Below are 52,101 nucleotides of genomic sequence, written 5' to 3'. Positions count from 1 at the left end.
ATGTCCCGTCTCATCTAAGTTGGCCCCCGAAGACCCCGGTATCTCGCGGTTGGGCCAACTGTAGTGAGACAAATTTTCATGGTTTGTCTCACTACAGTTGGCCCAAAACAGGTGAATCCGGGGTGCGGGCCGTTTGGGGGTCGCGGCTGGCGGCGGTGGTGTCATGTGCGGCCAGTCTTCGGGCTGTTCTTTCCTCTGTTATCCAGTGCCGGAGCGGGTCGCCGGAGCCTTGGGGTATCCAACCGTCGGTGATCTGTCGGCTGATTCTTTCCAGGAAGGGAGTCAGGTTCCGGGACAGTGCCAGGGCCTGCCAGTGTGGCGAGGCCAGGGCGGAGGTCAGGTCGACGACGGCGGGGTAGAGGGCTGCGGCGACGGCTGATTGGCGTGCTTGCTGTGGACTGTTGCCCCGCGAGGCCAGCGCTGTGTAGCGCTGGTCGAAGGAGGCGAAGTGTCCGAACTGCTCGTACCACCGCCAGTTGATCAGGCTGGAGGCTTCGAAAGCTTCCAGCACGGCTGGTCTGCCGAACCTGATGATCAGATTCCGGTGGTGCCGGTGCGCGGCGAGGATCCCGGGGCAGGTGTCCAGCCGCATCTGGGTGCCCGTGCCGGCGTTTCCGTCGCCGGTCCAGAGCCGGTGGCGGGGGCAGAGGACGCGTTCGTGGGTTGTATGGACGACGACGTGGTTGCCCGCGCCCCGGCTGAGGGTGCAGCGGGAACACGCGATTCGGGTAGCCCTGCATGCCGGGCGGCCTCCGGATTCCGGGAGAAGGGTGCCGGCGCTGAGCTGGGGCATGGCCAGGATCAGGGTCCGTATGGTGTTTCCTGACAGGATGGCCAGTGTTTCGGGCCAGGATCTGCCGGTGCGGTTCCGCAATTGACGGACGGCGCCGTAGCCGGTGTGGTTCGCCGTCTCGATCCTGCGGATGAACGACGGTGTTGTCTCGTCCGGGTATGGCCGGGTTTTCCGCGGCAGTGGACGGAGTACCGGGATGTCCAGGGGGCCGGTCATCGGGTGGCCCGTTCAGGATTTCCGGGGCCGGGGGCTGACGGTTTCAGCGGCGTGGTCGAGGTTGATCGTGCCCAGCAGGTCGCGGTCAATTTTTTCGGTGCCGGTCAGGATGGCCATGATGGCTGCCTGCCGGATCAGGTGGGAGAGGCTGCTGATGCTGCCGCCGGTGCGGTGGTGCAGGTACTGGGCCTGGGCGGTGAGGGTGTTCGGGGCGTGCTCGTGCAGGCGGAGGCCGTTTTCGAGGGTGGCGACGAGGGCGTCCCATTCTTCGGTAAGCGGGAACGGGCCGGTGGTCATCAGTACGGACCTGGCGGAGATTTGCCGGCCCCGCAGTCCGGTGAACAGGCCGGAGTTTTCGACGTTGATGCCGGCGTAGACGAAGGTGGCGGGCATGTGCTCGGTGAAGTATTTGAGGTGATCGGACATGTCTTCGCCGGCGCTGGTGGCCAGGTTCAGGTTGTGGATCTCGTCCACGATCACGAGGTCGGTTCCGGCGTTCGTGAGGACCTGGCAGACCGCGTCGGCGATGTCGGTCACGTTCTGCCGGGGGCGTTGGGGCAGTCCGAGGAAATTGGCGAATTCGCTGGCCAGTTTCCGCGGGGAACCCTTCGGCGGGGTGGTGATGTAGACGACGGGGATACGGTCCTGGTCGGGATACTTGCGCCTGATCAGCAGTTCGTGGGTTTTCCCCAGGAGTTTGATGGCCGTGGTCTTGCCGGAGGCCCAGGGACCGGAGACGACCATGCCGCGGCGGGCGCTGATTTCGCGCTGGTTGAGCATCATCAACAGCCTGCCCTGGTTGGTGATGGAGCGGACCGTGGAGGTTTCCACGGTGACAAGTTCGGAGTGGTAGCTGATGCGCTGCTCGTCGTAGTGTTCACGCCCGGAAGCGCCCAGCGCCGTGAGCGCTGCGGAATCGGGCATGTCGATCCCCGGTGCGACGGACGTGACGAAGCTGCGCCAGCCCTGCAGGGTGGTGGTCGGGGCCCTGCTGTTGCTGGGGAGTTCGGCTGTCACCACCATGTCTCGGCCTCCTTGTGCGGGTCATAGACCTTCAGCGGGATGATCTTTGCCAATTTGGTGGCATCCATTTCCTGTTCCTCCGGTGGCTCACCGACCGGGTCGGGCTGCGGGGATTGCTGATCGAGGTAGGGGCGTGGGCGTTGGGCGCTGATGGCGGCCGCGTTGCGGGCTGCGGCCCGCTGGTCTTTGCGGTTTCTCTTCCGTGGTTTGGCCGGTGGTGAGGCTTTGTCGAGGATGTTGTCCACGGCGGTTTTGATCTCGTCCTCCGAGGGGCTGGTGATGCCCCGGCCGGCCACGATTTGGCGGCCGTAGTTCCAGATGTCGTCCCCGAAGGGTTGGGGAGAGGCGGAGAGGTGCCGCCAGTAGGCGGTGATCCAGCCGCCGTCGTGGTGGTTGCGGATCCAGACGCAGCCGGCGTCATAAGGGTCATACCTGACCTCCCACAATCCGTTGAGGGCTTTCATCCCGGATTTCTGGCCGCGGTAGGGGTTGAGCTCAGCGGTGTCGTAGACGCGGTGGCGTATTTTGACCCCGTAGCTGTTAATGACCCTGGTTTCCGCGGGCATGAGTTCCAGGTAATCCTCCGCGCCGAAGGGGACGGGGACGTAGCCGCTGACGGCCAGCAGGGCCGCGTACTTTTCGTTCGGTGTCAGCACCCGGGACGGGGTGAAGGGGTCACGAAGCCCGTCGTGGGGCCGGTTCTGCCAGCCGGTGACGATCCATTCATCGAGCAGGTCCTGGATCTCCGGCAGCGAGAAGACGGCCTGGTGCTCGGCGTTCTTGCCGCGCCGCTCGACCGAGGAACCGAGATAACCGGTGACGTACTGGGCGAAGAGCGTGCCGATGGACTGCAGGGTCCGTTCAATGACGGGCTTGTCGGTGGGCGTATCGGGGCGGGCCGGCTGGAGGCTGATGCCCTGGCTGCGGCAGGCGCTCTTGAACGTGTTGGAGAGGTAGGCCTTGCCGTGGTCGCAGACGATGGTTTCTGGCACGATGACCGGTTTGGCGGCGGACCCTGCGAGGCGTTCGTCGATGGATTTCATCGACCGGTAGGGCAGCGCGGAAGCGGCCATCGACGCCGCCTGCGCCCACCCGGGGCGCATCAGCTCGGGGGTCAGGCAGCGGGCGAGCAGGAGGGCCGCGTCGACGGCCTTCGTGGCGGGCCGGACAACGGCGGCAGGGATGCTGCGGGTCGCGATGTCGACCATGGCGGTCAGTTCGACGCGGCCGATGACGCCGTCGTCGAGTTCGACGGCGATATCCAGGGCAGTGGAGTCGATCTGCATCAGCTCCCCGGGCCTGACCGGATAGACGGCACCGAAAGGGCCTTCGGGCTGCTGTGCAAGGGTGCGCCTGGTCCGGGCTGACCCGGTGGCGTGGCGTCCCTCGGCGAGTTTGCCGATAAGGCGGTGGAAGGTGGCCCTCGACGGCAACGGAACAATGTCCGGCCCGTAGGCGGCTTCGAGTTGCTTGCCCACTTGGCGCATCAGGCGGTCCGTGGTTCCTGAGGACTGATGGGTGTTGGCCTCCAGCACTGAAAGAATGGCGTCAACAACGCGCTGGTCCGTCCGGCCGGCCAGGGGCGTTTGGCGGATGAGCCTCCGGTCAACCAGCCCAAGGACGCCCTCTTTCTCATAGGCATGGCGCAGTCTCTGCAGCGAGCCGATGCTCATGGTTTCGCCCAGATCCTGAAGCTCCGCCAGTTTGGCTTGCTCACGTTGCCGCAACGATGTGCGTGCGACGTCGAAGGTCCTTTTGGCGGGCTGGCCCGGGTCAGCGTTGCAAGGGACACCGTCCAGAACTTCGGTCATGTGGCCTTCCATCCACCGCGCTTTTTCCTGCACGTCGGTTGGCAACGAGTCGAACAGCATTGATGGGCCGGTGATCCGCCGCCGCGTTGGCCGTGTTCCCACGATTCTGAAGGTCTCATCGGCAAGGAGCGACCCGACCTTGATGGCGACGGGTGCTTCGCCGGCAACGGCGAGCATGACGACGTCGCCGTCAAGGGCCGTGAGCCGGTAGATGACCCCGCGGAGCTCAACGTCATCGCCGAGGCTCAAGACGGCAGGCCGGACGGTCATGGCGCCTCGCCTTTCAGCCAGACCACAGTGTCCAGATGGAGGACCCGGCGGCTCAGGTCTGTGCTGATCTGTTGCTTCCACAGCAGGTGGAACAGCGGTGCCAGGGCTGCGAAAGCGTCGCCGGTTGTGGCCGCCAGGTCACCCACCGACACCGGGCCGTCCTGGGCGAGCCTGTCCAGGAGCATGGCTGTTGCAGGTGCCCGAAAGTATCTTGGATGCCGGTATCCGGCCAGCCACCGCAGATTCGCCAGGAAAACTGGAGGTAGTCCGCCGAGGCGCCTGTAGGCCCAGCCGACGGTGGCGCACAGGTCCTCGGTCGCTTGAAAAACCTCTTGATCAGGCGGAGTCACCCTGCCGTCGGGCCGCACATCGATCACGACGGCGGATCCATCCGCGAGCCGGATGAAGTAGTCCGGCACATGTGAACGCTGGGGGAGTGAGGTGGACAATGCGATGCGGAAGGGTTGGGACGCGATCCCGGTGACGTTGGGGTCGAAGTCCAGCGACATCAAATTGTCGCGTTCGCACCAGGACTCGAAGCCGACGTGGCGCTGGTTCGTGGCGCACCACCAGAGGCCGGCAAAGTTGTGTTGTCCCTTGAAGGCCGCCGGGCGCCGGATCGGCAGAGAGTTCTCAAACGGGACCATCCAGGACTCGGCAAGAAGGCCAGTCCTGGGTGCAGGGGAATACCGCCCCCTGAAGGTCAGGGTGCCTGGAGCAATATCGCGTCCGGCACGAGCCTCGGACGCCGCCGCAGCGTGTCCCATGCCTTAACTGTAGTGAGACGAAACCGGCTGATGCCTTAAGTGAAGTGAGACACGCCGCACCAATGCCTTAAGTGTGGTGAGACAGAAACCGCCAATGCATCATCTGTAGTGAGATTGCCTCAACTTAGATGAGACAGGACANAAGTGAGACACGCCGCACCAATGCCTTAAGTGTGGTGAGACAGAAACCGCCAATGCATCATCTGTAGTGAGATTGCCTCAACTTAGATGAGACAGGACACCAGGCCACTGGTTCGCCACGAAACGATATCCCCGAATAGCGACTGCACTAAGACAACACCAGGATGAGCCGGCTTAGGCCCGAACGACGAAACGTCCGTTATCGGCGTTGAAACCACGGGAGTGGAAGTAGATGCGAGAACTCCCGGGCTAGGGCGAATTGGACGTTCACGCTGGTCAGCCGGGTTTTCCTAGGTGCATGCGTGCCTCACGCAGGTGGCCGGGCCTGCCTCTAAATCGCTTGTGGCTGTCGGTTTCCTGCATCTAATGCAGGTTTCCACGCTGCGCGTGGGTTTCAGGCGCAGCAGGTCAATGTGGCCAGTTGTGCAGTCACGGCTTTGGTGGTTCGTGGCGTATCCCCCGTGGCCAGCAGGTCCAGGAGTGCACCTCGAAGGACTGCCAGGGCAAGCGTCCTTTCGGTTTTGCCCTGTTCGGTGTCGCGCACCGCTGGATGTTGCGTGCTGGCCAGAAGGCTGAGCCAGTCCTGGACGGTGTCGCGCCCGAAGTCTGCCCACGGCCCGGCCGGCTCGATGAGCGAACGGGCGTAACCTTCCACCCAGATTGTCAGGACAGGCCGCCTCTCTGGAGCGGAAATCCAGAGCCACAGCTCCCCGACCACGGCCTTAAGGTTCCCGCCTGGCGTGCTGGATCGGTCTTTGAGTTTGGACAGCAGCGAGACCTCCTCGGCCCGCGCACGGGCCAGCAGCGCGCGGATCAGACCATCCTTGCTGCCGAAGAGAAACAAGAGTACGCGGGGACTTGAACCGATCTCCGCCGCCAGGGGTCGGAGTGAGATATCTGTCAGCCCATGCTGGAGCACGTAGGCGTATGCCCGTTCGAGCAGTTCGTCGCGCCGCGGTGATGCAGTTGTCTTCTGGTCGGTCATGCGCCTAGTCTAGGTTACTGAAACGATTGTTTCAGTAACGTCAAGTGGGTGGAGAACCGATGGCATATGAGTCCCGTGTTGTGATCCGGCCCTTGGGGCAACCTGGAGATCTCGGCTGGGTGGTGATGGCGCACGGAGAAGTGTATGCACGGGAATTTGGCTGGGATACAACCTTCGAGACGCTTGTGGCGCGAATTGTTGCCGACTACGGCGCCGACCACGACCCTCAACGTGAGGCAGCCTGGATCGCGGAGATCGGTGGGCAGCGGGTGGGGTGCATCTTTTGCGTGAAGGCCGATGAGGAAACTGCGAAATTACGAACCCTGCTCGTTCATCCCGACGGCCGCGGACAACGGCTCGGGGGACGATTGGTGGACACTTGCATGGACTTCGCCCGCTCCGCCGGGTATCGCCGCATGACTCTATGGACCACCAATGTTCTTGGGTCGGCACGGCAAATCTATGTGGACCGGGGATTCCGACTGGTCCAAGAACAACCAGAGCACAGTTTCGGCACAGATCTTGTCAGCCAAACCTACGCAAGTGACTTATAGCACCCGGTCCTGGTCGCTGACCAGGCCTACTCCCGGCCCTGGAACACCCGTGCATGCCAGTTCAAAATGGGTGGGAGAGCGGTAAATCAGGCTTCTTGTTAACGCCCTATGAGTGACCTGGCAGCAGGCGGTGGGACTGCCTGGAGGTCGCCGTCGATACTATAGATCGTTTCCAAGCTGTCGGTGAATCTGGTGATGTCCTCAATCGTGATGTTGATGAAGGCTGACCGATTCTTTAGGTGCAGGAAGAGCTCTGTCGACGGCCCCGCAGTAGTGGGCGCGGAGAGGACCAACAACGGTCCCAGCCGCTAAGAGCGGCGGGTTGTTTCTACACGCGCTTCCTGCGTCAAAAGCGTCAAATAGTGCATCGGCCGTTTTGCACGCCGTCGACACGTACGCTTTTGCTGTGCAGGCCTACTGCCGCCGCAAACCACGCTGCCGCTGAGGTCCGACGTCGGCACGGCGACGACTTGGAGGCTCAGCGAGCCCAGACCCCATTTGTCCAGACACCATCTGGACAAATGGGGATCTGCTTCACCCGGGCCTCACTCAGGCCCCCGAACATCGGCCATCCGCTATGCCCCGCAGCGTCTCCCAGTTCCTGAAGACACTCCCAAAGCCATGCCCGTATCTCCGAAAACCGACTTTGGCCAAGAAGCCGACAGTTTAAATGAGACGCACGGCGTGCCCCAGGCTGCCTCATTCAAGTTGTCAATTAACAACCAAATCCCTACGAGGGCCTTCCAGAAGACGGCCCGCATCGAAGGTCCCTCCTCAAGGGAAGCATTGCTCGGCCCGATCGGCCACGCTGATACTTAGATGGATGGCGGCGTGGTCGGGCGGGCGTGGACACACCGCTGACTAGACCGGAGTTCGACGATCCAAAAGCTGGACTGGGACAAAGTCAGGACCCGTTGCGCACGATGAACTGGCCGGAGTTGATCGTGAACTGATCGGCGAAGTTCGTCTCGCAGAAGCCTGCCGCGAGTGCCTCGACAGGGCTCAACGTCGAAAGAGCGAACGCGGCGGTGTCCGGTGGAGCGTCCTTTTCGTTCCCGCCGTCCGTGACACGAACAAGTATTGTTCTCCCGACGGTCCCGTCCGGGCCCCGGGTGACCGTACCCACGACAACGGCGCGGTTGGCGTCGGCGTTGACGCAGAATGCTGCAGCCTCGAAGTGTACGGCCACGTTGTTGCTTGGCGCATCAGAGACGGATATCGTGCCGGACGCGTCGGCTCCGATTCCAGGGGTCGAGTCAGTTGCGCTGGCCCGAATCGTGGTGTCAGTGAACGATTCCGTCGCCTGAGCGTGAAAGGTGCCTTGTCCCAGGACTTGGTCAGGGACAGCGGCGTTGGCTGGGCCGTTTACGGCCGCAACGATGATAAGCGCTGTGACAGAGATCAGCAGGCGATAGAAGAATTTGCGCATTTTAGGGTTGCTCCATTCCCGTCGGAGAAGTGCGTGTTTGAGGCCGTGCCACAGGAATGCGGCGAAGGCATTTACCATGCATTACGGGACAATGCCCTGACTGCCGCGTTTACTGCACGGCTCTGTGCAGGGAACCTGAGGGTCCCTCCACAGCCTTTGGTCGATGACCTTAATCGGCGCGCGCACCACAACGAAAACCACAGGCTCAGCTGCGGGACGGAGGGCAGGCACTAGCTGGATTCAAAGCAGGTGTTGGGCCCGGGACCCAAATGGAGCATATCCCCAGTACACCGGCCAGGCGTGTCAATTACTCTCGAAACATCGTTCCTGCCGCATGCAATCAAGAATTGTTTGCGTGCGGCAGGAACGAATCGGAACAATGCCGGATCGCGCCACGCCAATGGCTGGCGTGTGCGGTCGCATTCGCCGCCGCGCTCCAGGGAGTGCGGTCGCTTTTGAAGGCGTGACCGTCGTTATTACGCCGGCACCGGGAAGTCGTTGTCCTGATAGAAGAAGGTTGGATCAAAGAGAGGCACCTGAGGCGGCAGGAGCTTGAAACAAAGCAGATCGTCCCCATTGCGATCTTCAGCGCGAATCGCGTCTTCGAAGCCCACGGTCGCAAACTCGAGAACGTATTCTACCGTTTTCGTCTGGAAGCCGGTCGGACAGCCTGTGCCGTTGGCGGGGCGGACAGCGTTCGCCGGTGCGGCAAGGCCGATCGTTGCCGCAGCGGCGATAGTGACCGCAGCGGTGGCTATTTTGAGTTTCATTTTCAATGCCTTCCGAGTAGGAGACCGGTTTGTATCCCCCCAGACCGTCCAGCATTGCTGACCAGAATTACAAAGGCAGGTACGTTTCGCGACTGCCTTTGAACGGTTCAGCGGCTTAGTGGACGAGGCTACTCTTTCGCCCATTCAATTTCTATATTTTTCTTGAATTCTTTCTCGGCTTCATCATCGGTCGCAGCGTCTCGCCATAAGTTCTATAGTCTCTGCGGTGAGTCCGGGCTAGGCTACAGACTCAGAATGGCACTTCAGCCAGGAACAAGTGTTGTGAAGGCAGGACTGCCTGCTAACGGATGCGGCCCACGGGGGGACCAATGGCTGAGGAGCACCATGATGATCTGATCATGCAATCGCTGCTGCTCGATGAAATCGGGCAATCGGTCATCGGCATGGACGCGCAGTTCAGGATCACGTACTGGAACCGCGCGTCGGAGCGGCTCTACGGCTATAGCCAGTCGGATGCCCTGGGGGCAAGGATCACCGATCTTGCCATCGTCGGCGGCACTGAACCGCCAGGCCCGGGTGCCACCATCCGGGAGATAGCGGACACCGTTGCCCGCGGCCGGGACTGGGCCGGCGAGCTATGGATGCGGCACAGGACAGGCCGGGACTTCCCGGTCCATGCCACGGTCAGCCCGATCCGCGGCCGGCACACGGTCCCCGTGGCGGTCGTGGCGATCTCGAAGGACATCACGGACCGCAAGCACAGTGAGGCGATCCTTCGCCGGCTCTCAGCGATGGTGGAGTCTTCAGGGGATGCGATCATCGGCGCTGACCTGGCCGGCACCATTACTAGCTGGAACGCAGGGGCCACCCGCATGTTCGGTTGGAGCTCCCGGGACGCCATCGGACAGAGCTATCGCCTGCTGACGACCCGGGACGATGCCCTTTTCGACACCACAGTCGCGGCACGAATCGGCAGCGGGACCTTCGTCACAGGCGTAGAAGCGCGTTGGCGCTGCAAGGACGGATCGATGATCGACGTGGAGTTGACGGTCTCTCCTGTGTACGACCCGGACGGCGCCCAGGTTGGCGCCTCCGCCATCGCCAGGGACATCACCGAGATCCAGCGGCTGAAGGCAGCAGCCGCAGCCGAGCGCGAGCGGCTCTTGGCCGCGCAGGAAATGGCCCACGTCGGAAGCATCGAATACACCGTCGAGACCGGAGAAACCTGGCACTCCAAGGAGTTCTCCCGGATCATCGGACGGCAGGAGGACGCCTCGGACTCCCGGGAAGCCATGCTCGAGCTGACCCATCCGCAGGACCGGGATCTGGTTCGCGAAATCTGGAAGAGCCTGGACAACGGTGCTGACACCGCGGATTTCGAATACCGGATCATCAGGGCAGACGGCGAGAAACGGTGGCTGCATTCACGGATCCGGAGCGTGAAGGGCCCGGACGGGAACCCCATCCGGTTTCTCGACACCGTCCTGGACATCACTGACCGCAAGGACGCAGAACAGATCCTGGAGTGGCGGGCCCGCCATGACGCCCTGACGGGTCTGCCGAACAGATACATGATCACCGAAGTACTCCAAGGCTGCCTTGAACGCTCCTCCCGGCCCGTGGTGATGTTCGTCGACGTCGACCGGTTCAAACTGATCAACGACGGCATCGGCCACGGAGCCGGCGATACGATCCTGATTCATCTCGGAGAACGGCTGAAGGCGGCGGTAAGAACCGGCGATACCGTTGCCCGGTTCGGCGGCGATGAATTCGTCATCGTCTGCGAAAACCTCATGATGCGCGGCGCCAAAGTGCTGGCCGAACGGATCCGGGAATCCACCCGGCGCCCTTTCGAAGTCGACAATCGGCAAATCTACCTCAATGTCAGCGTCGGCATCGCCCTTGCAGGCGACGACGATACGGCCGAACTGATGCTCCAGGGGGCTGACTCAGCCATGTACAGGGCCAAATCAGCCGGCGGTGACTCCTCCGCGTTCTACGACGTGCGGATGACCGGACGGGCAGCAGGGCGACTTGACCTTGAATCCGACCTAAGACTGGCCCTGGGCCGCGGAGAGCTTTCCCTCAACTACCAGCCCATCATGGACCTCTCCACAGCATCCCCCGTCGGCTTCGAGGCCTTGTTGCGGTGGCACCATCACGAGCACGGCCTGATCATGCCGGATACTTTCATTCCCATCGCCGAGGAGACCGGGCTGATCCTTCCAATCGGCACCTGGGTGCTCCAAGAAGCCCTCCGCCAAGTACAGCGATGGCGCACGGACGTGCCAGGCGCAGGAGACTTCTCCGCTGCCGTGAATATTTCCGGACGCCAGCTCCTCGCCAAAGACTTCCCCGACGTCGTGGAAGGGGCCATCCTGTCTTCGGGCATCGCCCCTGCCGCCGTCGACCTCGAAGTCACCGAAACAGTGCTCATGAAACAGCCGGACTTGCCCAAGGAAACCCTGCAACGGCTCCAAAGCCTCGGCATCGGGCTCTCGATCGATGACTTCGGTACGGGGTATTCGTCCCTGAGCTACCTCCGATGGCTCTCAGCCCGGACCTTGAAAATCGACCGCACCTTCGTGGACGAACTGGGAAGAAACCCCCATGGCGCGACCATTATCGAACTGGTACTCGGCATGGCCGGCAGCCTGAACCTCGACGTCATAGCAGAGGGCGTTGAAACCAGCGACCAGCTCTCGGAACTCCGCCGGCTTGGCGTGCGCCTCGCCCAGGGCTTTCTATGGAGCAAACCCCTCCAGCCGGAATCCGTTCCGGCATGGCTGACGGCCCTCGCCACCGAGGTACCCGGACGGGAACCGGCACAACACGCACCCTAACCGCTCCGGCCGGTGAATTTCTGGCTGGCATGCCACGAGGGTCAAAAGGCTCTACCTCCAGGATCCCAGGCATGTCATCGTCAGAAGAAGGCAATACCCCGGCCGATTTCCGGGACCATGGCCGTTCCGGTCAGGAGGCCAATCGTGCACAAAAGCAGCCCAGGATTCCGGCCCCCGGCGCACGGACACCGCGTCCGAGTCAGCATCCGAGCGGCGGTGCGGAGCCCGGCCCGCGCCTACTGGTTGATCTACAACGCGGCACAGCGAACGTGGGAAATCGACGACCGGGACAAAATCCAAGGCTCACAACCCGAAACGCACGCAGACGGTCCGGCGCAGGGAGTTCCTGGCACGAAAACACTCCCAGAAACTGTTCCCGAGTCCCCCGCACGGATTTGCTCACTCGTCAACGCACCGGACAGCACACGGAGGTGAACAATCCGCTGCGCCTACGCGGGCTGAGTACCAGGCCGATACTGCCGGCCAATGTGGATGAACCCCCGTGGGATCAAGACCCGGGTAGCGTCAGCTGGAATTTTCTCCTGACCACCGCCTTATATCGTCCGCGCCGAAACGGGCAGCCGGAATGCACCGGCGCAGCTCGCGGGCCAGTACCTTTTCGACAACAAACAGTGGACGGCCCCGCAGGGCAGGGCCCACACGATCGAGCACTGCATCAAGTTGCCCCACCAAGTCCTTGAGCACTTCATTTTCAGGCTGGTCAGGTTCGTTACCGGCCATGCACCCTCACCCCTGTCCTCCCACTCATCCCTCGACCCCCATCAACAAAGCGAACAATCCGGGAGATTGCCTCACTGGGGCACGTCCCTAAGCCAGGCCACGGCTTTGCCAGCCGAGGTAAAGAACCGCGCCGGGCAGGCCAAGGCTTTGCCGGTCAGGAAAAACCTGGCCATCACAGCATCAACCGGAGATGACCCCACAATGGCAATCCGGTCGGCCGGTCCGGGAAGGGTAAGAATCCTCCGCGCCTTGCAGCTCAGCCAAACGGGCGCGGCCAAGGTGACCAGCATGGGATAGCGGCGGGTTCCGCACATTTTCTCCGCCGCTGCCACCGCTGCACGGGCCTCTTCTTCGTCGATGAACTGACCCTGTGCCCACCGCAGATGGAGTATTCCACCCGTCAGTTCGAGCGTCGCCTCAGTAGCCCCGATCGGTACCGTTGCCATGCTCCCCCGCCCCCTGCCCCCGCCATCGCGTCCGACTGGAACCCCGGACCGATGCACACACTAAACGCGAATAACCCAACTTTATGCCTCAGTCACTAAAAATTGACAAAATATTAATCTGCTCACAAATGTCACAGAATGCAGTGGGTATGTGAGAGTGGCGGATCAGATCTTCGCTCTGTGATACAGGTCTTTACGCGTACACAAACTGGGCAAAGTTCGTTGAGATGCAGGATTCCGTGTATCGAATAACCGTGCGCGCTGAGCCCTTCTCGCATTATTTCCCTTCGAAACTCGAAAAGTAACTGAATTACATTCATTTATGGTTGGAATGGAGGTTATGCAAAGCAGGCTTTCCGTTGTAACTTGGGAACGAGGGTGGATTCCGTGTCGGTGCTGGGCTGATACGGGGAAGTTCACCAGGTAAAAGTGGGGGGGGCCATGAGCGACTTGGGCGTGGCTGTTGTCATAGAAGACGACGACGACATGCGGAACCTTTTACAGGCCGTACTCATCCAGGCCGGTTTCGAGGTGCATACCGCCTCAGGCGGCCGTGAGGGCGTGGAAGTTGTCAGGAACACGCAGGCCAACGTCGTGACCCTGGATGTTGGCCTTCCGGACATAGACGGCTTCGAAGTTCTTCGGCGGATCCGGCAGTTCAGCAACGCCTACGTCATGATGCTCACCGGCAGAACCGAGGAACCGGACCTGCTGACGGCGTTGCACGCCGGGGCGGACGACTACGTCACAAAGCCTTTCCGCCCCCGGGAAGTACGGGCCAGGATCGGAGCCATGATGCGCCGTCCCCGGCACCAGCCAACCAGACCCGAACCGCCCGTAGAGGTACCGGCACGTTCACACGCAACGCAGAAGCCGGATGAGGCCCTCCTGCAGCACAACGGGCTCTCGCTGAACTCCAGGAGCCGCACCGCTGCACTCGCAGGAGAAGCCCTGGAACTCACGCGAAGCGAGTTCGACCTCCTTCAAGACCTTCTCCGTGCCGCCGGAGCGGTGCGCTCCAGGACAGAGCTGGTGCGCGTGGTCCGGGGCGATTTCTACAGCACGGACACCTACATCAGCGATTCCGACCAGCGGGCCGTTGAAGTGCACATCGGGAATCTGCGCCGAAAGCTCCGCGAAGACCCGGAATCGCCGCGGTGGCTGCAAACCGTCCGCGGCGTCGGCTACCGGCTGGCGCCGGACCGGGCAGAACGCGCGGACGGGCTGTCATGAAGCGCTGAACGGCGCCGGCGCTTGGCTTTGTTCTGCCCTCGCCAGGTACTTGTGCTGGATTTCGTGGACGGTGGCGGTTCCGTAGTCATCGACGCGGGGAAGGAGCGACACGCATCGCTCCAGGTCCCCTTCCTGTATGAGGGCGTGCAGCGTCTGTGCGAGATGTGCCAGCCGCAGCCCCCCGATCATGGCCGCCGATATCCGGAGGCTGATGACCGCGTCCAGCGCCGCTGACCGTTCACCTCTCTCCAGGCCCGCCGCGAGGGCATCCCGGCGCCGTCGCCAGATCCGGATGTAATCCTGCGCGAAATTCCATGCAATGTCCGGGCTGCCCAGATCTTCTTCCAGCTCGGCAAGAACCGCCAGGTCCAGCCAGGGAAGGTCCTCCGCCCCGCGCAGCAGCATCGCCGGCTGCTGCCCGACGGGCGACCCTGTACCGGCTCGGGTCACTCCTGGGGCGCCGGCATCGGCCGCTGGACTGGACATGTGCTAAGGCTACGGGCCCGGATACCTAAATTGGCCGCGACAGGTAGATCCTGCGGAAACCCTGTGGCTTCCTTGAGAGGAAGGGAAACGGCTTGTCACGGCCGCGGCGCCCGGTCAGAATCCGTAATGACGGCGGACCGCCCGCGGATTCCTGCGCCCGTAGCGCACGTCAACACTATCCGGCGGACAGCGCCGCGATAACCACGATAGTGGTGAGGATCAAAAGCACTCCCAGAAGGGCGTATGCCCGCCATTTCGGCCGCGCACGGTGAGGATTGATGTCAATGTAGGGCATGGTCCGTTACTCCCCGCCGTTCCTGGCGCGGGCCTTGGCCCTCGAAGCGGCGCGTTGGCGCAGAATCAGGCCTGCGCTGATCATGATCCCCAGCGACGCGAAGAGAAAAATCCCAAGGCAGGTGACATAGCGGGTGAAATCCACAATAAAAGATCTTTCTCGTTGGAGGAACCGGGGTTGATACTAGCCGGGAGGCCGGGATCCACACAGTCACGTTCGCGGGCCCGGGGAACGGCTCAGGTAACCCCGTGCCGGGGATATCACTGGAGGTGTCGATGAGGTGGCGGCCCGGGGGTGCCTTTACGGTCATGTCGGACGTGTCCGGTCTTGAGGCGGGTGAACGGGTGAGGGAACATGGCCTCTGTCGACGACGTCGGAGGAGCGGGGGGCCGCTCCTCCGCCTGTGTGCCACCCTTCGGGCCCGGAAGACCATTTGCCCCATTCCTCGGGCTGAACGGTGGGCCTTCCCAGGAAATATCCCTGCCCGGCCGTCATGCCCAGTCCGCTGACGGCAGCAAGTTCGGCAGCAGTTTCGATGCCTTCGGCAACAATGGTCGCCCCGATCCGGCGGGCGAATTCAACCATGGCCGCACCGAGCGCATGCTGGCCGATGTCGTCGTGGATGCCGGCGATGAGGCTGCGGTCGAGCTTGATGATCTCGGGTCGGAGGTGGAGTATGTGGCGCATGGAAGCGAACCCTGAACCGGCATCGTCTACGGCGAGGCGGAGTCCGCGCATCCGCAGGGACTTCAGTTCCCTTGTCAGGCGGCCGTAATCCTCCACTTCAAGATGCTCGGTCAGTTCCAGGACGATCCGGTCCGTGGGAACGGGCGAGAGGGCCAGTAAACTGCGCAGCCTCGGGTCCAGGCACGTGGCCGGGGACAGGTTCAACGCCAGATACATGTTGGCAGGCAGGGTGCGCGCCGCCACGAGCGCGGCTTCCAGCGCCGCGAATTCGAGCTGCGTGCCCATCCCGACGGCCGCGGCCTTATCGAACCAGTAGTCCGCGGCGGCCCCGTCGTCGCTGACGAAACGCGACAAGGCCTCAACGCCGATAACCCTCCCGGACCGCAGATCGTGGATGGGCTGAAATGCCGTCATAATAAGCTGCCCGTCGATGACTTCCCGGATGCGGGCCCTGCTGTGATCGGCCGCGGACTCCGCTGCTGTCCTGGGCGCGAGGAGCCGGCTGGTGCCCTGGACTCCGCCCCGTTGTCCGGCCGCCGGAGGTCTGGTCCTGCCCGAGGATTCCATCCAGACGGTGCTCCCGTCCCGGTGGCGGCACCGGACGACCACACCCGCCCAGACGGACGTTTCAGCATCCTTCGAGGACTGCACGGATTCCCGGGCCCGGACAAGATCCTCCGCCTCTATGACCATCCTGCAGTGCCTGCCGATCAGTTCCGAGGCTTCAAAACCGAACAACACTCCGCTCGCGCGACTGGAAAAGGTGAAGTAGCCCAGATCATCGACCGCCCACAGCCACTCCCTGCTCGTGCACAATACAGTGTCGATCAGCTCGGCGGCACCCCGTGCCCGGCTCCTCTCCCGACGGCGAGCCCTGACGAACCTCATGAGACCAATGACGATGGCGGATGCCAGGATCACGATCAGTGATCCCACCAGGAGGTGCAGCCCTGAAAGGGTGGACTGTCCCGGCTGCAGCAGCAGCACGGCAGCCCCGGCGCCCAGGGCCAACACTGCCTGGACCGCGAGCACACCAATAACGACGGCCCGGCCTCCGGTATGGCCGGCCGCTGTGTCATGGAAGCCCAGCTCGGGGGCAAACAACGACAGACGGAATGCGGCATCACCGGGAAGCTGCCCCGGTGGGGCGGCCGCCACAGGGGCGGGACTGCCCGGCCCGGCGCCGTCGGATGCATGTCGCGGAGCCGGACCGGCAGGCGGCTTACCGTGTGACATCGGCGCTCCGGCGGCCAGGGGCACGTTTTCCGGCAGCCGAAGCAGCCATCCCCGGGCCGGACAGGCGCCGGCGGCGCCGGCGGAGGAGGAACGATGTCAGGAGCGCCGCGGCGAGCAGCGCTGCGACGACGATTGCCGGGACGAGCCAGGGAAATGCTCCGTCCGCTGCCGGGGCCACGGCTTCGCCGGGGCCGGCGTCGGGGAATGTGACAGAGGCCGATGCCTCCCGTTCCAGCAGACCGCTTTTCAGCGTGATCCTGGCTGTCCATGGCCCGTTGGGCAGTTCCTGGGGGAGCGTGAAGATAACATTCCGGGATGTTCCCGGGGCGATAGTCGTAGCGTTCTGGATGCCGAAGGGTCCGGCGGATAGCCCTCCGGGCCCCGCCGTCAGCCGCAAGTCGCCGGTGACGTCCAGCGCCCGTCCGCCTGTATTGGTCACCAGCGCGCTGAGTTGCGGGTTCCCCTGCTGGTCCCGCGAGGGGCTCAAAGAGGTGATGCTGAAGTCAGCCGGTCTGCCGTTGCCCGGCCCGACGGAGAGGTAGATGCGGATCCCGACGCGGTTGGCCTGCACGACGCCGGCTTTGTCGGCTGCGCTGCGCACTTCCGCCCATACGGCGCCGTACTGTTCGCTTTCCGGGGCGTCGGAAGGGACCTTGATGGTCACAGGAACCTCCGCCGTGCCTCCGGCGGGCAGGTCGATTTGCGGCCGGCCCACAACAGTCCAGGTAGTGAGGTCGTTGTGTGCTCCGGCGTCCTCCCCGATGAAAGACCCACCGTCAATGTGCGCGGCACCGGCATAGAGGCGGATCGTCTGCGCGGCGCCGGTGTTGTTCTCGACTTGGACGCGACGATTAATCTCGCTGCCCGGTGCAAGGCGGTCAATGATGTAGGTCCGTGCACGGGGATCGTCCTTGGTGCTCGCCGGGATATCCAACAGCCGGATGCCGATGCCACCAGGCGCCGGTTCCGCTGCCACGGCGGAAACCGAAGCTGAAATGGAAAGCAGGATCATCACGAACAGTGTCGACAGGAAACGCAAAACGGGAACCTCGGTTTATTCGGCGGAAGTGGAGCGGGTCGGGGATCCGTTCAGGGTGCCGCCGGAGCGTCGTTCCGGCGGCACCCTGAACCGTGGCGCGTGCCTGAAGGCTTTAGAGGACCGAGTGGGTCAGCGTTGCCGTGTAGACGTCGGCCAGGGCATCTGCCGGGGCGGTGACGCTCAGGTTCGCATCCCAGGTCGCGGTGTTGTTCCCTGTCACGGCCGTGGCAGCCTGCACGGTCTTAGGGGTGGACAGGTCCGACTGGGTGGTCCCGTCCACGGTGACAGTTCCGGTCGGAACAGCCACTGCCGGAGTGTAAACAGCCGCGGTCGCCGGGATGACGTTGCTCGGGGTGGCTCCCACGAAATCGGACAGAACAACCTGGGCGGCCCACCCGGCCTCGCCGGCGCGGGTGTCGATGACCTCCACACCGGTCAGCGTCGCGGACGCGCTACTCCCGGGCGTGATCGTGGCGAGGTCCGCGCCGACCGGAGCTGAGATGGAAAGGGAACCGACCGGAACCTCGACGGTCGCTGTCGTGTCGGCCGCCGAAGCAGGCAGAGCCAAGGAACCGATCAGCGCCGCGGAAGCTACGGCAACAAGTGATACACGGGAAAAACTACGCATGGGTTTGAGACCTTCGATGGAAGTGGAGTGAGGACGAAAAACCCGGAAGATCAAGCACCGCCAACATATGCCAGCTCGCGGAAACACCGCATTAGCAGCCAAACCCCCCGGTACTTCGAAGCTAACAGGAACCATGCGGAGTTTCTCCAAAGTGTGGAGAAACTGGGAACCTCTTCAGCCACATGCGCCGCAAGTGGGTAAAACCTGCGCTTACGCCGGGGGCTTATGCACCGGCAGATCTTCCGACGTTCGTCGGACTCAGTCAGGAGCGGACTACACCCGCAGTTGTTAGGAATCCAGCCCTATGGCCGTCAGTTCCTGACCCAGAACCAGTTCTAGTGTGGAGATTTGCATGTCATCCAGATGTTCTTTCATCGCTGCGATCATTGCCGGGAAATCCGGCCGTGACCTGAACTCCTCGATCGCTTCCCGGCTCTCCCACACCGCGTAGCTGAGATAGCTCCGGGGCTGATTGAGATCGCGAAGTAGCCGTGGACGCTGAAGAAGGCCACGAATTGGAGGATCCACATCCTTTACCCCCGATTCCGCAAACGCCCGTGCGAATGCCTCCTCATGACCCGCCTTAACCGACCAGCGGCCGGAGGTATAGAAGATCCCTGCGACAACACTGTGGCCCGGAGTCGGCATATCGGAATTTAGGGGCAGGTCATCGCTCGTCGGTGGTGGCACAGTCATCAACAGTTCCTTTTACTCGTCAAAGGGATAGCGGCAGTGAACGAAACCGGGAACCAATTGGGCTCGCAGGGAACTCCTAGGACTCGCTTGGTCCTAGATACTCCGCCTCATCGTTCGTAGGCAGCGTGGATTCCTTGAGCTCCACAAAGAAGGTATGCGTGTCTGTTTCCCCGATGTTTTCTCCGGAATGGTGCTGGGCAGGCAACCACCGGGCGACTGCGGCGGGTAGCTCCACATCCATGGACTTTCCCTCGGAAGAAATACCGCGACGGAAAGCAGTGACTGTAACCATCACGCTGTCGGGGTGACTATGCTCTGTGGTCTTATGCCCGGGTGAGTCGGTGTACTCAAGCACGCGGACGCGTTCGTTTTCAAAAGCCACCCGGTAATTCATCGGGTTCGTCTCAACAGGATCCTCCGCCATGGACGGAATATACGCCTACACAGGCTGCATGACCAGAGGATTTTCCCGCTGACATTTCAATGTCCATGCTCGTCTGCACTACCCCGGAATTCCGCGGGCGCCTGTGCAGTCGAATTCCTGCACGGAACGACAGAAGTCGAGCCATCATCAACGACTCACTTGTCCGTTTACCCGTCGATGGTGGAGGACCCAGGACTTTAGCCATCACAAACTTTCCTTTTTATGGTGGGCGCTGGCTTGGGACATTTTGCGCGACGCGTAGTACCTGCCGGCCCGGCAGTTCCCCTCTTCTCCGGCGGTCGCGTCAGGGCCATTATTGGAAATAAAGATCGGAGTTTGCCATGATCCGGGCCCTGCTGTGCAAGCTGAACATTCGCCACGAATGGCACGTCGAGCACACCGAAGACGGCAGCCTCTACAAGCGCTGTCTGCGCTGCGGGAAGGATGATGACCGCGGCGGCGGCGGAACGGGCGCACCAGGAGCGTGGGCCGGGCCGGCAGGAATGGGTTAGCAACCCACCAATGGACAACATCAGCTGAGGATCGTATAGCCCAGTCCCACTCCCCGACGGCCCAGCACGGCCATCACCCGCAGCAAGCCCGGTCACAGCGGCCATCAGCGGCATGATCGATCTGTCGGGCGAATACCCCTGCCACACCTGGCGGATGAACTTCTCAGCCGGGTGGCCACCCCACATTACGGCGCCGAGGTTCAGATGCGAATCCTAGGGATGCCCAGGAAGAGTTTACTCTCGCCTCCGGACACAGCAAGAGACTGGCCGGCCATTAACGGCTGACCAGTCTCTTGGGGACTGCTAGAGCGGCTGAATGTTCTCAGCCTGGGGGCCCTTGGGGCCTTGGGTGATGTCGAATTGAACCTTCTGGTTCTCGTCCAGGGACCTGTAACCGCTGGATGCGATTGCCGAATAGTGTGCGAACACGTCAGCGCTTCCGTCGTCGGGGGCAATGAAACCAAAGCCCTTTTCGGAGTTGAACCACTTGACAGTACCTGTTGCCATGCTTGATGTCCTTCACGGGTCGCTGGGCGGTTCCGCTTTTCGGAATACCGTCCCCGCCACTCACATGGACGAGCCTATGGGCGATCGTTTGCAGGGGCAACAGTTGTCTTCAAAAGCGGAAGCCGCCGAGGCGCCGTGGCATCAACTGGGCCTGAGTGCCGAAAGGTGAACCGGCCGATGCGAGGTCACTGCTACAGACGTCGGAATTCCCCTGCCCGGAGCTGAACATGGATCGGCAGCGCCATCTGAATATGAGTATTGCCGATCGGCGCATCGAGCAGCTCGTTGATCGAGGTCTGCCCTTCCAGTTCGCCAGCTTGGTTGCTGTCCATGAATCGACAATATGTGCGTCTTAGATGACGTAAGTATTAGGACACGCGTATCAGGACGCAGCCGGTCTTTCATCCCGAAGCGTGGGCGTGAGGGCGGATCTCCAGAGTTCTCACAAACAAAGGATTTCAAGAACAGGTGGATTTGAGAATCGTGGTGTTCGCAGCGAGCTGTTGGAAACGGGGATCTTTGTGACTCGCAGCGATAAGTGGCGGCGTTTTCATGGCGCTAATTGTCACTCTCGGTGCCCCGTATGCCGACGGGACTGAGTGATTTTGTTCGAGGTAGCAGTAAAAGTCATGCAAACGCAAGTGGTGCTCGGGTTCCTGAAGATCCAATCAGAAGTTTCGGGAACATAATTAGAAGTGGGCTGGGCGACACATTCTCGGAGAGGAGTGGTCATGATCCGGGCCCTGCTGTGCAGGCTCAATATCGGCCACCACTGGCTGGCGGAAAGGACGCCCGACGGCGGGTTCCGCCGGCGTTGCACTAAGTGCGGCAAGTACGACCGCCACAGCGCCAAGTGGTCGGGGCACCTCGAGGCTGGAGACCGCCCGGGCAATCCATGGGGTCCGGTTCCGTGATGAACAAGCGCGCTGCAACGCTAGCCGTGGCTCTTGTGCTTTCCGGCTGCACGTTCGGCACCCCTGACGAAACAGCCACCACACCGGTTGCGAAGCTCGCCCCGGCGTTGGAAGCTTTTGCCGTCGACGCTTCCGCGCATGGTGCGACTGCTGTGGTTTTCCATGTGCGGAATGGAGACCAGGAGGAGCTAAGGGCCACGGGGTGAATGATCTGGAGTCCAACAAGAAGGCGGTCCCTACGGACAAAACGTGGATCATCGGGGCGGGGACGCCGATGGTGGCCGTGTCCGTGATGAAGCTGGTGGAGGTCGGCACCGTGCGTCTGGACGACCCCGTCTCCGCTCATCTGCCCGAGTTCACAGTCATCTTCCCCGGGTGGGAGCGGATCACGGTGCGGGACCTGCTGGGCAGCACGTCGGGCCTGCCCGACTACTTTCCACCCCTGATTGAGTCCGCAAGCCTGGACGAGCTCCAAACGCGCCACTTGACCTTCGAGGAACGGCTCCGGATTGCGGCCGGAGCGGACCTGCCGCCAGGGCCAGTGTCCTACTCTGCGTGGTCTGCAACGGACTGGGAAGTACTGGGCTGGCTGCTGGAAAGCAAACACAACCGCGGACTCGGAGAGGTTCTCGCCAAGGACGTGTTTGAGCCGGCAGGAATGGGCAACACCCACTTGGCGGCGGTAGGGCAGCCGCCCGAGCCCATGCTGCATGGGTACGTGCTGGAGGACGGGAACAAGCGCGACTTCACCCGTATTGACGCCGTGGCCGGGTCGGCTGATTCCGGGGTCATTTCAACTGTTGAAGACCTCAGCAGATTCGTGGCGGCGCTCACCACGGGTCGGCTCATCCGCGAGGAAACGTGGAAGAGCATGATTGAGGCCGAGCCGTTCTCTTTGGGTGGCATCCGTCCAAGCGACGACATCTGCCCGGGCACACGCCACGTCTTCGTGTCCGGGGGCGGAGGGCCGTACAGTGTCCAATCCGTGTCCTCCTTAGACGGCCACCGGCAGGTGACGGTGGTTACGGTACTTCCGCCGCGGGAGCTGAACGTCACAGACGCGCCTGCGCTGGTCCCCGAGATGGAGGACGCTGTCCTGCAGACAGTCAGGAGCATGTGCTAGCTAGAACACCATAATCCGCCGGGGCATTCATGTACCTGCGGGACGGCCGGCCTCACCCTCCTGCCGTCGGCCCTATCCAGGCACTGTAGTTGCCTCCTGTTCCTCCGCCGCCGCTATCGTCATCCTTGCCGCATCGACGACAGCGTTTATACACGCCGCCGTCTTCGGCATGTTCGAGATGCCAATCGTGCCGAATGTTCAGCTTGCACAACAGGGCCTGGATCATGGCAGCCTCCGATTCAAATCGCAGGGCTCTGTATCTTTAACAATGGCCTTCGCCCCCTCGCTGGGGAAGCAGCCCGACGCGCTCCTGAGCGAGTGACATTCACTCTCAGTATGGGCGCCTACCGTCAGCTGGAAAGGTCGGGAGGGGAACACTTCACGAACGACCGTTCGTGAGACGGTTTGGCGCCAATGAAGGGATGTGACTTTTAGCGGTAAGTGGCGGTGTTTTCACAGCGCTATTTGGCGCATAGCGCATGCCGCAAGGAGATCCGCTAGCTAGCGGACCCCGGCGGGTATGCTATTCAGTGTTGTTCCTCCCCCGATACGCTCGTCAGTATGGGGAGCGAATCCATCCGAGCCGCGTATGGGGTGCGTGCCGCCGAGTACACGCGCATTCTTGGTTCCCTTGAGGACATGCACGAGAAAGATCGGCAGCGCATCGGACGTTGGGCACCGAGTATTGACGGCCAACTGATTGATGCCGGGTGTGGACCCGGTCATTGGACCGACTTCCTGTATCAACGCGGTGCGTCTGTGCAAGGAATCGGTCTTGTTCCCGAATTCATTTGAGAGCGCCCGCGTACGCTTTCCTGGAGTGCCTTTTCGCGTTGCATCGTTCCGTAATTTAGACGTACCAGATGGATCACGGCATGGTGTGCTGGCCTGGTACTCCCTCATACACGTGCCACCGGACGAGTTGTCCTTGGTGCTCAGGGAGATCTCTCGCGCCCTCACCCAGGGCGGGCAATTACTCGTCGGATTCTTCGATGGGTCTCCGGGCGATTCTTTCCCGCACGCTGTTACAACGGCGTACTACTGGTCCCCCGAGCAGATGGGGGACCTGCTGAGCGAAGCGGGTTTCGAGGTTGCTCGACATGGAGACACGCCAGGACCCGGGCAAGCGGGCTCATGCAGCCATAACTGCCGCCGTCCGGTAAAGGATCCCTTGTCTGGATTCACCGGTCGTTTTGTAGATGTGTGTGAATCGCCGCGATAAGTGGCGGCAATTTCATGGCGCTATATGTCGCCTCCGGTGCCTGGAACCCGCACATTCACCAGACCTTCGCTAGCTGAAGTGAGGTTCGAAGGGGAAGCGGCCCTTAACATGCCGGCCCCGCTCGAACCCGCCAACAAGTCCGCAGTTATATGTCCAACAGTTGTCACGCCTCGATACCAGCTTCGCGGCGAAGATAAATCCACTCCTCCCTAGGGAGGAGCTCTCGAGGAGCCGGCGGCAATGCCCCAACCACCTTGAAGCTGACGTTCGTGGGGGGCGTGAAGTCGGCGATGACGTAGGTTTCTACCTCAGCGACAATCTGAACTTCGTCATCGGTGGGCTCGTGTTCGTAGATGAATCTGGCTTCGATCAATGGTTCGGCAAGCAGAATCGCGACGCCACGCAAGGGCGGCGTAACCATGTCCCAGAGTGCTCGTTGGAAGGAGAGCAGGACTTGGATGCGAAAGTCAAGACTGCCGGGCATTATGAGGGTCTTCCAAGGACGACGTGAGCCCTGCTGTCCACGGTAGTGCAAGAGTGCTCCGAAATGGCCATAGCGTCACCGTACATGTTGCACGCAAAAGGAATCGGCCTCGTCCCGGGCCGGCCCGTGTCTTGGAAAGATGTCTCACCGTGGATCGTCTCAGCGGGGTGCTGGCCCGGGGTTTCTGAGGCACAATGGCCGGGTGAGACATCTTGGGTATACGTGTCATTTTCAGAAGTCGTCTGCACTGAATATCAGAAGTCCCCTGCACTAAGCCGTTGCGCGGCGGAGTATCCAGCGTTCACAAGTCATCTGGACTACCCCGAAATCACGGGAAGGCCAGTGCATGCGACTTCGGAAACTGACAGCACGCAACGAAGCAGTCGGGTTGGTTCCGAGGCGGGGTCGGCGCCCCGCAGGCGGGGATCGCCTATCGCATCAGCTGGTCACCTGTCGGACCTTGAACACGATCGAGTCGAAGACGGTGCGTGCTTCTCTGGTCAGCTCCGGATTGATCGATTCGTGGAATTGGACCACCCAGAACATGGCGCGCTGGCCGTTCAGGTTGACCACCCGGTAGGTTTCCCGCTCAGCGGCGGTCGAGTACCAGCGGGTGCATAGGTTCGAGTATTCGGAGTGAACGCAAAACTGACCGTTGTCGCAGGCTTTGATGTCCACGTCGCCCTCGACGGAGTGGTCGAACTCGACACCGGAGTAATCGCCCACCACGACCTCGACGGGAGGGGTGCTGGACGTTGACGTCTGGGCCGTCATCGCGTCGACGAAGGCCCTAGCCGACCGATTGACCTCGACGAGCGAGCCCTGCCACGCGCATGCGTCCGTCGGCACATGGTCGGAGGGCCACCAACCCACGAAAACCGCCATATCATCCGGGTGATCCGGGTCGTCCTTTCCCAGACCATCGCCGTCGGCCGACCAGCCGTCTGGGACGGTGATCTCGAAATTCTCCGCGAAGCTGGTGACGAGGTATGTACCAGCATCGATGTCGCCGCTGTCCGGCAGCGGTGGGACTGTGCGAGCCTCCGTGGTCGATGCGGGGGGCGACGTCTCGGTAGTCGATGCGGGGGGCGACGTCTCGGTAGTCGATGCGGGGGGCGGCGTCTCGGTAGTCGATGCGGGGGGCGGTGCCTCGGTGGCGGTGCAAGCCGAGAGGCCGACGGGCCCGAGTAGTCCGACGGACAAGATCGATGCCAAGGCTATAGCGCGGCGTAGCAGCGAGGACATGGAGGCCTCCAAGGGCGAGCTTTGTGATGGGCACGTTACCCCCACGTGTCAGCGACTACAAGGGGTAGGTACTAAGGCCCGCAAAGACCCAAAATGAAACTCGCACTAGCGTTGGTTGGGGAGTTTCTAGTGGGTGCCGCAACTTCTGGCCTCATCACCGGCCTGATCGGTGGGGAATCAGTTGGAGTTGCGCTTATCGGTGCCCTCGTTGGTGGGGTCCTCAGCGTCTTTGGGTTCTTCGGCATTCGGGCGGCAATCGCATCCCGTAGAAGGGCAGATCAGGCAAAAGAAGCGTGGCTTAAAAACAGGGCTACGTCTGACTCGCCGAACCGGTACGAGCAAGAACAGGAAGACTAACGAATCTGTTCCGAGTGAAGTGTTCTTGAAAACGAAGGATTCCGAGAAAGCATCGAATCGAGAATCCCGCGATCGATCGCTCATCGAAGTGGCGCAACGTCCTGCCGCGGAAAATTGGCTCGACGAAGAAAAAGCGGCAGCCCTCGCCCCGGTTCTCATAAATAATTCTCGTATCGGTACAGTCGAACTAAGGCCCCGAACCGAGTATTGAGAAGAGAACATCCCCAAGACCACGCACCGCATCGGCTACGCTCGGATTTCCACCCGGGACCAGAACCTGGACCTGCAGCGCGACGCCCTACAGAAGGCCGGATGCGACAAGATCTACAAAGACGCAATCAGCGGCACCAAGTCCCAACGCCCCGGCCTCGACCAGGCGCTGGACAACCCACGCGAAGGACTGAACGACCGCGGCGTAGGATTCGTCAGCCTCACCGATGCGATCGACACCACCACGGTCTCTGGACGCTTCTCTTTCAACGTCATTGCTTCCCTAGCCCAGATGGAACGGGAACTCATGGTCGAACGTACGCCGGCCGGACTGCAGGCCGCACCAGAACAAGGACAGGTCGGCGGCCGCAAACGCATCATGACGGCCAGTTGGCGGCACCGAACGTCTGGTCAACCTAGTCCGTCATGCCGCCCCGCTCCCCCGCCTCCATGAACCACCAGAAGCAACTTCGCTGTCATTCTGATCCCCATCATCGCTGGGCGGGTCCTCCGCGCAACCAGGGCGCTCCGCGCCGGGCTCGACACAAAGTTTCGTTCGGCGCTCCGCTTATTTCCTCGCGAAACTCTGAACCGCTCCCGGTTCCCCAAGTTGCACTCCAGACCCTCAAACCCAGCAGTGACTCCGTTAGCAGAACGACGCACAAATCTGACAGACACACCCGGTGCCCGCCAGCCGCTGAAGGAGAAGGAACATGGAACCGCTCACCATCAAAACCCCAGCCGACGTCCTCAGTTTCGTCGGGCACACCCTCGGGTTCTGGCCGCAGGAAAGCCTCGTGTGCATCACCCTCGACGCCAACCGCGTCGGGGCAACCCTCAGAGTCGACCTCCCCAACCGCGAGGGCGGATTCAGCTACGCCCGCACCGTGGCCGACTACCTCGCCCACGACGCCAGCGCCGCCAGCGTGCTCTTCGCCGTCTACACCTCCGAGCCCCAGAAACCCGGGCAGCCCAAACCGCACGCCGCAACCATCGCAGCACTGACGTGCGCACTGGCCGAACGCGGCATGACCATCCGCGACGGGCTCCTCGTCGGAGACAACACCGTCTCCCCCTACGACGGCGACCCCCAGAACGGACAGTCACTGCCGCTGAAGGCGACCGAGTCCAGCCAGATCAACGCCGAATTCGTCTACCGCGGCAGCACCATCGCACCGACCAACCACATCACCCTGCCAGCCTCAACAAAAGAAAACCGCACGGGGGACGCCGTCAACGACCGCGTGAAAACAATCCACACGATGAACCCAGGCGAGGCACTCGAGCAAGCCCGGACACTCTGGGACGGCATGCTGGACGCGATCTCCTACCCGAACGACGACGAGACCATCAGCCTGATTGCCAACTTCCAGGCCCCGGCGATTAGAGACCAGCTCATGGCCGATATCCCGGGAATCGACGAACCGATGGACCGGGTACTCCTGGCCCAAACACACAGCGGACCCCAGTGGTCACGGGTCGAATGGGCACAACAGCTGCTGCTCCACGCCTACACCCACAGCAGCACCAAACACTCCGCCCCCATCCTCACCGCCATCGCCTTCGTCAACTGGTGGGAAGGCCGCGGCAGCAAAGCCCACCAATTCCTGCAACTCGCCCTCGAAGCAGACCCCGCCTACCACCTTGCCAGGCTCAGCGACCTCATGATCGGCTCCGGAATGGTGGCCGGCTGGAACATGGACAAAGACCGGGCCTTCCGGCCCCGGGGCCTCGAAGCCTCCTAGCCACGCAGTTCCAGGGATATGGGCGACGACGGCGGGACGTTCCGGAGCCAGTCCTCCACCGCCCCGTCCCACCCGTCCGGATCGGAATTCCACTCCTGCGTGTGCTCCGCGGAAGGGAAAGGGAGCAATGTTGCCAGCTCAGACGCCAAAGTCAGGCGGACCAACCACACCAGGGCTGCCCGGAAGAAGAGTCCGGATCCCACACACTTGGACTCCGTCGACGGATCGTACGCCGGCCACAGGTACGCCATGAGAGGTGCGGCTGAACCCGGAATGGCCTAGGAAACCGCGGGGCTGGGGCCGCAAAGTTATGTCGCCTGCCACAGAGAACTACATGAACTGGTGAAGAAGGAGTCAGGAGGAAAAGACCAAAATGCAGGCCGAAGAGCCGTCCGTGCACAAACGTGTGCACAATGTGCACACACCCTTTGGCCGGACAAACTCACGAAAAGTGCACTCTACCTAGCTCACCGAAGGCAGCTATGCGGGGAAAATGTCGAAGAAAGTTCGTCGTGGTCATGTCGTCACCACAACTCCAAGCCATGAATGAGTGACGGCCAACAACTGGCCAACGGAAACAGCTAGTAAGGACCACACATAGCCTTAGATCCCAGCAGGCGGAGGGGGCCAGGCCAGGACCCTGATCCCGCCACCCACAAAACCGAACAGGCGACCGCGGCGCCGGGCACAGACCGCGTGCAGTGTCAGAGGGACGCGCCGAGGGTCAATGTCCACACATTAAAGCAAAAACCCCTCTGACGAGGGGTTATGCGTGCCCGAGGTGGGACTCGAACCCACACACCTTTCGATACCGCATTTTGAGTGCGGCGCGTCTGCCAATTCCGCCACTCGGGCGCGGATTACACGGAAGTAACAATCTTAGGCCCACAGCAGAGTTGTGAGCAACGCGATCGCTTCCAGTGCGCGAAATTACTCTACATGCAGATAGGCTGAATTCCAGAATCGCGCCAGCGCAGCCGCAACGAAACCAAGCAGTTCCAAGTACCTCGGCGGGCACAACTAAGATGGACTAGTTCCCGCCGTACCTTTCAAGGAGTTCCCGTGTCAGAACAGACGGAGTCAAACCCCAACAGCCAGCCGGCGCGCCGCGTTATTGTCGCCGAGGACGAGACCCTTATCCGCCTGGACATCATCGAAATCCTCCGGGGCGAGGGCTATGACGTCATCGGCGAAGCGGACAACGGCGAGAAGGCCGTGCAGCTCGCCGAGGAACTCAAGCCCGACCTCGTCCTGATGGACGTCAAGATGCCGGTCATGGACGGCATCTCAGCCGCCGAGAAAATCGTGAAGGCCCGCATTGCCCCGGTAGTGCTCCTCACGGCCTTCAGCCAGAAGGAACTCGTGGAGCGCGCCCGTGACGCCGGCGCCATGGCCTACGTGGTCAAGCCCTTCACCCCCGCGGACCTGATCCCCGCCCTGGAGATCGCACTCTCCCGCCATGAGGAGATCAAGGCCCTCGAAAACGAGGTCTCCGACCTCCAGGAGCAGTTCGCCACCCGCAAGCTCGTAGAACGCGCCAAGAGCCTGCTCACCACCAAGATGGGCCTCACCGAGCCCGAGGCCTTCCGCTGGATCCAGAAGACCTCCATGGACCGCCGCCTCAGCATGCGCGAGGTCGCCGAAACCATCATCAACCAGGTCAACTAACCGCTTCTGATTGAGCTTGTCGATTTCGACAAGCTCAATCACCGGGAGACAACAAAGACAAAAAAGGGAGGATCCCCGCCAACCGGCGGGGATCCTCCCTTTTGTTCTGCGTGCGACTCCCGCCGCACGCAGTGGAGGCCTAGGCCTTCTTCTTCTTTTCCGGCCAGGGTCCGAGCTTTTCCTTGTTGCTGGACGCTTCGCCCGCGAAAGTGGAGTCGGCGAGGTCGCCCACCTTGTGCACCTTCAGCGAGTTGGTCGAACCGGCTTTTCCGGGAGGGGAACCGGCAGCGATGACCACCAGGTCACCGTCCTCCACCAGGTTCAGTTCCAGCAGGCTGCGGTCAACCTGGGCCGTCATTTCGTCGGTGTGGTCCACCATGGGAACCAGGACCGGCTGGATGCCCCAGGTCAGCGCAAGCTGGTTCCACACGTGCTCCACCGGAGTGAACGCGAAGACCGGCTTGACGGGACGCAGGCGGGACAGGCGGCGTGCGGAGTCGCCGGACTGGGTGAAAGCACAGATGTACTTTGCGTCCAGCTGGTCGGCGATTTCGACGGCGGCACGGGTGATGGCGCCGCCACGGGTCTTGGGCTTGGTGCCCAACGGGGGGACGCGCTCGAGGCCGTGGACCTCGGTGGATTCGATGATCCGGGCCATGACCTTAACGGTTTCGATTGGGTACTTGCCCACGCTCGTCTCGCCGGAGAGCATGACTGCGTCGGCGCCGTCGAGCACTGCGTTGGCGCAGTCCGAAGCCTCTGCACGGGTGGGGCGCGGGTTGTCGATCATGGACTCGAGCACCTGGGTGGCCACGATGACCGGCTTGGCCCAGCGGCGGGCCAGTTCAATGGCGCGCTTCTGGACGATCGGCACCTCTTCGAGCGGGAGCTCCACGCCGAGGTCGCCACGGGCCACCATGATGGCGTCGAACGCGTCGATGATCTCGTGCAGCTGGTCAACAGCCTGCGGCTTCTCGATCTTGGCGATGACCGGAACGCGGCGTCCCTCTTCGTCCATGATTTCGTGGACGCGCTTGATGTCCGAGGCGTCACGGACGAAGGACAGGGCTACCATGTCCACACCGCGGCGCATGGCCCAGCGCAGATCGTCCTCGTCCTTCTCGCTCAGAGCGGGAACGTTGACGGCAACACCGGGAAGGTTGATGCCCTTGTTATTGGACACGAAGCCGCCGACGGTCACCTGGGCGACCACCTTGACGTCGTCGACCTCGATGGCCCGCAGGGCCACCTTGCCGTCGTCGATCAGCAGCGCGTCACCGACGTTGACGTCGTCGGTCAGGCTCTTGAGCGTGGTGGAGCAAATTTCCTTGGTGCCGGGAACGTCTTCGGTGGTGATGGTGAAGATGTCGCCAACGGCCAGTTCGTGCGGACCGTCAACAAAGCGGCCCAGACGGATCTTGGGGCCCTGGAGGTCGGCCATGATGGCAACGGGTTTGCCGAGCTGCTTCGATGCCTTGCGGACGTTCTCATACGTCACGTCGTGCACCGAGTAGTCGCCGTGGCTCATGTTCATGCGGGCAACATCCACGCCGGCTTCAACAACTGCGAGGGTGTTCTCGAAGCTGGAAATAGCCGGTCCGAACGTTGCCACGATTTTTGCGCGTCTCATATACCTACCCTATTGGTGTGTTTCTGGATTGGAGTTATACCGCAGGTGAACTTCCGTGGTCCCCCGATTGTGACTGCAGAGTTGTGACTAGAGAACGGCGATCGCCCGGTCGGTTGGGGCAACCGGGGCAGGCAGGATCGTGGTTCCCATCAGGAACTTGTCTACCGCTGCCGCGCAGGCGCGGCCTTCGGCGATGGCCCACACAATGAGCGACTGGCCGCGGCCGGCGTCGCCGGCAACGAACACACCCTCGGTGTTGGTCATGTAGTAGCCGTCACGGGCCACGTTGCCGCGGCCGTCGAATTCGGCGTGGACCTGCTCGGTAATGCCGGCAGGCTCCGCACCGGTGAAGCCCAGGGACAGGAACACCAGGTCCGCGGGAATGATCCGCTCGGTGCCGGCCTTGGGGAGGCGCTTGCCGTCCACAAACTCGGTCTCGGCAACCTTGACGCCGGTGAGCTTGCCATTTTCGCCAACGAACTCCACTGTGGAGGCGAGGTACGTACGCTCGCCGCCCTCTTCATGCGCACTCGCAACCTCAAAGAGGGTGGGGAACGTGGGCCAGGGCTGGTTCGGCATACGCTCCACGGACGGCTGCTTGCCGATCGCCAGCGTAGTCACCGAAGCGGCACCGTGGCGGTGGGCGGTGCCGAGGCAGTCGGCACCGGTGTCGCCGCCGCCGAGGATCACCACGTGCTTGCCCTTGGCGTGGATCTGGTTTTCCACCTGCTCCCCCGCCACCACGCGGTTGGCCGGAACAAGGTAATCCATGGCGTAGTGCACGCCCTCAAGCTCGCGGCCCGGGATGGGCAGGTTACGCGGCACGGTGGCGCCGGTGGCAACCACCACGGCGTCGTACCGGCGGCGAAGCTGCTCCCAGGTCACGTCAGTACCGACGGCGACTCCGGTCCGGAAGCGGGTGCCTTCGGCCTTCATCTGCTCCAGTCGGCGGTCGACCTGTTCCTTCTCCATCTTGAAGTCGGGGATGCCGTACCGCAGGAGGCCGCCGATTTTGTCGTCGCGCTCGTACACGGCAACGGTGTGGCCCACGCGGGTCAGCTGCTGCGCGACGGCGAGTCCGGCGGGGCCGGAACCGACGACGGCGACCGTCTTGCCCGTCAGGCGGGTCGGCGGCAGCGGGTTGACCCAGCCGTTGTCAAAGGCTTCATCGATGATGGAGACCTCGACCTGCTTGATGGTCACCGCGGGCTGGTTGATGCCCAGCACGCAGGACGCTTCGCAGGGAGCCGGGCACAGGCGGCCGGTGAATTCGGGGAAGTTGTTGGTGGCGTGCAGCCGCTCAATCGCTTCCTCGCCCTTATCCCGCCATACGAGGTCGTTCCACTCGGGAATCAGGTTGCCCAGCGGGCAGCCCTGGTGGCAGAACGGCACGCCGCAGTCCATGCAGCGGCCGGCCTGGCTTTTCAGGACACCCTTTTCCTGGGCCTCGTAAACTTCCTTCCAGTCCATGATGCGGACGGGAACGGGACGGCGCGGCTGGGTTTCACGCTGACGTACTTTCAGAAATCCGCGTGGATCAGCCACCGGTCACCTCCAGGATTCGAGACCATACTTCTTCGCCATCGGGGTCCAGGCCCTCTTCGATCGCGTCGAGACGTGTCTGCAATACGGCCGCGTAGTCGCGCGGCAGGACTTTGGTAATGCGGGCTGCGGTGTCGTCGAAGTTTTCCAGCAACCGCTGCGCGTGCAGGGATTCGGTTTCCTCGACGTGCTTGACCAGCAGGCCGTGGACAATGTCGCGGTCCTCGGCGTCCAGTTCGCGCAGCTGCAGTTCGCCGGACTCCAGCGCCTGCTTGTTCACCCGGGTGGTCCGCAGGTCCAGCACGTAGGCCGTTCCGCCGGACATGCCCGCACCGAAGTTGCGGCCCGTACGTCCGATGATGAGCGTCTGGCCGCCGGTCATGTACTCGCAGCCGTGGTCGCCGATGCCTTCGACAACCGCGGTGGCGCCGGAGTTACGGACCAGGAAGCGTTCGCCCACCTGGCCGCGCAGGAACATCTCGCCGCTGGTGGCACCGTAACCGATCACGTTGCCGGCGATCACGTTACTTTCGGCCTGGAACACGTTGGTGCGGTCCGGCCGGACGATGATGCGGCCGCCGGAAAGGCCCTTGCCCACGTAGTCGTTCGAGTCGCCGAACATGCGCAGGGTGATGCCGGCGGGCAGGAAGGCGCCCAGCGACTGGCCTGCGGTGCCGGTCAGCGTGATGTCGATCGTATCCGTCGCCAGGACGTCCGTGCTGAACGTCTTGGTGACGACGTGGCCCAGCATGGTGCCCACGGAGCGGTCCGTGTTGATGACGTCCACGGCGATCTTCACCGGGCTGCGGTCGGTCAGCGCCTCGGCGGCCATGGTGATGAGCCGCTGGTCGAAGTGCTTGTCCAGCTCGTGGTTCTGGCCGGTCAGGTTGCGCAGCGGGGCGTCGTCGTCGAACTCGAGTCCGTGCAGGATCGGGTCCAGGTCCAGCCCTTCGGCCTTCCAGTGGTTGATCGCCTCACGGGTATCCAGCATTTCGGCGTGGCCGATGGCCTCTTCGATGCTGCGGAACCCGAGCTCCGAGAGGATTTCGCGGACTTCTTCGGCCAGGAACTCGAAGAAGTTCACCACGAACTCCGGCTTGCCGCTGAAGCGGGCCCGCAGTTCAGGGTTCTGCGTCGCAACGCCCACGGGGCAGGTGTCCAGGTGGCAGACGCGCATCATGATGCAGCCCTCCACCACCAGCGGTGCCGTGGCGAAGCCGAATTCCTCGCCGCCAAGCAGCGCGGCGATCACGACGTCGCGGCCGGTCTTCAGCTGACCGTCCACCTGCACCACCACGCGGTCGCGCAGGCCGTTGAGCATCAGGGTCTGCTGGGTCTCTGCGAGACCCAGTTCCCACGGAACACCGGCGTGCTTGAGCGAGTTCAGCGGCGAGGCGCCGGTACCGCCGTCGTGACCGGAAACCAGTACGACGTCGGCCTTCGCCTTGGTGACACCGGCGGCAACTGTGCCGATGCCCACCTCGGAAACGAGCTTGACGTGCACCCGCGCCGAAGGATTGGCGCGCTTCGCGTCATAGATCAGCTGGGCGAGGTCTTCGATCGAGTAGATGTCGTGGTGCGGGGGCGGGGAAATGAGTCCGACGCCGGGGGTCGAGTGGCGCGTCCGGGCAACCCAGGGGTACACCTTCTGCGCCATCAGCTGGCCGCCTTCGCCGGGCTTGGCACCCTGCGCCATCTTGATCTGGATGTCGTCGGCGTTGCTCAGGTACAGGCTCGTGACGCCGAAGCGGCCCGAGGCGATCTGCTTGACGGCCGAGCGGCGCTCGGGGTCCAGCAGGCGGTCCACGTCCTCGCCGCCTTCACCGGTGTTGGACTTGCCGCCGAGCCGGTTCATGGCAATCGCCAGGGTCTCGTGGGCTTCCTTGGAGATGGACCCGTAGCTCATCGCACCGGTGGAGAAGCGCTTGACGATGCTGGAGACGGGCTCCACTTCCTCGAGCGGCACCACGGGACGGGCACCGTTCTTGAACTTCAGCAGGCCGCGGAGGGTCATGAGGTTCTCGGACTGGTCGTCCACGCCGCGGGTGTACTGCTTGAAGATGTCATAGCGGCGTTCACGCGTGGCGTGCTGCAGCCGGAAGACCGTCTCCGGGTTGAACAGGTGCGGTTCGCCGTCGCGGCGCCACTGGTACTCGCCGCCGCCGAGCAGCGGACGGTGCGGCTGCTCGATGCCGCCTTCCGGGTAGGCCATCTGGTGCCGGGCGGACACTTCAGCCGCGATGACGTCGAGTCCGACGCCGCCGAGCTGGGAGTGGGTTCCGGCAAAGAATTCGTCCACCAGTTCCTGGCCGAGGCCAAGGGCTTCGAACGTCTGCGCACCGGTGTAGGAGGCAACCGTGGAGATGCCCATCTTGGACATGATCTTCAGGACGCCCTTGCCGAGGCCCTTGATCAGGTTGTAGACACCGTCCTGCGGAGTGACGCCAACAACGTCGCCGGTGCTGATGAGCTGTTCCACGGATTCCATGGCCAGGTACGGGTTCACGGCGGAGGCGCCGTAGCCGATCAGGACTGCCACGTGGTGCGTCTCGCGGACGTCGCCGGCCTCGACCACCAGGGCGGTCTTGGTCCGGTTGGCGCTGCGCAGCAGGTGGTGGTGCACGGCGCTGACCAGCAGCAGCGACGGAATCGGTGCCCACTGGGCGTTCGAGTCGCGGTCCGAGAGCACCACGTACTGCACGCCGCGGTTGATGGCACCGGAAACCTGCTCGCAGATCTCCGTCAGGCGGGCACGCAGCGCGTTTTCGCCGCCTTCGGGGCGGTACAGGCCGCGGACCTTCATGGCGATCCTGTCGCCGTCCGGGCTTTCGATATTGGCGATCTTGGCGAGCTGGTCGTTGTTGATCACCGGGAACGGCAGCGAAACCTGCGGCTGCCGGACCTGCTTGGTGTCCAGCAGGTTGCCGTTCGGGCCGATGGCGCACATCAGCGACGTAACCAGTTCTTCGCGGATGGCGTCCAGCGGCGGGTTGGTCACCTGCGCGAAGGACTGCACGAAGTAGTCGAAGAGGAGCCGCGGACGCTTGGACAGCACGGCCACCGGAGTGTCGGAACCCATGGCGCCCAGTGGCTCGGCACCGGTGCGGGCCATCGGGCCCAGCAGGATCTTCAGTTCCTCGGTGGTGTAGCCGAAGGTCCGCTGGCGGATGTTCACGGACGCGGCCGTGTGCACCACGTGCTCGCGTTCCGGCAGCTCGTCGAGGTCGATCAGGTTGTCCTTGACCCACTCCGCCCACGGGTTGGCGGCGGCGACTTCGGCCTTGACCTCTTCATCGTCGATGATCCGGCCGGCCTCGGTGTCCACCAGGAACATCTTGCCCGGGGAGACCCGGCCCTTTTTGACCACCTTGGAAGGTTCGACGTCGATGACGCCCACCTCGGAGGCGAACACCACCAGTCCGTCTTCGGTGATCCAGTAGCGGCCGGGGCGCAGACCGTTGCGGTCCAGCGTTGCGCCCACCAGGCTGCCGTCGGTGAACGAGACAGCGGCGGGGCCGTCCCACGGTTCCATCAGCAGGGAGTGGTACTCGTAGAACGCCTTGCGGGCAGGATCCATCGTGGCGTGGTTTTCCCAGGCCTCGGGGATCATCATCATGATCGAGTGCGTGATGGGGCGCCCGGAGAGCCAGAGCAGCTCGGCCACTTCATCGAACGACGCCGAGTCGGAGGCGCCCGGGGTGCAGATGGGGTACAGCTCCTCGGGGGAATCCCCCAAAAGCGGGTTGGCCAGCTGGGACTGGCGCGCACGCATCCAGTTCCGGTTGCCCTTGACGGTGTTGATTTCACCGTTGTGGGCGATGGTGCGGAACGGCTGGGCCAGCGGCCAGGACGGGAACGTGTTGGTGGAGAAGCGCGAGTGGACGATCGCGAGCTTGGTCTTGAATCGCTTGTCCGAGAGGTCCGGGTAGAACGGCTCCAGCTGGGCGGTGGTCAGCATGCCCTTGTAGACGATGGTCCGGGAGGACAGCGACGGGAAGTACACGCCGAACTTGTTCTGGGCACGCTTGCGGATGCGCCAGGCACGGGAGTCCAGTTCGTTGCGCTCCAGCACTTCCCCGGTGCTGGAGGCAAAGAACGGCTGGGAGAAGTACGGCATGCAGGCCCGGGCCATGGCACCGACAAGGTCGGCCACGATCGGGACCTCGCGCCAGCCCAGGACGGTGAGTCCTTCATCGGCCGCGAGGCCTTCGATGCCTGCCTTGGCGGCATCGGCTTCACGCTGCTCGGCCGGCAGGAATGCCGTACCTGCGACGTACTGCCCGGGCGCCGGAAGCTCGAACTCGGTGACGGCGCGGAAGAACTCGTCCGGGATCTGCATGAGCAGCCCGGCGCCGTCGCCCGTTCCTTCGTCGGCGCCCACGGCGCCGCGGTGCTCGAGGTTGCGCAACGCAGTCAGGGCGGCATCGACGATGTCGTAGCCCGGCTCACCGCGGAGTGTGGCGATGATGGCCAGGCCGCAGGCGTCCTTCTCCTGCTCCGGGTTGTAGAGACCACTGGCCTCCGGCAGCGCCGCGAACCGTTTGAACGGCGACATGGCGGCGGCCGGCTGGTCCGGCTCGGACCAACTGGGGCTGTGAAGAGTTTGGGTCATGGGAGACGTCCTTCCTCCTGATCGTGCGTATGGAAGGGACAACGTTGGCCCCACTCGCGGTGCCTGTGTGATGGGCACAACAAAGTGTTACTTACTGGAAATTGTAGGTCAGCCCGGCCTGCTGAACTAACAGTTACGCAGGCCCTGACCTGGGCTTGACCCGGCAGCAGCTCTGTGCTGACGGGAAGGGGCCCTGGTGCCACGACGCTGTGGGAACGGGCGGTGCGGGCGGTAGCCCTGCTGCCCGGTTTGCCGGCCCTGACTACTTGGTGCGGTCAGTGTCCGGCGCGGATCCGGAGTCCTGGTGAACGGAATTTTCAGCTGCCTGCCCGCCCTTTGCGGGCGTGGTGCCGACAGCTGGTTCCTTCACCGCTTCAGTTGGGGCGGAAGTGTGCCCCGGACCGCTTTGGTTATCAGGGAGATTACCACGGGACTCACTATCTGAGACACTCTTGTCCGCATGCCGGATAGTTTTGCCGTCCGCCGGAACAGTCGCCAACTCGCCGTCCTTGCCAGGCGTGTCACCGTCCTTGTCGGCTGGAACGTGCCCGTCCAGGTACGCGGTATCCGGCTCATCGCGCTTGCGGAGCCCCAGCACCACGAACACGATCAGTGCCACGAGGAACACGACGATGCTGGTCCACACGTTGAGGCGCGTGGTGATGCCGAACAGGCTGATCTGTTCTGCATCGTCGATCCGCATGGCTTCGATCCAGACCCGGCCCAGCGTGTAGTACATGGCATAGAGCCAGAACAGCCGCCCGCGGCGGAAGTTGAACTTCCGGTCCAGGGCCAGCAGGATCACCACGCCCGCGATGTTCCAGAGGGACTCATAGAGGAACGTCGGGTGGAAGAGGGTGTCCGCCGGCATCCCCGCCGGGAAGTTGGCGTTGTCGGCATCGATCTGGAGGCCCCAGGGAAGCGTGGTGGGTGCGCCGAACAGTTCCTGGTTGAAGTAGTTTCCCCAGCGCCCCACGGCCTGGGCAAGCAGCAGCCCGGGGGCTGCGGCGTCCAGGAACGCAGTGAGCTTGACACCTGCCCGGCGGCAGCCGATCCACGCGCCCACGGCGCCGAGCAGGACAGCACCCCAGATCCCCAGGCCGCCGCGCTGGATCTGCGGGATCAGGGAAAGGTCACCGGTGCCGTCGAAGCCCGGGCCGAAGTAGGCGTCCGGGGAAGAGAACACGTGGTAGAGACGGCCGCCGATGATGCCGAACGGGATGGCCCAGATGGCGATGTCCCACAGGCTGCCCTCCGGAGTGCCGCGCTTGGTCCAGCGGACCGACGTCAGCCACAGGCCAACAACGATTCCGGCCAGGATGCACAGCGCGTACGCATGGATGCGCAGCGACCCCCACGGCAGCGGGATGTCGAACCCGGACCAGTCCGGGCTCGGAATGCTGGCGGGGAGCATGGCCGCCGCGTGGAGGACAGTCTGCATTGTTTAGGCTTCTTCCCTGGTCAGGCCGGTGCTGAGGTCTTTGGTCAGGGCGGCAACTGCGTCCACGCCGCCGTCGCGGATGGCGGCGACGAGCGCCGTACCCACGATCACGCCGTCGGCGTACGCCGCGATCTCGCGGACCTGGCCGGCGTTGGAGACGCCAAGGCCTACACACACCCGCTCGGCCCCGGCAGCATGCGCGGCGGCCACGACGCCTTCCGCGGCATCGCTGACGGACGACCGGGCTCCGGTGACGCCCATGATGGACACGGCGTACACGAAACCGCGGCTGGCATCCACCGTGCGCTTCATGCGCTCCGGCGACGACGACGGTGCCACGAGGAACACCCGGTCCAGGCCGTACTTGTCCGAGGCAGCCATCCACTCGGAGGCTTCATCGGGAATCAGGTCAGGGGTGATCAGCCCTGCTCCCCCGGCTTCGGCCAGCCGGCGGGAGAATTCATCCACGCCCATCCGGACCACCGGGTTCCAGTAGGTCATCACCAGGACGGCGGCATCGGTCTTGCTGGTGATGCCGCGGACCACGTCAAAGACCTCGCGGACGTGGAAGCCCTTGGCGAGGGCCTCGGTGGTGGCAGCCTGGATGACCTGACCGTCCATGACGGGGTCGGAGTACGGGATCCCGATCTCGATCAGGTCGGCGCCGTTCTCGGCCAGCGCGATGCCGGCGGCGATGGTCTGCTCCACGCTGGGGTAGCCGGCGGGAAGGTAGCCGATGAGGGCGGCCCGCCCTTCAGCGCGTGCCTTGTCAATGGCGGCTGCTGACTTGCTGGTGCTGGTGATGTCCTGAACGCCGGTCACAGCTGTTCCCCTTCTTTGCCGATCTCGGCCTCTACGGAATCCTTGTCCAGCAGGTCAAACCATTCAGCGGCCGTGGCCACGTCCTTGTCGCCTCGCCCGGAGAGGTTCACGATGACAATCTTGCTGTCAGCGGCCTTCCCCTCGGCTGCAGCTTCGGCGGCGAGGCGCTGGCCAACCTTGATGGCGCCGGCCAGGGCGTGCGCGGATTCGATCGCGGGGATGATGCCCTCGGTCCGGCACAGAACCCGGAAGGCATCCATGGCTTCGGCGTCCGTAATGGGCTCGTAGCTGACGCGGCCGATGTCCGCCAGGTAGGCGTGCTCCGGTCCCACGCCCGGGTAGTCGAGGCCTGCTGAGATGGAGTGCGACTCGATGGTCTGTCCGTCGTCGTCCTGCATCAGATAGGAGCGCGCGCCGTGGAGCACGCCGGGCTTGCCCAGGGTGATGGTGGCCGCGTGGCGTCCGGTGTCCACGCCGTCGCCGCCGGCCTCGAAGCCGTAGATCCTGACGGAAGGATCATCCAGGAAGCCGTGGAAGATGCCGATCGCGTTGGAGCCGCCGCCGATGCAGGCGCAGACCGCGTCCGGAAGACGTCCGGCCTGTTCCAGGATCTGGGCGCGGGCTTCCTCGCCGATGACCTCGTGGAAGTACCGCACCATCGCGGGGAACGGGTGGGCTCCGGCGGCCGTGCCGAGCAGGTAGTGGGTGTGGTCAACGTTGGCCACCCAGTCGCGGAGTGCCTCGTTGATGGCGTCCTTGAGGGTCTGCGAGCCGCTGGTCACCGGAATGACCGTGGCGCCCAGCAGCTCCATGCGCGCAACGTTCAACGCCTGGCGCCGGCAGTCCTCGGCGCCCATGTAGACAACGCATTCGAGGCCCAGCAAAGCAGCTGCAGTGGCACTGGCCACGCCGTGCTGGCCGGCGCCGGTCTCGGCGATCACGCGGGTCTTGCCCATGCGCTTGGCGAGCAGGGCCTGGCCCAGCACGTTGTTGATCTTGTGCGAACCGGTGTGGTTGAGGTCCTCGCGCTTGAGGAACACGCGCACTCCCCCGGCGTGCTCGGCGAAGCGTTTGGCCTCGGTGAGCAGGGACGGACGGCCGGAGTAGTTCTTGTTCAGGTCCTTGATCTGGGCGACGAAGTCCGGGTCGGCCTTGGCCTTCTCGAAGGTGTCTTCCAGCTCATCCAGGGCCGCGATGAGGGATTCGGGCATCCAGCGCCCGCCGTAGGAGCCGAAGTACGGGCCCGGCGCGTGGCGTAGGGACCGGTCTCCTTGCAGAAATGCGTCCGCGGTGCCCTCATCAGAGCCGGTTGTTGGCGCGTCGACCATCGGTCTCACCATCCTGTTCCACTGTTCATAAAGAAATTTCGGGTGGCGCACGGCTTTAGCAGGCTGCCGCCGGGCGCCCCGGTCATCAGACCCGTGCTGCGATGGCTTCCGCCCCTGCAGCGGTAAATTCGGCGATCCGCTCACGAGGTGTCGCGTCGCTGACGAGCGCTTCGCCCACCAGCACGGCATTGGCGCCGCTCGCGGCGTAATGCCTGACGTCGTCCACGCCGCGGACTCCGGATTCGGCAACAATGACCGCTTCCGGAGGGATGCCGCCGGCGAGGGAGGCAAAGACGGAACGGTCGACGTCGAGCGTCTTGAGGTTGCGGACGTTGACGCCGATGATCCGGGCGTCCGCCGCGACGGCGCGCTCGATCTCCTCCGCAGTGTGCGTCTCCACCAGCGCGTTCATGCCCAGTTCGCGGGTGAGCTGGCTGAAGTCGCGCAGCTCGGCGTCGCTCAGCGAAGCAACGATTAGCAGCACCAGGTCCGCACCGTGCGCACGCGCTTCCCAGATCTGGTACTCGTCAACCGTGAAGTCCTTGCGCAGCAGCGGAACATCCACGGCTTTCCGGACGGCGTCGAAGTCGGCGAGCGACCCGCTGAACCGGCGCTGTTCGGTGAGCACGCTGATGACGGAAGCTCCGCCGTCGGCGTACTGGACCGCGAGGTCCGCAGGATCGGCGATGCTCGCCAGATCGCCCTTGGACGGGCTGCGCCGCTTGATTTCCGCGATGACCTTCAGCTGGTTCCGTGGCGAGGAATCCCCGCCGAGGGCAGCCCACGCATCGCGCGCAGGAGCCGCCGCTGCGGCGCGGTCCTTCAGTTCGGCGAGGGACACCAGGCGCCGGCGGGCCTCCATGTCCTCACGCGCACCGGCATTGATGTCGTCGAGAACAGTCACTGCTAGTGGCCGGAGTTCTTCAGCTTGCTGCCGTCCACGCCGTAACCGGCCTTCCGCATGATCCAGCCGAGCAGCAGGCCGATGACCATTACAGCTGCGCCGGCAATGAAGATGGGGGTGCTGGCAATGACAAAGGCGATGGCCGCGATGAGCGCGCCCACCAGCATAACGATCACGCACGTCCATGCCGCCGGGCTGTTGCCGTGGCCGAGGTCTGCGCTGTGGTCGACGCCGGTGTAGACGCTTTCGGCAGCAGCGGCTTTGGATGCGGAAACAGTGGCTTTGCTCATGGAAATCTCCTCAGGATGAATACTGCTTACATTCTGCCATTTTTTGGCGGCGCCTTGGACATCGGCGGCTGGGACGGCGGTGGGCCGCCTACGTGGGATCGTCGCCCCGGGACAGCCTGTCCCAGCTGTCGATCTCGTCCGCGGGACCTTCCGCGGTACCGGCGGTGCCAGCCGCTGCGGCGTCATATTTCGTCCGCGTCTTCCAGTGGCGTCCGGCAGGAATGATGAGCAGGGCTCCCAGCCCCAGCAGGACACCGGCGACGACGGCGAGTGCCGGGAACGCCGAGGCGCTCACCTGGACGCTGCTCCCGGTGATGCCGGTGGCGGCTGCGATGGACCCCTGGGCAGCTGCGAGGGGGTCTGCCATCACCGTGACAGCGGCGGTCACGATGCCAACGGACGCGAGGAGGATGATCGCGGTAATGATCCAGCGCGCAATCCGGCCCGCGATCGAGGCGGCAAGGCCGCCCGCCAATGCCACGAGTGCCAGTGCGGTGACGGTGGTGGCCGCTTTGCTGCCCTGCACCTGGAGGCCGTCCTGGCTGTTGACGGCCTGGCCCAGCTGGGCAGGGTCGAGATGGACGGTCAACCACGTCTGGGTGGTGGTGCCGAAGACCGCCAGTGCCATTGCGGCAATGATCAGCACCAGCGTGGACTTCCGCGCCCACACCGGAGCGCCTGGCCGCTTGGTTGCCGGCCGGCCGGTCTTGCCCGCCGTGACGCCGTCTTCGATGATGCCGTCTTCCATGACACCCATCAGCTGCCCGCCGCGGCGGGACCCGCGGCGCGGCCGGAAGCATCGGGGCCGGAAGCGTCCGCCGGGTCCGGCACGGAGTCGGCCGTGATGTTGTGCAGGGACCCGGCCGTATGGACGGCGCGCAGCGGTGCGGCAGCCTTATTGACCGTCTCCAAGGCTTCGGTCGGGTTGACCGAGTCGGCAACGATTCCGCCGCCGGCCTGGACGTAGGCCCGCCCTTCACGGAGCAGGGCCGAACGGATGGCGATGGCCATGTCCATGTCTCCGGCGAAGTCGAGGTAGCCCACTACGCCGCCGTAGATGCCGCGCCGGTGCGGTTCCAGCTCGTCCAGGAGCCGCAGCGCACGCGGCTTGGGGGCTCCGGAGAGCGTCCCGGCGGGGAACGTTGCTTTCAGGACGTCGTACGCCTTGGCGGCGGGGGCGAGCTTGCCCACGACGGTGGAGACCAGGTGCATGATGTGGCTGAAGCGCTCCACCTCCATGAACTGCGTGACGTCCACCGTGCCGGCGACGCAGACCTTGGAGAGGTCGTTGCGGGACAGGTCCACCAGCATGAGGTGTTCGGCGCGTTCCTTCTGGTCGGCCAGGAGCTCCTCGGCGAAGGCCTTATCCGCTTCCACGGTCTTGCCCCGGGGACGCGAGCCGGCAATGGGGTGGGTGATGACTTCCTCGCCCGTGACCGTCACGAGGGCTTCCGGGGAGGAGCCCACAATGGAATACTGCCGGCCGGCGGCGTCCTCGAGGCTGAAGATGTACATGTACGGGCTGGGATTGGTGTTCCGAAGCACCCGGTAGACATCCAGCGGGTCGGCGCCGCACTCCATCTCGAAGCGGCGGGAAATGACCACCTGGAACACTTCGCCGTCGACGATAGCTTCCTTGCCGCGGTCCAGGGCGGCGAGGTAGTCGGGCTCGTTCCAACGTTCCTGGACGCTGGAGGCAAAGTCCAGTGCGGCGGGTTCCAGCACGGAAATCGGCTGTTCCACAGGCGTGCTGACCTTGGCAAGGAGTGCCTTGACCCGGGCCACGGCGTCGTGCCATGCCTCGTCCACACGCTCCGAGCTGTTGTCGAAGTTGATGGCGTTGGCGATGAGCAGGACGGTGCCGTCCATGTTGTCGTGCACTGCCATGTCGGTGACCAGGTTCAGGGCCAGTTCCGGCAGTTCCAGGTCGTCTTCGGGCGGGCTGGTGAGTTTCTCCCAGTGCCGCACGGTTTCCCAGCCGAGGAAACCGACCAAGCCAGAGGTGAAGGGCGGCAGGCCGTCGAAGCGGTCGGTACGCAGGGCTTCGACGGTATCCCTGATGGCATCCACCGGGTTCCCGTCCACGGGAACCCCGGCGGGCGGCTCGCCCAGCCAGTGCGCCTGTCCGTCCTTGGTGGTCAGGGTGGCGCGTGACTTGGCGCCGATGAAGGAATAGCGCGACCACGAACCGCCGACGGCAGCGGACTCCATCAGGAACGTGCCGGGCTGGCCGTTCGCCAGCTTGCGGTAGAGCCCGATCGGCGTCTCGGCGTCGGCCAGTACCTTCAGCCGGACCGGGATGACACGGCTGTGGCTGGCGAGCTCCCGGAATTCCTCGAGGCCCGGGCTGATGATTCCAAGGTCCTGCATGGCTATGGTGTTCCGCCTGTTCTTAAGTGGTGCCTGAATCGTGTGGTGAGGTGTCCGGCGCCTGCGCCGGAGTCCTGCCTTGTCGGAGCTAGCTGGCGGTCCCTGCGCCGCTGGCGTCGCCCGCTACAACGGAAAGCCCGCGGCCATCGAAGCAGGTCCGCGTGCCCGTGTGGCAGGCCGCGCCCACCTGATCGACGCGGACCAGCAGGGCGTCGCCGTCGCAGTCCAGCGCAACGGATTTCACCCATTGCACGTGGCCGGAGGTGTCGCCCTTGCGCCAGTACTCCTGGCGGGAGCGGGAGTAAAACGTCACCCTCCCTGTGGTCATGGTCCGGCGCAGCGCCTCGTCGTCCATCCAGCCCAGCATGAGCACTTCGTTGGTGTCGAACTGCTGCACGACGGCGGCCACGAGGCCGGCGCTGTCGCGCTTGAGGGCGTCCGCCACTTCAGCGGGAAGGGCGGGTACGGGTGCGGGGGCGGGCTGCTCAGACATCAGACCAAGTCTAGTGCCTCACCGCAGTGTGACGATCAGGGTCAAAATCGGCAGTGCCTCCACTGCGCAACTCGCGGCCTCTCGTGCTAGTTTCACAAGTGATGCATTTCGTCGACCCGTCCCGAGAAGTCCTGGCCGAAACCCTGCTGGCGGCCGGTCCTGACTCCCCCACGCTCTGCAGGGGCTGGCGCACACGCGACCTCGCCGCGCACCTCTACCTGCGCGAACGCAAGGCCGGCGTGGGGCTTGGCCTTATTATCAAGAGCCTGGCAAAAGCCTCTGACGAGGCCACCGCGAAGCTGGCCGCCAAACTCAAGACCGCCGAGGACTACACCCGGCTGGTCAACGCCTTTCGTGCCGGTCCCCCGGCCCTGTCACCGCTGAGGATCAGGGCCCTGGCCGAGAGCTCCAACCTGATCGAATACTTCGTGCACACCGAGGACGTCCGGCGAGCCGTGGACCGCTGGGCCCCGCGGGCACTGGACGAGGAATACTCCGATGCCCTGTGGGATGAACTCGTCAAGCGGGCAGCCATCCTGTACCGCGGAGTGGACCTGGGCATCGTGCTGGTGCGTCCTTCCGGGCCCCGCCACGTTGCCAAACGCGCACCCGTGTCGGTGGCCATCGTGGGTGAACCGGGCGAACTGCTCATGCACGCCCACGGCCGTACCCGCCATGCGCTGGTGACGTTCGAAGGCCAGCCGGACGCCGTCGCGCTCCTGCAGTCAGCCGAAGTCGGGCTTTAACTGCCTCTGCTGGTTGGAGCCTGTCGATGGTATCGACAAGCTCCACCACCGGCGATCCCCGAGGCCAACCACCGGAGTTTCCACCTAGCGGACTTCGAAACCTGCCTCGCGGATCGCCGTCTTGACCTGCGAAATCATGTCCACCGGACCGAAGTGGAAGATCGACGCCGCCAGGACAGCGTCCGCGCCGGCCGCTACGGCGGGCGGGAAGTGATCGGGCCGGCCGGCCCCGCCGGACGCGATGATCGGCACCTTGACCGCGGCACGCACCAGGCGGATGAGTTCGATGTCGAAGCCGTCCTTGGTGCCGTCGGCATCAATGGAGTTGAGCAGGATTTCGCCCACACCGCGGTCCGCGGCTTCGCGTGCCCACTCGATGGCGTCGATCCCGGTCCCCTGCCGGCCGCCGTGCGTGGTGACTTCAAAGCCGGACGCGGTGGGCTCGGAACCGGGGCGGGTGCGGCGGGCATCCAGGGACAGCACCAGGACCTGGGACCCGAAGTGCCGGGTGATTTCGTCGATGACGTCCGGCCGGGCGACGGCGGCCGTGTTGATGGAGGCTTTGTCGGCCCCGTAACGCAGGAGCTTGTCCACCTCGGCCACGCCGCGGACGCCGCCGCCGACGGTGAGCGGAATAAAGACTTCCTCGGCGGTGCGGCGGACCACGTCGAAGGTGGTCTCGCGGTTGCCCGAGGAGGCGGTCACATCCAGGAACGTCAGTTCGTCCGCCCCGCCGTTGTCGTAGCGGTGCGCAAGCTCCACGGGATCGCCGGCGTCCCGGAGGCCCTCGAAGTTGATGCCCTTGACCACGCGGCCGGCGTCAACGTCCAGGCACGGAATAACGCGCACTGCTACAGCCATGATTTCTCCTGGGGATTCGCTGGTGGGAGATGCGGTGTGGATCCGTTGGACACAGACCGCGCTGGGACAGGCGGGCTCAGATCCGGCAGGCGTGGATGCTGCTGACCAGGATGGCCCGGGCACCGAGGTCGTAGAGCTCGTCCATGATCCTGTTGGTTTCCTTCTTGGGAACCATCGAGCGGACGGCAACCCACTCCGAGTCACGCAGCGGCGAGACGGTGGGCGATTCCAGGCCGGGCGTGAGCGCTGCGGCCTGCTCCACGAGTTCCTTGCGGATGTCATAGTCCATCAGGACGTACTGCCGGGCAACGAGCACGCCCTGCAGGCGGCGGATCAGGACTTCGATTTCCTTGGCCGTGCCGTTCGCGGAGCCTTCCTGGCCTGTGCGGCGGATCAGTACGGCCTCGGACTTCAGGATCGGTTCGCCGAAGATTTCCATTCCGGCGGCCTTGAGCGTGTTCCCGGTTTCGACGACGTCGGCAATCGCGTCCGCGACACCGAGCCGCACGGATGACTCGACGGCACCATCCAGGCGGACCACCTTGGCGTTGACGCCGCGCTCGGCGAGGTAGCCGCGCAGGAGGCCGTCATAGCTTGTGGCCAGGCGCTTTCCTTCGAGCTCCTCGACCTTGCTGAAGTCGCCCACCGGGCCGGCGAAGCGAAACGTTGAGGCGGCAAAGCCCAGCGGCAGCAGTTCCTCAGCCTCCACCTCGGCGTCCAGGAGCAGGTCGCGGCCGGTGATGCCGACGTCGAGCGTTCCCCGGCCGACGTAAACGGCGATGTCCCGCGGGCGAAGGAAGAAGAATTCAATGTCGTTGTCCGGGTCTACCATGACCAGCTCGCGGGTATCGCGGCGCTGGCGGTAGCCGGCTTCGGACAGCATGGCCGAAGCCGCTTCGGACAGGGATCCCTTGTTGGGGACGGCAACACGCAGCATGGGGGTCTTTCTGGGTTAGGAAGTCTTGGTTACAGGCAATCGGCCACGCTCAGCATGGCTACAGATGCTTGTAAACGTCTTCCAGGGTCAGGCCTTTGGCGAGCATCAGAACCTGCAGGTGGTACAGGAGCTGGGAGATTTCCTCGGCGGCGGCCTCATCGGATTCGTATTCGGCAGCCATCCACACTTCGGCGGCTTCCTCCACGACCTTCTTGCCGATGCCGTGGACTCCGGACTCCAATTCTGCGACGGTGCGGGAGCCTGCCGGACGGGTGGCTGCCTTCTCACTCAGTTCTGCGAACAGCGTCTCGAAATTCTTCACGCCCTCCAGCCTACTTGCTCCGGGCCTGACCCCGCCTGTCGGGCCGTTCCATGACGGCGCCGATGTGAGGTAATGCACAGGTCCGGAGCAGGCAGCGGATCAGCTGTACTGCTTGAGGGTCACCGCAGTGGCCAGCGCCGCGGTGACAGCCTCGTGGCCCTTGTCTTCCTTGGACCCGGGCAGGCCCGCGCGGTCCAGGCCCTGCTGTTCGGTGTCGCAGGTGAGCACGCCGAAGCCAACGGGGACGCCGGTGTTGACGCTGACGTCGGTCAGTCCCATCGTGGCCGCCTCGCAGACGTACTCGAAGTGCGGTGTTCCGCCGCGGATCACGACGCCCAGCGCCACCACTGCGTCGAAGTGCTTGGCGAGCCGGGCTGCGGCCACGGGGAGCTCGAAGCTGCCCGGCACCCGCAGGACGGTGGGCTCGCTGATTCCGGCGTCCTTGGCGGCGCGGAGCGCGCCGTCCAGCAGCCCGTCCATGATCTGGGTGTGCCAGCTCGCGGCCACAATGGCCAGCTTCAGCTGCGACGTCTCCGCCGGGTTAAGGGTCGTGAGGTCAATCTCCGGTGCGCCGTGTCCACTCATCTAAAGTCTCCTGGTTCGTTCTTTTTGGGTCAGTCTTGGTGCTGAAATCAGTCTTGGGTGCTTGAGTCAGTCTTGTTCGTGCTGGAAAGGCGCCGGTCCGGCCGACGGTGACGCGGCCACCGGCTCAGCCTCCTGGCTGTCGAGGACGAGCCGGTGGTCCATCCGGTCCTTCTTGGTCTGCAGGTAACGGATGTTCTGTTCGCGCGAGGGCACCTCGGTGGGAACCATCTCGACGACGGTGACGCCGGCGTCCGCCAGCCGGTTCTGCTTGTCCGGGTTGTTGCTCAGCAGGCGCACTTCGTGCAGTCCAAGCTCGGCCAGGATCTGCGCGGCGGCGTTGTAGCAGCGCGCATCCACGGGCAGGCCCAGCTGCTCGTTGGCTTCAACGGTGTCGAAGCCGGCTTCCTGCAGGGCGTACGCCTTGATCTTGTTGGCCAGGCCGATGCCGCGGCCCTCCTGTCCGCGCAGGTACAGCAGCGTGCCGCCTTCCTCGCTGATCTTCTCAAGGGCGTAGGCCAGCTGCTCGCCGCAGTCGCAGCGGTACGAACCGAAAACATCGCCGGTGAGGCATTCCGAGTGCAGCCGCACAAGCGGCGCCTTGCCGTCCACGGGCGGAATCGGTGAACTGACGGCGAGGTGCTCGATTCCTGTCACCAGGTCGGTCCAGGCCTGGGCCACGAAGACCCCGAATTCGCTGGGCAGCTGGACCACGGGTCCGCCGCTGACCGGGTGCGACCGGCGCCCCGCCGTAACGTCTTTTCGTGCCTCTGAAGCCGTCATCGCATCTCCTCGTTCCCTGCCGGCGCTGCCGTCCGTCCGCCCGGCTGTGCTGTCTCCAGGTATGCCACCAGATCCTCGATCGAGATCAGCGGGCACCCGTGCTCAGCAGCGAAGCCGCGAAGTCCGTCCAAGCGCATCATTTCTCCGTTGTCGTACACCACCTCGGCGATCACGCCCACCGGTTCCAGTCCGGCAAGCCTGCACAGGTCCACGGCCGCTTCGGTGTGGCCCGGACGTTCACGCACTCCACCGTTAACGGCCCGCAGCGGGAAAACATGCCCGGGACGGGTGATCGATTCCGGGCGGCTGCCGGGATCTGCCAGCACGCGGGCCGTGAGTGCACGGTCCGTCGCGGAAATTCCCGTGCTGACGCCAATGGCGGCATCGCAGGACACCGTGTAGGCAGTGCCCTTGGAGTCTTCATTGACCTCAACCATGGGCGGCAGGAGCAGGGCATCAGCCCGGGCTCCGTCGAGCGGTACGCAGATGACCCCGGAGCTGTAGCGGACGGTCCAGCCCATCAGCTCGGGAGTGGCGTGCTGGGCAGCGAAAATGATGTCGCCTTCATTTTCGCGGTCCTCGTTGTCCACCACCAGCACCGGAAGTCCGGCCGCCATGGCGCGGACGGCGTCCTCGATCGGGTCCAGGAGCGTGTTGCCTGACAGTACATCCGCGCTGGTGGCGAGTCGGGGCGTGTTCTTGAGCTGGCTCACTTGGATTCCCCCGCTCCGGCAGCAGCAGTGGCGGTGTGAGCGCCGGTGGCTGCGCCTCCGGCGAAGGCGAGCAGACGTTCCGTGTACTTGGCCAGCACATCGACTTCGAGGTTTACCTTGCTGCCGGGCTTCTTCGCGCCCAGGCCCGTATCGGCCAACGTAGTGGGAATGAGGCCCACTTCGAACCACGGGGCAGGTTCCGACGCCTCGCTGACGGCAGTGACCGTGAGGGAGACGCCGTCGACGGCGATGGAGCCTTTTTCGGCGATGTAGCGGGCAAGGCGCACGGGTACGCCGAACCTCAGGCGGTCCCAGTTGCCGAGTGCTTCGCGCTCGAGGAGCTCGCCGACCCCGTCCACGTGGCCCTGGACAACGTGTCCGTCCAGGCGCCCGCCAGCAGGAACGCAGCGTTCCAGGTTGACGCTGTCGCCCGTGTTCAGCTCGCCGATGGTGCTGCGGACCAGGGTCTCACCCATGACGTCGACGCTGAAGTCCTTGCCGTCGATGTCCGTGGCGGTCAGGCATACTCCGTTGACGGCCACCGAGCCGCCCAGGGCCAATCCTTCGGTGCTGGTTGGCGCATGGAGGCGCACCGTGGCACTGACGGCGCCGTTGCGTTCTACGGACAGGACCCTGCCCTGTTCGGCAATTATTCCGGTAAACATCAGTTGCCTCCTGTGGCGGTGCCCGCGCCGGTGCGGTGCGGTAAGGATTCGGGTGAGCTGGTGAGGGATGAAATGAGTTCTGAGGCGGCTGCCGGTTCGGCGTGCGCCGGTTCGGCGTGCGCGGGTTCGGTGTGGCCCGGAAAGAGGTGGAGCCGCAGGTCCCGGCCGAGGGTCTGCACCGCTCCCCCGGATGCCTGGTCCCAGTCCCAGGCCTGGGCCTCCGCGAGGGTGGTGATGCCGAGGTCGCCGAGGGCTGCCGTGCCGGACCCGAGAAGGGTGGGCGCGAGGTAGACGATCAATTCATCCACGAGTCCGGCGGCGAGGAAGGCGCTCAGGATGCTGGACCCGCCTTCCACCATGACGTGGCGTACGCCGGCCGCGAACAGCCGGGCCAGGGCCTCGTGCGGATCCCGCGTGGGCAGGTGCAGCACCCGGCCGTCGTCCCCGTGGATGGCGGCGTCGTCGGGAATTCCCCGGAGGCCCATGACGGCGCGCAGCGGCTGGCTGCCTGCCGCCTGGCCCGACGAATCCCGGGCGGTGAGCCGCGGGTTGTCCACCAGGAGCGTCTGCGTGCCCACCAGGATGGCATCAACCCGGCTGCGGAGTCCGTGGTTGTCGGCGAGGGATTCCGGGCTGGAGATCCACTGGCTGGTGCCATCAGCTGCAGCGATGCGGCTGTCCAGGGTCTGGGCAATGTGCAGGGTGACAAAGGGGCGCTGGCCGAACACGGCTTCAAACCAGCGGCGGTTCAGCTCGTAGGCGGCGCGGGCGGACAGGCCGGAACGAACGCTGACACCCGCTGCCCGCAGGGTTGCGGCTCCGCCGGCGGCAGGGTCGTGGGGGTCGTCCACCGCGTACACCACCGAAGCGATGCCCGCATCGATGATTGCCTGGGCACATGGCCCGGTCCGTCCGCAGTGGTTGCAGGGCTCCAGGGTGACCACCATGGTGGATCCGGCCAGGTCGATGCCCTTCATGTCGGCCTGGGCAATGGCATCGGCCTCTGCGTGCGCCGTGCCGGCGCCGCGGTGGTAACCGGTCACCAGTTGCCGGCCATCGGATCCGATGGCGACGGCGCCCACGAGAGGGTTTGCCCCGCGGGGACCGTGGAGCGCGGCGGCGAGGGCAGCCTCCATGGCGTCGATCTCGGCAGCACTGAACTGGTCCGTAGTCTGCGGCGTCAAAGCGTTCGTCGTTCCTTCCCTCGAAACCGAGTAGGCTCCGGGGGTATACGACAGCGCAGTACCGCACCGCCGAAAGGGCAGTGCAGTAACAGCTGTACGTGCTTCTCTCATCCAGACTTTAACTGTCGGTACCGGAATTTCACCGGTTCAACCGTCCGCCGGAACAGTTCCCCAAAAGGATCTGTGCCGGCTCGCGGGTCGCGGACTGTCACCGCCGGTTCGGACTTACACCGACCCCGGAGCACGTAGTGTGTGTTGTTATTCTGTCACAACTGAGTGACTAGTCCGTCTATTCCCGTCAGACTCCGTCATGATTGCGAAACAGGGCCGGACCCGGCTGAGACCGGGCGGGAGCCCGCTGCCCGGAGGCGGTCAATCGCCGTCGCAGGGTCCTCCGCGCCGTACACCGCGGAGC

Annotated in this window: 50 protein-coding genes, 1 tRNA gene and 1 riboswitch (1 of these 52 running past the window's edge); of the genes, 11 read left to right on the top strand and 40 right to left on the bottom strand. The window is 63.9% G+C overall.

Annotation, left to right across the window (positions count from 1 at the left end):
• Positions 1 to 91 precede the first annotated feature (91 nt).
• The 5 genes from ASF98_RS13105 to ASF98_RS13085 all read right to left on the bottom strand — a co-directional run bounded on the left by ASF98_RS13105 (position 92) and on the right by ASF98_RS13085 (position 6,006).
• Positions 92 to 1,009, bottom strand: a complete 918-nt coding sequence (locus ASF98_RS13105) for a hypothetical protein (RefSeq protein ID WP_055802356.1) — start codon at positions 1,007 to 1,009, stop codon at positions 92 to 94.
• 12 nt (positions 1,010 to 1,021) lie between these two features.
• Entirely contained in the window at positions 1,022 to 2,032 is a 1,011-nt protein-coding gene (locus ASF98_RS13100; protein ID WP_055802354.1) for a TniB family NTP-binding protein, read from the bottom strand.
• Entirely contained in the window at positions 2,023 to 4,113 is a 2,091-nt protein-coding gene (locus tag ASF98_RS13095; RefSeq protein ID WP_082506821.1) for a Mu transposase C-terminal domain-containing protein, read from the bottom strand. Before ASF98_RS13095 ends, ASF98_RS13100 begins: the two co-directional genes overlap by 10 nt.
• Complete coding sequence (locus ASF98_RS13090) at positions 4,110 to 4,880, bottom strand: TnsA-like heteromeric transposase endonuclease subunit (protein WP_200939345.1); 771 nt, start codon at positions 4,878 to 4,880, stop codon at positions 4,110 to 4,112. Before ASF98_RS13090 ends, ASF98_RS13095 begins: the two co-directional genes overlap by 4 nt.
• Positions 4,881 to 5,415: 535 nt before the next feature.
• Entirely contained in the window at positions 5,416 to 6,006 is a 591-nt protein-coding gene (locus tag ASF98_RS13085; protein ID WP_055802351.1) for a TetR/AcrR family transcriptional regulator, read from the bottom strand.
• Between the two features lie 59 nt (positions 6,007 to 6,065).
• Here ASF98_RS13085 and ASF98_RS13080 point away from each other — a divergent pair, with 59 nt between their 5' ends.
• The gene (locus ASF98_RS13080) at positions 6,066 to 6,560 is read left to right on the top strand and encodes a GNAT family N-acetyltransferase (protein WP_055802349.1); all 495 of its coding nucleotides are present in this window, start codon (positions 6,066 to 6,068) and stop codon (positions 6,558 to 6,560) included.
• 904 nt (positions 6,561 to 7,464) lie between these two features.
• Here the strand turns inward: ASF98_RS13080 and ASF98_RS13070 are convergent.
• Together ASF98_RS13070 and ASF98_RS13065 are read right to left on the bottom strand one after the other, a co-directional pair.
• Complete coding sequence (locus tag ASF98_RS13070) at positions 7,465 to 7,989, bottom strand: hypothetical protein (protein WP_055802345.1); 525 nt, start codon at positions 7,987 to 7,989, stop codon at positions 7,465 to 7,467.
• 476 nt (positions 7,990 to 8,465) lie between these two features.
• Positions 8,466 to 8,759, bottom strand: coding sequence for a hypothetical protein (locus ASF98_RS13065; protein ID WP_055802343.1), 294 nt, complete (start codon positions 8,757 to 8,759; stop codon positions 8,466 to 8,468).
• 329 nt (positions 8,760 to 9,088) lie between these two features.
• On the opposite strand from ASF98_RS13065, the gene ASF98_RS13060 reads away from it, so the two are divergent.
• Positions 9,089 to 11,563, top strand: coding sequence for a sensor domain-containing protein (locus ASF98_RS13060; RefSeq protein ID WP_055802341.1), 2,475 nt, complete (start codon positions 9,089 to 9,091; stop codon positions 11,561 to 11,563).
• 525 nt (positions 11,564 to 12,088) lie between these two features.
• On the opposite strand, the gene ASF98_RS13055 is transcribed toward ASF98_RS13060, so the two are convergent.
• Both ASF98_RS13055 and ASF98_RS13050 read right to left on the bottom strand, forming a co-directional pair.
• A complete protein-coding gene (locus tag ASF98_RS13055) occupies positions 12,089 to 12,304 on the bottom strand; it encodes a hypothetical protein (RefSeq protein ID WP_055802339.1) in 216 nt (71 codons plus the stop codon).
• A 71-nt stretch (positions 12,305 to 12,375) separates the two neighbouring features.
• Positions 12,376 to 12,750 (bottom strand): DUF7793 family protein, encoded by a 375-nt coding sequence (locus tag ASF98_RS13050; protein ID WP_055802337.1) that lies wholly within the window; start codon positions 12,748 to 12,750, stop codon positions 12,376 to 12,378.
• Positions 12,751 to 13,191: 441 nt separating this feature from the next.
• On the opposite strand from ASF98_RS13050, the gene ASF98_RS13045 reads away from it, so the two are divergent.
• Positions 13,192 to 13,983 (top strand): response regulator transcription factor, encoded by a 792-nt coding sequence (locus ASF98_RS13045; RefSeq protein WP_055802335.1) that lies wholly within the window; start codon positions 13,192 to 13,194, stop codon positions 13,981 to 13,983.
• Here the strand turns inward: ASF98_RS13045 and ASF98_RS13040 are convergent.
• The 8 genes from ASF98_RS13040 to ASF98_RS24160 form a co-directional block, all read right to left on the bottom strand.
• On the bottom strand, positions 13,978 to 14,469 hold the full coding sequence (locus ASF98_RS13040; protein WP_156372381.1) for an Hpt domain-containing protein: 492 nt from the start codon (positions 14,467 to 14,469) through the stop codon (positions 13,978 to 13,980). The genes ASF98_RS13045 and ASF98_RS13040 overlap by 6 nt on opposite strands.
• A 601-nt stretch (positions 14,470 to 15,070) precedes the next feature.
• On the bottom strand, positions 15,071 to 16,609 hold the full coding sequence (locus ASF98_RS24820; RefSeq protein WP_235505857.1) for a sensor domain-containing phosphodiesterase: 1,539 nt from the start codon (positions 16,607 to 16,609) through the stop codon (positions 15,071 to 15,073).
• Positions 16,610 to 16,673: 64 nt separating this feature from the next.
• On the bottom strand, positions 16,674 to 17,699 hold the full coding sequence (locus tag ASF98_RS13030; RefSeq protein WP_235505853.1) for a DUF916 domain-containing protein: 1,026 nt from the start codon (positions 17,697 to 17,699) through the stop codon (positions 16,674 to 16,676).
• A 139-nt stretch (positions 17,700 to 17,838) separates the two neighbouring features.
• On the bottom strand, positions 17,839 to 18,354 hold the full coding sequence (locus ASF98_RS13025; RefSeq protein WP_055802327.1) for a hypothetical protein: 516 nt from the start codon (positions 18,352 to 18,354) through the stop codon (positions 17,839 to 17,841).
• A gap of 288 nt (positions 18,355 to 18,642) precedes the next feature.
• Positions 18,643 to 19,050, bottom strand: coding sequence for an antibiotic biosynthesis monooxygenase family protein (locus ASF98_RS13020; RefSeq protein WP_055802325.1), 408 nt, complete (start codon positions 19,048 to 19,050; stop codon positions 18,643 to 18,645).
• 76 nt (positions 19,051 to 19,126) lie between these two features.
• The gene (locus ASF98_RS13015; RefSeq protein ID WP_055802323.1) at positions 19,127 to 19,474 is read right to left on the bottom strand and encodes a hypothetical protein; all 348 of its coding nucleotides are present in this window, start codon (positions 19,472 to 19,474) and stop codon (positions 19,127 to 19,129) included.
• Positions 19,475 to 20,289: 815 nt separating this feature from the next.
• On the bottom strand, positions 20,290 to 20,493 hold the full coding sequence (locus ASF98_RS13010; protein WP_055802320.1) for a cold-shock protein: 204 nt from the start codon (positions 20,491 to 20,493) through the stop codon (positions 20,290 to 20,292).
• Positions 20,494 to 20,684: 191 nt separating this feature from the next.
• Positions 20,685 to 20,825: a hypothetical protein gene (locus ASF98_RS24160; RefSeq protein ID WP_156372379.1), complete on the bottom strand. Its 141-nt coding sequence runs from the start codon at positions 20,823 to 20,825 to the stop codon at positions 20,685 to 20,687.
• Positions 20,826 to 21,224: 399 nt separating this feature from the next.
• Between ASF98_RS24160 and ASF98_RS24815 the strand changes: the two genes are divergently transcribed.
• The 3 genes from ASF98_RS24815 to ASF98_RS23720 all read left to right on the top strand — a co-directional run bounded on the left by ASF98_RS24815 (position 21,225) and on the right by ASF98_RS23720 (position 23,752).
• Entirely contained in the window at positions 21,225 to 21,407 is a 183-nt protein-coding gene (locus ASF98_RS24815; RefSeq protein WP_082506820.1) for a hypothetical protein, read from the top strand.
• Positions 21,408 to 21,609: 202 nt separating this feature from the next.
• Positions 21,610 to 22,530, top strand: a complete 921-nt coding sequence (locus ASF98_RS13000) for a serine hydrolase domain-containing protein (RefSeq protein ID WP_055802317.1) — start codon at positions 21,610 to 21,612, stop codon at positions 22,528 to 22,530.
• Positions 22,531 to 23,233: 703 nt separating this feature from the next.
• Entirely contained in the window at positions 23,234 to 23,752 is a 519-nt protein-coding gene (locus ASF98_RS23720) for a class I SAM-dependent methyltransferase (RefSeq protein WP_235505851.1), read from the top strand.
• Between the two features lie 163 nt (positions 23,753 to 23,915).
• Here the strand turns inward: ASF98_RS23720 and ASF98_RS12995 are convergent, their stop codons facing one another.
• On the bottom strand, positions 23,916 to 24,236 hold the full coding sequence (locus ASF98_RS12995; RefSeq protein WP_055802315.1) for a hypothetical protein: 321 nt from the start codon (positions 24,234 to 24,236) through the stop codon (positions 23,916 to 23,918).
• Between the two features lie 438 nt (positions 24,237 to 24,674).
• Positions 24,675 to 25,481 (bottom strand): hypothetical protein, encoded by an 807-nt coding sequence (locus ASF98_RS12990; RefSeq protein ID WP_055802313.1) that lies wholly within the window; start codon positions 25,479 to 25,481, stop codon positions 24,675 to 24,677.
• A gap of 93 nt (positions 25,482 to 25,574) precedes the next feature.
• On the opposite strand from ASF98_RS12990, the gene ASF98_RS24155 reads away from it, so the two are divergent.
• The 3 genes from ASF98_RS24155 (at position 25,575) to ASF98_RS12985 (ending at position 27,793) form a co-directional block, all read left to right on the top strand.
• Complete coding sequence (locus tag ASF98_RS24155) at positions 25,575 to 25,838, top strand: hypothetical protein (RefSeq protein ID WP_156372378.1); 264 nt, start codon at positions 25,575 to 25,577, stop codon at positions 25,836 to 25,838.
• A 220-nt stretch (positions 25,839 to 26,058) separates the two neighbouring features.
• Positions 26,059 to 26,502 carry a recombinase family protein gene (locus ASF98_RS23715; RefSeq protein ID WP_082506818.1) on the top strand — a complete coding sequence of 148 codons (444 nt, stop codon included), beginning with the start codon at positions 26,059 to 26,061 and terminating at the stop codon, positions 26,500 to 26,502.
• Between the two features lie 259 nt (positions 26,503 to 26,761).
• Positions 26,762 to 27,793 (top strand): DUF4192 domain-containing protein, encoded by a 1,032-nt coding sequence (locus ASF98_RS12985; protein WP_055802310.1) that lies wholly within the window; start codon positions 26,762 to 26,764, stop codon positions 27,791 to 27,793.
• Positions 27,794 to 28,566: 773 nt separating this feature from the next.
• Here the strand turns inward: ASF98_RS12985 and ASF98_RS12975 are convergent.
• A tRNA-Leu gene (locus tag ASF98_RS12975) sits at positions 28,567 to 28,648 on the bottom strand.
• A 207-nt stretch (positions 28,649 to 28,855) separates the two neighbouring features.
• Here ASF98_RS12975 and ASF98_RS12970 point away from each other — a divergent pair.
• Positions 28,856 to 29,461, top strand: coding sequence for an ANTAR domain-containing response regulator (locus tag ASF98_RS12970; protein ID WP_028270772.1), 606 nt, complete (start codon positions 28,856 to 28,858; stop codon positions 29,459 to 29,461).
• A gap of 139 nt (positions 29,462 to 29,600) precedes the next feature.
• Here the strand turns inward: ASF98_RS12970 and pyk are convergent, their stop codons facing one another.
• The 11 genes from pyk to hisI form a co-directional block, all read right to left on the bottom strand.
• Positions 29,601 to 31,091, bottom strand: coding sequence for a pyruvate kinase (pyk, locus tag ASF98_RS12965; RefSeq protein WP_055802306.1), 1,491 nt, complete (start codon positions 31,089 to 31,091; stop codon positions 29,601 to 29,603).
• Between the two features lie 87 nt (positions 31,092 to 31,178).
• Positions 31,179 to 32,636 carry a glutamate synthase subunit beta gene (locus tag ASF98_RS12960; protein WP_028270774.1) on the bottom strand — a complete coding sequence of 486 codons (1,458 nt, stop codon included), beginning with the start codon at positions 32,634 to 32,636 and terminating at the stop codon, positions 31,179 to 31,181.
• A complete protein-coding gene (gene gltB, locus ASF98_RS12955) occupies positions 32,629 to 37,245 on the bottom strand; it encodes a glutamate synthase large subunit (protein ID WP_055802304.1) in 4,617 nt (1,538 codons plus the stop codon). The genes ASF98_RS12960 and gltB overlap by 8 nt, the downstream gene beginning before the upstream one ends.
• 262 nt (positions 37,246 to 37,507) lie before the next feature.
• Positions 37,508 to 38,686 carry a prolipoprotein diacylglyceryl transferase gene (gene lgt / locus ASF98_RS12950; protein WP_055802301.1) on the bottom strand — a complete coding sequence of 393 codons (1,179 nt, stop codon included), beginning with the start codon at positions 38,684 to 38,686 and terminating at the stop codon, positions 37,508 to 37,510.
• A gap of 3 nt (positions 38,687 to 38,689) precedes the next feature.
• Positions 38,690 to 39,508 carry a tryptophan synthase subunit alpha gene (gene trpA / locus ASF98_RS12945; RefSeq protein WP_055802299.1) on the bottom strand — a complete coding sequence of 273 codons (819 nt, stop codon included), beginning with the start codon at positions 39,506 to 39,508 and terminating at the stop codon, positions 38,690 to 38,692.
• Entirely contained in the window at positions 39,505 to 40,836 is a 1,332-nt protein-coding gene (gene trpB / locus ASF98_RS12940; RefSeq protein ID WP_055802298.1) for a tryptophan synthase subunit beta, read from the bottom strand. Before trpB ends, trpA begins: the two co-directional genes overlap by 4 nt.
• A gap of 85 nt (positions 40,837 to 40,921) precedes the next feature.
• Positions 40,922 to 41,740, bottom strand: coding sequence for an indole-3-glycerol phosphate synthase TrpC (gene trpC / locus ASF98_RS12935; protein WP_082506817.1), 819 nt, complete (start codon positions 41,738 to 41,740; stop codon positions 40,922 to 40,924).
• 2 nt (positions 41,741 to 41,742) lie between these two features.
• Entirely contained in the window at positions 41,743 to 42,030 is a 288-nt protein-coding gene (locus tag ASF98_RS12930; protein ID WP_055802295.1) for an HGxxPAAW family protein, read from the bottom strand.
• 88 nt (positions 42,031 to 42,118) lie between these two features.
• Entirely contained in the window at positions 42,119 to 42,787 is a 669-nt protein-coding gene (locus ASF98_RS12925; protein ID WP_442854036.1) for a Trp biosynthesis-associated membrane protein, read from the bottom strand.
• Positions 42,787 to 44,400 carry an anthranilate synthase component I gene (locus tag ASF98_RS12920; RefSeq protein WP_055802293.1) on the bottom strand — a complete coding sequence of 538 codons (1,614 nt, stop codon included), beginning with the start codon at positions 44,398 to 44,400 and terminating at the stop codon, positions 42,787 to 42,789. Before ASF98_RS12920 ends, ASF98_RS12925 begins: the two co-directional genes overlap by 1 nt.
• 88 nt (positions 44,401 to 44,488) lie before the next feature.
• Positions 44,489 to 44,893, bottom strand: coding sequence for a phosphoribosyl-AMP cyclohydrolase (gene hisI / locus ASF98_RS12915; RefSeq protein ID WP_055802292.1), 405 nt, complete (start codon positions 44,891 to 44,893; stop codon positions 44,489 to 44,491).
• 101 nt (positions 44,894 to 44,994) lie between these two features.
• Between hisI and ASF98_RS12910 the strand changes: the two genes are divergently transcribed.
• A complete protein-coding gene (locus tag ASF98_RS12910; RefSeq protein ID WP_055802290.1) occupies positions 44,995 to 45,639 on the top strand; it encodes a TIGR03085 family metal-binding protein in 645 nt (214 codons plus the stop codon).
• Positions 45,640 to 45,723: 84 nt separating this feature from the next.
• Here ASF98_RS12910 and hisF read toward each other — a convergent pair whose 3' ends face one another.
• From hisF to rpe, 9 genes are all read right to left on the bottom strand, one after another.
• The gene (hisF, locus tag ASF98_RS12905) at positions 45,724 to 46,500 is read right to left on the bottom strand and encodes an imidazole glycerol phosphate synthase subunit HisF (protein ID WP_055802288.1); all 777 of its coding nucleotides are present in this window, start codon (positions 46,498 to 46,500) and stop codon (positions 45,724 to 45,726) included.
• A gap of 76 nt (positions 46,501 to 46,576) precedes the next feature.
• A complete protein-coding gene (hisG, locus tag ASF98_RS12900) occupies positions 46,577 to 47,437 on the bottom strand; it encodes an ATP phosphoribosyltransferase (protein ID WP_028270785.1) in 861 nt (286 codons plus the stop codon).
• Positions 47,438 to 47,495: 58 nt separating this feature from the next.
• On the bottom strand, positions 47,496 to 47,759 hold the full coding sequence (locus ASF98_RS12895) for a phosphoribosyl-ATP diphosphatase (protein ID WP_028270786.1): 264 nt from the start codon (positions 47,757 to 47,759) through the stop codon (positions 47,496 to 47,498).
• A 99-nt stretch (positions 47,760 to 47,858) separates the two neighbouring features.
• Complete coding sequence (gene ribH / locus ASF98_RS12890; protein WP_011691538.1) at positions 47,859 to 48,344, bottom strand: 6,7-dimethyl-8-ribityllumazine synthase; 486 nt, start codon at positions 48,342 to 48,344, stop codon at positions 47,859 to 47,861.
• A 66-nt stretch (positions 48,345 to 48,410) separates the two neighbouring features.
• Positions 48,411 to 49,124, bottom strand: coding sequence for a GTP cyclohydrolase II (ribA, locus tag ASF98_RS12885; RefSeq protein ID WP_055802286.1), 714 nt, complete (start codon positions 49,122 to 49,124; stop codon positions 48,411 to 48,413).
• Positions 49,121 to 49,789, bottom strand: coding sequence for a 3,4-dihydroxy-2-butanone-4-phosphate synthase (ribB, locus tag ASF98_RS12880; RefSeq protein WP_156372399.1), 669 nt, complete (start codon positions 49,787 to 49,789; stop codon positions 49,121 to 49,123). Before ribB ends, ribA begins: the two co-directional genes overlap by 4 nt.
• A gap of 44 nt (positions 49,790 to 49,833) precedes the next feature.
• Positions 49,834 to 50,502 carry a riboflavin synthase gene (locus ASF98_RS12875; RefSeq protein ID WP_055802282.1) on the bottom strand — a complete coding sequence of 223 codons (669 nt, stop codon included), beginning with the start codon at positions 50,500 to 50,502 and terminating at the stop codon, positions 49,834 to 49,836.
• Positions 50,502 to 51,638, bottom strand: a complete 1,137-nt coding sequence (gene ribD, locus ASF98_RS12870) for a bifunctional diaminohydroxyphosphoribosylaminopyrimidine deaminase/5-amino-6-(5-phosphoribosylamino)uracil reductase RibD (RefSeq protein ID WP_055802475.1) — start codon at positions 51,636 to 51,638, stop codon at positions 50,502 to 50,504. Before ribD ends, ASF98_RS12875 begins: the two co-directional genes overlap by 1 nt.
• A gap of 143 nt (positions 51,639 to 51,781) precedes the next feature.
• A riboswitch (FMN riboswitch) is annotated at positions 51,782 to 51,934 on the bottom strand.
• 60 nt (positions 51,935 to 51,994) lie between these two features.
• On the bottom strand, positions 51,995 to 52,101 hold the final stretch of the coding sequence (gene rpe / locus ASF98_RS12865) for a ribulose-phosphate 3-epimerase (protein ID WP_055802280.1). 586 nt of this gene lie beyond the right edge of the window; the window shows 107 of its 693 coding nt (coding positions 587-693); the start codon falls outside the window, past its right edge; it ends in the stop codon at positions 51,995 to 51,997.

This window comes from Arthrobacter sp. Leaf337 (assembly GCF_001423745.1).
Lineage (GTDB): Bacteria > Actinomycetota > Actinomycetes > Actinomycetales > Micrococcaceae > Arthrobacter.
Note: the sequence above shows the minus strand (reverse complement) of the source record. Positions and strands in the feature narration are given on the sequence as shown.

Excerpts from the sequence above, each read along its gene's own strand:
- ASF98_RS13105 (WP_055802356.1), bottom strand. The coding sequence starts at position 1,009 with ATGACCGGCCCCCTGGACATCCCGGTACTCCGTCCACTGCCGCGGAAA.
- ASF98_RS13100 (WP_055802354.1), bottom strand. The coding sequence starts at position 2,032 with ATGGTGGTGACAGCCGAACTCCCCAGCAACAGCAGGGCCCCGACCACC.
- ASF98_RS13095 (WP_082506821.1), bottom strand. The coding sequence starts at position 4,113 with ATGACCGTCCGGCCTGCCGTCTTGAGCCTCGGCGATGACGTTGAGCTC.
- ASF98_RS13090 (WP_200939345.1), bottom strand. The coding sequence starts at position 4,880 with ATGGGACACGCTGCGGCGGCGTCCGAGGCTCGTGCCGGACGCGATATT.
- ASF98_RS13085 (WP_055802351.1), bottom strand. The coding sequence starts at position 6,006 with ATGACCGACCAGAAGACAACTGCATCACCGCGGCGCGACGAACTGCTC.
- ASF98_RS13080 (WP_055802349.1), top strand. The coding sequence starts at position 6,066 with ATGGCATATGAGTCCCGTGTTGTGATCCGGCCCTTGGGGCAACCTGGA.
- ASF98_RS13070 (WP_055802345.1), bottom strand. The coding sequence starts at position 7,989 with ATGCGCAAATTCTTCTATCGCCTGCTGATCTCTGTCACAGCGCTTATC.
- ASF98_RS13065 (WP_055802343.1), bottom strand. The coding sequence starts at position 8,759 with ATGAAACTCAAAATAGCCACCGCTGCGGTCACTATCGCCGCTGCGGCA.
- ASF98_RS13060 (WP_055802341.1), top strand. The coding sequence starts at position 9,089 with ATGGCTGAGGAGCACCATGATGATCTGATCATGCAATCGCTGCTGCTC.
- ASF98_RS13055 (WP_055802339.1), bottom strand. The coding sequence starts at position 12,304 with ATGGCCGGTAACGAACCTGACCAGCCTGAAAATGAAGTGCTCAAGGAC.
- ASF98_RS13050 (WP_055802337.1), bottom strand. The coding sequence starts at position 12,750 with ATGGCAACGGTACCGATCGGGGCTACTGAGGCGACGCTCGAACTGACG.
- ASF98_RS13045 (WP_055802335.1), top strand. The coding sequence starts at position 13,192 with ATGAGCGACTTGGGCGTGGCTGTTGTCATAGAAGACGACGACGACATG.
- ASF98_RS13040 (WP_156372381.1), bottom strand. The coding sequence starts at position 14,469 with ATGTCCAGTCCAGCGGCCGATGCCGGCGCCCCAGGAGTGACCCGAGCC.
- ASF98_RS13030 (WP_235505853.1), bottom strand. The coding sequence starts at position 17,699 with ATGATCCTGCTTTCCATTTCAGCTTCGGTTTCCGCCGTGGCAGCGGAA.
- ASF98_RS13025 (WP_055802327.1), bottom strand. The coding sequence starts at position 18,354 with ATGCGTAGTTTTTCCCGTGTATCACTTGTTGCCGTAGCTTCCGCGGCG.
- ASF98_RS13020 (WP_055802325.1), bottom strand. The coding sequence starts at position 19,050 with ATGACTGTGCCACCACCGACGAGCGATGACCTGCCCCTAAATTCCGAT.
- ASF98_RS13015 (WP_055802323.1), bottom strand. The coding sequence starts at position 19,474 with ATGGCGGAGGATCCTGTTGAGACGAACCCGATGAATTACCGGGTGGCT.
- ASF98_RS13010 (WP_055802320.1), bottom strand. The coding sequence starts at position 20,493 with ATGGCAACAGGTACTGTCAAGTGGTTCAACTCCGAAAAGGGCTTTGGT.
- ASF98_RS24160 (WP_156372379.1), bottom strand. The coding sequence starts at position 20,825 with ATGGACAGCAACCAAGCTGGCGAACTGGAAGGGCAGACCTCGATCAAC.
- ASF98_RS24815 (WP_082506820.1), top strand. The coding sequence starts at position 21,225 with ATGATCCGGGCCCTGCTGTGCAGGCTCAATATCGGCCACCACTGGCTG.
- ASF98_RS23720 (WP_235505851.1), top strand. The coding sequence starts at position 23,234 with ATGCCGGGTGTGGACCCGGTCATTGGACCGACTTCCTGTATCAACGCG.
- ASF98_RS12995 (WP_055802315.1), bottom strand. The coding sequence starts at position 24,236 with ATGCCCGGCAGTCTTGACTTTCGCATCCAAGTCCTGCTCTCCTTCCAA.
- ASF98_RS12990 (WP_055802313.1), bottom strand. The coding sequence starts at position 25,481 with ATGTCCTCGCTGCTACGCCGCGCTATAGCCTTGGCATCGATCTTGTCC.
- ASF98_RS24155 (WP_156372378.1), top strand. The coding sequence starts at position 25,575 with ATGAAACTCGCACTAGCGTTGGTTGGGGAGTTTCTAGTGGGTGCCGCA.
- ASF98_RS12985 (WP_055802310.1), top strand. The coding sequence starts at position 26,762 with ATGGAACCGCTCACCATCAAAACCCCAGCCGACGTCCTCAGTTTCGTC.
- pyk (WP_055802306.1), bottom strand. The coding sequence starts at position 31,091 with ATGAGACGCGCAAAAATCGTGGCAACGTTCGGACCGGCTATTTCCAGC.
- gltB (WP_055802304.1), bottom strand. The coding sequence starts at position 37,245 with ATGACCCAAACTCTTCACAGCCCCAGTTGGTCCGAGCCGGACCAGCCG.
- lgt (WP_055802301.1), bottom strand. The coding sequence starts at position 38,686 with ATGCAGACTGTCCTCCACGCGGCGGCCATGCTCCCCGCCAGCATTCCG.
- trpB (WP_055802298.1), bottom strand. The coding sequence starts at position 40,836 with ATGGTCGACGCGCCAACAACCGGCTCTGATGAGGGCACCGCGGACGCA.
- ASF98_RS12930 (WP_055802295.1), bottom strand. The coding sequence starts at position 42,030 with ATGAGCAAAGCCACTGTTTCCGCATCCAAAGCCGCTGCTGCCGAAAGC.
- ASF98_RS12925 (WP_442854036.1), bottom strand. The coding sequence starts at position 42,787 with ATGGGTGTCATGGAAGACGGCATCATCGAAGACGGCGTCACGGCGGGC.
- ASF98_RS12920 (WP_055802293.1), bottom strand. The coding sequence starts at position 44,400 with ATGCAGGACCTTGGAATCATCAGCCCGGGCCTCGAGGAATTCCGGGAG.
- hisI (WP_055802292.1), bottom strand. The coding sequence starts at position 44,893 with ATGTCTGAGCAGCCCGCCCCCGCACCCGTACCCGCCCTTCCCGCTGAA.
- ASF98_RS12910 (WP_055802290.1), top strand. The coding sequence starts at position 44,995 with ATGCATTTCGTCGACCCGTCCCGAGAAGTCCTGGCCGAAACCCTGCTG.
- hisF (WP_055802288.1), bottom strand. The coding sequence starts at position 46,500 with ATGGCTGTAGCAGTGCGCGTTATTCCGTGCCTGGACGTTGACGCCGGC.
- hisG (WP_028270785.1), bottom strand. The coding sequence starts at position 47,437 with ATGCTGCGTGTTGCCGTCCCCAACAAGGGATCCCTGTCCGAAGCGGCT.
- ribH (WP_011691538.1), bottom strand. The coding sequence starts at position 48,344 with ATGAGTGGACACGGCGCACCGGAGATTGACCTCACGACCCTTAACCCG.
- ribA (WP_055802286.1), bottom strand. The coding sequence starts at position 49,124 with ATGACGGCTTCAGAGGCACGAAAAGACGTTACGGCGGGGCGCCGGTCG.
- ASF98_RS12875 (WP_055802282.1), bottom strand. The coding sequence starts at position 50,502 with ATGTTTACCGGAATAATTGCCGAACAGGGCAGGGTCCTGTCCGTAGAA.
- ribD (WP_055802475.1), bottom strand. The coding sequence starts at position 51,638 with ATGGAGGCTGCCCTCGCCGCCGCGCTCCACGGTCCCCGCGGGGCAAAC.